Annotated in this window: 58 protein-coding genes (2 of these 58 running past the window's edge); 31 read left to right on the top strand and 27 right to left on the bottom strand. The window is 52.1% G+C overall.

Annotated features, from left to right (window positions below; all coding sequences use genetic code 11):
* On the top strand, window positions 1-102 hold the 3' end of the coding sequence (locus LC431_RS14410) for a YqjD family protein (RefSeq protein ID WP_013577929.1). 171 nt of this gene lie to the left of the window's left edge; 102 of the gene's 273 nt are visible here — the last part of the coding sequence; the start codon falls outside the window, past its left edge; the stop codon is at window positions 100-102.
* Window positions 103-260: 158 nt separating this feature from the next.
* Here the strand turns inward: LC431_RS14410 and LC431_RS14405 are convergent, their stop codons facing one another.
* Window positions 261-458 (bottom strand): hypothetical protein, encoded by a 198-nt coding sequence (locus LC431_RS14405; RefSeq protein WP_013577930.1) that lies wholly within the window; start codon window positions 456-458, stop codon window positions 261-263.
* 224 nt (window positions 459-682) lie between these two features.
* On the opposite strand from LC431_RS14405, the gene LC431_RS14400 reads away from it, so the two are divergent.
* Window positions 683-913 (top strand): type II toxin-antitoxin system prevent-host-death family antitoxin, encoded by a 231-nt coding sequence (locus LC431_RS14400; RefSeq protein WP_013577931.1) that lies wholly within the window; start codon window positions 683-685, stop codon window positions 911-913.
* A 40-nt stretch (window positions 914-953) separates the two neighbouring features.
* Window positions 954-1301 carry a type II toxin-antitoxin system RelE/ParE family toxin gene (locus LC431_RS14395; RefSeq protein ID WP_014416584.1) on the top strand — a complete coding sequence of 116 codons (348 nt, stop codon included), beginning with the start codon at window positions 954-956 and terminating at the stop codon, window positions 1299-1301.
* 62 nt (window positions 1302-1363) lie between these two features.
* Here the strand turns inward: LC431_RS14395 and LC431_RS14390 are convergent, their stop codons facing one another.
* Window positions 1364-1795, bottom strand: a complete 432-nt coding sequence (locus tag LC431_RS14390; RefSeq protein WP_013577933.1) for an OsmC family protein — start codon at window positions 1793-1795, stop codon at window positions 1364-1366.
* A 134-nt stretch (window positions 1796-1929) separates the two neighbouring features.
* Between LC431_RS14390 and LC431_RS14385 the strand changes: the two genes are divergently transcribed.
* The 3 genes from LC431_RS14385 to LC431_RS14375 all read left to right on the top strand — a co-directional run bounded on the left by LC431_RS14385 (window position 1930) and on the right by LC431_RS14375 (window position 3064).
* Window positions 1930-2109 carry a hypothetical protein gene (locus tag LC431_RS14385; protein ID WP_013577934.1) on the top strand — a complete coding sequence of 60 codons (180 nt, stop codon included), beginning with the start codon at window positions 1930-1932 and terminating at the stop codon, window positions 2107-2109.
* A gap of 125 nt (window positions 2110-2234) precedes the next feature.
* A complete protein-coding gene (locus LC431_RS14380) occupies window positions 2235-2570 on the top strand; it encodes a nuclear transport factor 2 family protein (protein ID WP_223510020.1) in 336 nt (111 codons plus the stop codon).
* Between the two features lie 134 nt (window positions 2571-2704).
* Window positions 2705-3064 carry a hypothetical protein gene (locus LC431_RS14375; protein WP_013577936.1) on the top strand — a complete coding sequence of 120 codons (360 nt, stop codon included), beginning with the start codon at window positions 2705-2707 and terminating at the stop codon, window positions 3062-3064.
* Between the two features lie 71 nt (window positions 3065-3135).
* Here the strand turns inward: LC431_RS14375 and metQ are convergent, their stop codons facing one another.
* The 3 genes from metQ to LC431_RS14360 form a co-directional block, all read right to left on the bottom strand.
* Window positions 3136-3948: a methionine ABC transporter substrate-binding lipoprotein MetQ gene (metQ, locus tag LC431_RS14370; protein ID WP_037033147.1), complete on the bottom strand. Its 813-nt coding sequence runs from the start codon at window positions 3946-3948 to the stop codon at window positions 3136-3138.
* A 196-nt stretch (window positions 3949-4144) separates the two neighbouring features.
* Window positions 4145-5356, bottom strand: coding sequence for an MFS transporter (locus tag LC431_RS14365; protein ID WP_013577938.1), 1212 nt, complete (start codon window positions 5354-5356; stop codon window positions 4145-4147).
* 319 nt (window positions 5357-5675) lie between these two features.
* The gene (locus LC431_RS14360; RefSeq protein ID WP_013577939.1) at window positions 5676-6011 is read right to left on the bottom strand and encodes a multidrug efflux SMR transporter; all 336 of its coding nucleotides are present in this window, start codon (window positions 6009-6011) and stop codon (window positions 5676-5678) included.
* Between the two features lie 285 nt (window positions 6012-6296).
* Between LC431_RS14360 and LC431_RS14355 the strand changes: the two genes are divergently transcribed.
* The 19 genes from LC431_RS14355 (at window position 6297) to LC431_RS14265 (ending at window position 24625) form a co-directional block, all read left to right on the top strand.
* Window positions 6297-6599 (top strand): hypothetical protein, encoded by a 303-nt coding sequence (locus tag LC431_RS14355; RefSeq protein ID WP_013577940.1) that lies wholly within the window; start codon window positions 6297-6299, stop codon window positions 6597-6599.
* Window positions 6580-7887, top strand: a complete 1308-nt coding sequence (locus LC431_RS14350) for a type III PLP-dependent enzyme (protein ID WP_223510019.1) — start codon at window positions 6580-6582, stop codon at window positions 7885-7887. Before LC431_RS14355 ends, LC431_RS14350 begins: the two co-directional genes overlap by 20 nt.
* A 9-nt stretch (window positions 7888-7896) precedes the next feature.
* The gene (locus LC431_RS14345) at window positions 7897-8808 is read left to right on the top strand and encodes a hypothetical protein (protein ID WP_014416588.1); all 912 of its coding nucleotides are present in this window, start codon (window positions 7897-7899) and stop codon (window positions 8806-8808) included.
* A 119-nt stretch (window positions 8809-8927) separates the two neighbouring features.
* The gene (locus LC431_RS14340; protein ID WP_223510018.1) at window positions 8928-9818 is read left to right on the top strand and encodes a 3-oxoacyl-ACP synthase; all 891 of its coding nucleotides are present in this window, start codon (window positions 8928-8930) and stop codon (window positions 9816-9818) included.
* Window positions 9815-11395 carry a class I adenylate-forming enzyme family protein gene (locus LC431_RS14335; protein ID WP_223510017.1) on the top strand — a complete coding sequence of 527 codons (1581 nt, stop codon included), beginning with the start codon at window positions 9815-9817 and terminating at the stop codon, window positions 11393-11395. Before LC431_RS14340 ends, LC431_RS14335 begins: the two co-directional genes overlap by 4 nt.
* A 10-nt stretch (window positions 11396-11405) precedes the next feature.
* Window positions 11406-11660 (top strand): phosphopantetheine-binding protein, encoded by a 255-nt coding sequence (locus tag LC431_RS14330; RefSeq protein WP_013577945.1) that lies wholly within the window; start codon window positions 11406-11408, stop codon window positions 11658-11660.
* Complete coding sequence (locus LC431_RS14325) at window positions 11661-13214, top strand: AMP-binding protein (RefSeq protein ID WP_223510016.1); 1554 nt, start codon at window positions 11661-11663, stop codon at window positions 13212-13214. It begins immediately after the preceding gene.
* A complete protein-coding gene (locus LC431_RS14320) occupies window positions 13183-14697 on the top strand; it encodes an AMP-binding protein (RefSeq protein WP_223510015.1) in 1515 nt (504 codons plus the stop codon). Before LC431_RS14325 ends, LC431_RS14320 begins: the two co-directional genes overlap by 32 nt.
* 119 nt (window positions 14698-14816) lie before the next feature.
* Complete coding sequence (locus tag LC431_RS14315; protein ID WP_013577948.1) at window positions 14817-15221, top strand: VOC family protein; 405 nt, start codon at window positions 14817-14819, stop codon at window positions 15219-15221.
* Window positions 15218-16366, top strand: coding sequence for an acyl-CoA dehydrogenase family protein (locus tag LC431_RS14310; protein ID WP_153376335.1), 1149 nt, complete (start codon window positions 15218-15220; stop codon window positions 16364-16366). Before LC431_RS14315 ends, LC431_RS14310 begins: the two co-directional genes overlap by 4 nt.
* Entirely contained in the window at window positions 16357-16863 is a 507-nt protein-coding gene (locus tag LC431_RS14305) for a hypothetical protein (protein WP_119262390.1), read from the top strand. The genes LC431_RS14310 and LC431_RS14305 overlap by 10 nt, the downstream gene beginning before the upstream one ends.
* An 89-nt stretch (window positions 16864-16952) precedes the next feature.
* Complete coding sequence (locus LC431_RS14300; protein WP_223510014.1) at window positions 16953-17684, top strand: alpha/beta fold hydrolase; 732 nt, start codon at window positions 16953-16955, stop codon at window positions 17682-17684.
* Window positions 17668-18654, top strand: a complete 987-nt coding sequence (locus LC431_RS14295; protein ID WP_223510013.1) for a 3-oxoacyl-[acyl-carrier-protein] synthase III C-terminal domain-containing protein — start codon at window positions 17668-17670, stop codon at window positions 18652-18654. Before LC431_RS14300 ends, LC431_RS14295 begins: the two co-directional genes overlap by 17 nt.
* A gap of 41 nt (window positions 18655-18695) precedes the next feature.
* On the top strand, window positions 18696-19826 hold the full coding sequence (locus LC431_RS14290; RefSeq protein ID WP_223510012.1) for an acyl-CoA dehydrogenase family protein: 1131 nt from the start codon (window positions 18696-18698) through the stop codon (window positions 19824-19826).
* Entirely contained in the window at window positions 19813-20664 is an 852-nt protein-coding gene (locus LC431_RS14285; RefSeq protein ID WP_153376329.1) for a hypothetical protein, read from the top strand. Before LC431_RS14290 ends, LC431_RS14285 begins: the two co-directional genes overlap by 14 nt.
* Window positions 20661-21605, top strand: a complete 945-nt coding sequence (locus LC431_RS14280; RefSeq protein WP_168444316.1) for a 3-oxoacyl-ACP synthase — start codon at window positions 20661-20663, stop codon at window positions 21603-21605. Before LC431_RS14285 ends, LC431_RS14280 begins: the two co-directional genes overlap by 4 nt.
* Window positions 21598-22914: a cytochrome P450 gene (locus LC431_RS14275; RefSeq protein ID WP_131637371.1), complete on the top strand. Its 1317-nt coding sequence runs from the start codon at window positions 21598-21600 to the stop codon at window positions 22912-22914. The genes LC431_RS14280 and LC431_RS14275 overlap by 8 nt, the downstream gene beginning before the upstream one ends.
* On the top strand, window positions 22898-23953 hold the full coding sequence (locus tag LC431_RS14270; RefSeq protein ID WP_112151491.1) for a MupA/Atu3671 family FMN-dependent luciferase-like monooxygenase: 1056 nt from the start codon (window positions 22898-22900) through the stop codon (window positions 23951-23953). The genes LC431_RS14275 and LC431_RS14270 overlap by 17 nt, the downstream gene beginning before the upstream one ends.
* A gap of 15 nt (window positions 23954-23968) precedes the next feature.
* Window positions 23969-24625 (top strand): GIN domain-containing protein, encoded by a 657-nt coding sequence (locus tag LC431_RS14265; RefSeq protein WP_013577958.1) that lies wholly within the window; start codon window positions 23969-23971, stop codon window positions 24623-24625.
* Window positions 24626-24634: 9 nt separating this feature from the next.
* On the opposite strand, the gene LC431_RS14260 is transcribed toward LC431_RS14265, so the two are convergent.
* From LC431_RS14260 to LC431_RS14235, 6 genes are read right to left on the bottom strand one after another with little or no spacing between them, the layout of a single operon-like run.
* Window positions 24635-25324 carry a 4'-phosphopantetheinyl transferase superfamily protein gene (locus tag LC431_RS14260; protein WP_037033177.1) on the bottom strand — a complete coding sequence of 230 codons (690 nt, stop codon included), beginning with the start codon at window positions 25322-25324 and terminating at the stop codon, window positions 24635-24637.
* Window positions 25281-26594, bottom strand: coding sequence for a PAS domain-containing sensor histidine kinase (locus tag LC431_RS14255; RefSeq protein WP_119262382.1), 1314 nt, complete (start codon window positions 26592-26594; stop codon window positions 25281-25283). Before LC431_RS14255 ends, LC431_RS14260 begins: the two co-directional genes overlap by 44 nt.
* The gene (locus LC431_RS14250; RefSeq protein WP_013577961.1) at window positions 26587-27999 is read right to left on the bottom strand and encodes a sigma-54 dependent transcriptional regulator; all 1413 of its coding nucleotides are present in this window, start codon (window positions 27997-27999) and stop codon (window positions 26587-26589) included. The genes LC431_RS14255 and LC431_RS14250 overlap by 8 nt, the downstream gene beginning before the upstream one ends.
* Before the next feature lie 47 nt (window positions 28000-28046).
* Window positions 28047-30476: an ABC transporter permease gene (locus tag LC431_RS14245; RefSeq protein ID WP_013577962.1), complete on the bottom strand. Its 2430-nt coding sequence runs from the start codon at window positions 30474-30476 to the stop codon at window positions 28047-28049.
* A 1-nt stretch (window position 30477) separates the two neighbouring features.
* Window positions 30478-31194 (bottom strand): ABC transporter ATP-binding protein, encoded by a 717-nt coding sequence (locus LC431_RS14240; protein ID WP_037033254.1) that lies wholly within the window; start codon window positions 31192-31194, stop codon window positions 30478-30480.
* A 58-nt stretch (window positions 31195-31252) separates the two neighbouring features.
* Window positions 31253-32503, bottom strand: coding sequence for an efflux RND transporter periplasmic adaptor subunit (locus LC431_RS14235; protein ID WP_121019845.1), 1251 nt, complete (start codon window positions 32501-32503; stop codon window positions 31253-31255).
* A 430-nt stretch (window positions 32504-32933) separates the two neighbouring features.
* On the opposite strand from LC431_RS14235, the gene LC431_RS14230 reads away from it, so the two are divergent.
* Window positions 32934-33479 carry a helix-turn-helix transcriptional regulator gene (locus LC431_RS14230; protein ID WP_013577965.1) on the top strand — a complete coding sequence of 182 codons (546 nt, stop codon included), beginning with the start codon at window positions 32934-32936 and terminating at the stop codon, window positions 33477-33479.
* A gap of 3 nt (window positions 33480-33482) precedes the next feature.
* Here LC431_RS14230 and LC431_RS14225 read toward each other — a convergent pair whose 3' ends face one another.
* The 12 genes from LC431_RS14225 to LC431_RS14170 form a co-directional block, all read right to left on the bottom strand.
* Entirely contained in the window at window positions 33483-34538 is a 1056-nt protein-coding gene (locus tag LC431_RS14225; RefSeq protein ID WP_013577966.1) for an alpha/beta fold hydrolase, read from the bottom strand.
* Window positions 34528-35880 (bottom strand): MATE family efflux transporter, encoded by a 1353-nt coding sequence (locus tag LC431_RS14220; protein ID WP_119262380.1) that lies wholly within the window; start codon window positions 35878-35880, stop codon window positions 34528-34530. Before LC431_RS14220 ends, LC431_RS14225 begins: the two co-directional genes overlap by 11 nt.
* Complete coding sequence (locus tag LC431_RS14215) at window positions 35877-36446, bottom strand: hypothetical protein (protein WP_223510010.1); 570 nt, start codon at window positions 36444-36446, stop codon at window positions 35877-35879. The genes LC431_RS14220 and LC431_RS14215 overlap by 4 nt, the downstream gene beginning before the upstream one ends.
* A gap of 64 nt (window positions 36447-36510) precedes the next feature.
* A complete protein-coding gene (locus LC431_RS14210; RefSeq protein ID WP_013577969.1) occupies window positions 36511-36771 on the bottom strand; it encodes an acyl carrier protein in 261 nt (86 codons plus the stop codon).
* The gene (locus tag LC431_RS14205) at window positions 36746-37705 is read right to left on the bottom strand and encodes a 3-oxoacyl-[acyl-carrier-protein] synthase III C-terminal domain-containing protein (RefSeq protein WP_121019847.1); all 960 of its coding nucleotides are present in this window, start codon (window positions 37703-37705) and stop codon (window positions 36746-36748) included. Before LC431_RS14205 ends, LC431_RS14210 begins: the two co-directional genes overlap by 26 nt.
* Window positions 37706-37886: 181 nt before the next feature.
* Window positions 37887-39686: an ABC transporter ATP-binding protein gene (locus LC431_RS14200; RefSeq protein ID WP_223510036.1), complete on the bottom strand. Its 1800-nt coding sequence runs from the start codon at window positions 39684-39686 to the stop codon at window positions 37887-37889.
* 2 nt (window positions 39687-39688) lie between these two features.
* Window positions 39689-40606 carry an ABC transporter permease gene (locus LC431_RS14195; protein WP_112151490.1) on the bottom strand — a complete coding sequence of 306 codons (918 nt, stop codon included), beginning with the start codon at window positions 40604-40606 and terminating at the stop codon, window positions 39689-39691.
* Window positions 40606-41580 carry an ABC transporter permease gene (locus LC431_RS14190; protein ID WP_014416605.1) on the bottom strand — a complete coding sequence of 325 codons (975 nt, stop codon included), beginning with the start codon at window positions 41578-41580 and terminating at the stop codon, window positions 40606-40608. Before LC431_RS14190 ends, LC431_RS14195 begins: the two co-directional genes overlap by 1 nt.
* Window positions 41577-42539, bottom strand: a complete 963-nt coding sequence (locus tag LC431_RS14185) for a nucleoside hydrolase (protein WP_112197107.1) — start codon at window positions 42537-42539, stop codon at window positions 41577-41579. Before LC431_RS14185 ends, LC431_RS14190 begins: the two co-directional genes overlap by 4 nt.
* 4 nt (window positions 42540-42543) lie before the next feature.
* Window positions 42544-43494, bottom strand: coding sequence for a nucleoside hydrolase (locus LC431_RS14180; protein WP_013577975.1), 951 nt, complete (start codon window positions 43492-43494; stop codon window positions 42544-42546).
* Window positions 43491-44375, bottom strand: coding sequence for a dihydrodipicolinate synthase family protein (locus tag LC431_RS14175; RefSeq protein ID WP_013577976.1), 885 nt, complete (start codon window positions 44373-44375; stop codon window positions 43491-43493). Before LC431_RS14175 ends, LC431_RS14180 begins: the two co-directional genes overlap by 4 nt.
* Before the next feature lie 93 nt (window positions 44376-44468).
* Window positions 44469-46028 carry an ABC transporter substrate-binding protein gene (locus LC431_RS14170; protein WP_168444320.1) on the bottom strand — a complete coding sequence of 520 codons (1560 nt, stop codon included), beginning with the start codon at window positions 46026-46028 and terminating at the stop codon, window positions 44469-44471.
* A gap of 140 nt (window positions 46029-46168) precedes the next feature.
* Between LC431_RS14170 and LC431_RS14165 the strand changes: the two genes are divergently transcribed.
* Window positions 46169-47056, top strand: coding sequence for a LysR family transcriptional regulator (locus LC431_RS14165; protein ID WP_013577978.1), 888 nt, complete (start codon window positions 46169-46171; stop codon window positions 47054-47056).
* Between the two features lie 398 nt (window positions 47057-47454).
* Window positions 47455-49932, top strand: coding sequence for a membrane-bound PQQ-dependent dehydrogenase, glucose/quinate/shikimate family (locus LC431_RS14160; protein WP_121019850.1), 2478 nt, complete (start codon window positions 47455-47457; stop codon window positions 49930-49932).
* Between the two features lie 63 nt (window positions 49933-49995).
* Here the strand turns inward: LC431_RS14160 and LC431_RS14155 are convergent, their stop codons facing one another.
* Entirely contained in the window at window positions 49996-51291 is a 1296-nt protein-coding gene (locus LC431_RS14155; protein ID WP_013577980.1) for a type II toxin-antitoxin system HipA family toxin, read from the bottom strand.
* A 3-nt stretch (window positions 51292-51294) separates the two neighbouring features.
* Window positions 51295-51546 carry a helix-turn-helix domain-containing protein gene (locus LC431_RS14150; protein ID WP_013577981.1) on the bottom strand — a complete coding sequence of 84 codons (252 nt, stop codon included), beginning with the start codon at window positions 51544-51546 and terminating at the stop codon, window positions 51295-51297.
* 207 nt (window positions 51547-51753) lie between these two features.
* On the opposite strand from LC431_RS14150, the gene LC431_RS14145 reads away from it, so the two are divergent.
* On the top strand, window positions 51754-52464 hold the full coding sequence (locus LC431_RS14145) for a GntR family transcriptional regulator (protein ID WP_037032703.1): 711 nt from the start codon (window positions 51754-51756) through the stop codon (window positions 52462-52464).
* A 10-nt stretch (window positions 52465-52474) separates the two neighbouring features.
* Here LC431_RS14145 and LC431_RS14140 read toward each other — a convergent pair whose 3' ends face one another.
* Entirely contained in the window at window positions 52475-53674 is a 1200-nt protein-coding gene (locus tag LC431_RS14140) for an enolase C-terminal domain-like protein (RefSeq protein WP_223510009.1), read from the bottom strand.
* A 324-nt stretch (window positions 53675-53998) separates the two neighbouring features.
* On the opposite strand from LC431_RS14140, the gene LC431_RS14135 reads away from it, so the two are divergent.
* The gene (locus tag LC431_RS14135; RefSeq protein ID WP_014416613.1) at window positions 53999-55399 is read left to right on the top strand and encodes a PTS transporter subunit EIIC; all 1401 of its coding nucleotides are present in this window, start codon (window positions 53999-54001) and stop codon (window positions 55397-55399) included.
* A gap of 6 nt (window positions 55400-55405) precedes the next feature.
* Here LC431_RS14135 and LC431_RS14130 read toward each other — a convergent pair whose 3' ends face one another.
* Window positions 55406-56278 (bottom strand): fumarylacetoacetate hydrolase family protein, encoded by an 873-nt coding sequence (locus LC431_RS14130; RefSeq protein WP_223510008.1) that lies wholly within the window; start codon window positions 56276-56278, stop codon window positions 55406-55408.
* Between the two features lie 110 nt (window positions 56279-56388).
* Here LC431_RS14130 and LC431_RS14125 point away from each other — a divergent pair, with 110 nt between their 5' ends.
* On the top strand, window positions 56389-56994 hold the 5' portion of the coding sequence (locus LC431_RS14125; RefSeq protein ID WP_370633844.1) for a LysR family transcriptional regulator. It continues 366 nt past the right edge of the window; the window shows 606 of its 972 coding nt (coding positions 1-606); it begins with the start codon at window positions 56389-56391; the stop codon falls past the right edge of the window.

The raw sequence follows: 56994 nt of genomic DNA, 5'->3' as shown, positions 1-56994 counted from the left end.
GTTTCTGACGTGGCGGATAAAATCAAAGAAAATCCGCTGTCGGGATTGATTGCTGCCGGTGCGATTGGCGTGGTTCTGGGGCTACTTTTAGGCCGCAAATAACCGTCCGGGAGAAACAGATTTCTCCTACACAAATTATTCACAAAAAGAGGGTATGATCTTGTCTTCTGTAGCAATCTACAGATTACTCAGACATTCCCCTTGTAGCAAATCCAATACCCGTCTCCCCTGACGGGTATTTTTTTGCCAGCTTGCGTGAATCATTGCCCTTTACCGACCAGCTGAGCGGCTTTGACGAAAATTTCATCTTCCACACCGTCCCCTTTTTTACGCCCGAGCCGCCGCAGTTCATCAATGATGCTCTCCCGGTTAATAATCGTTCCGCTGGAAATTAACCCCATAACAGCCGCACCAATGGCCAGCCCGATCAGGCCTGTCTTTTCGCTTTCGTCCTTCATGATGACCCCGGTAAATTATTCGAATTTTTCAGATAACGCTCAGTATCTATAGCTGATGTAATGCCATTTGTCAGAATTCGGGCACAGCCGGGATCGCATTTTTCTATCAGGGTTAAGGGTATCCAGCATCCGGCTGGCATAGCCTGAGACGGAGAAATTCCGCCTTGTCAGCAGTCTGTAAAAGACCTATATTTAGACCGAAGCCTCGACAGGAGCAGTAAAACATGCAAATACAGACCATCAGCTTCGTGAAGAAGCATGCCGCTGCGCTTGATTTATCACAACCTATACTGGTCACTCAGAATGGTGAACCGGCTTATGTGATTGAATCCTATGAAGACAGGCAAAAAAGGGATGAAACCATCGCTTTACTCAAGCTGCTGACACTGGCAGAAAATGATAAAGCTGAAGGCCGGACATTGACGAGGGAACAGTTGTTAGCAGATCTCTACTGATGAGTCACTCATCTCATCGGCTCATTATTGGGATCAATTTATGTCTGCCACGAAAAGTAAAATTACGATTGAGTACCTGCAAACTGTAAAGCTATCCATTGATGAAATCGCTTCGTTCCAGACCTTACAGGGAAACGACCCTTTAAAGATCATCAACGCTGTATTAGATGAGTTTGAAACAAAAGTGAAAGTATTTCCTTTGTCCTGCCCGGTTTCACCTGATCTTGCAGCGCTGGGGATTATCAAGTATCGCGAATGCAGTACGTTGAGCGGTTATCGCATCATATATACCTATGATGAACCGGCAAATTTGATCTCTGTCTATGTGCTGCTTTCGCAGCGGCAAAATGTTCAGGCGCTGCTGTTTAAAAAGCTGATCATGGGCTAACAACGCAAAAGCCACGCAAACATCGCGTGGCTTTTTTCAGCGCGTCATCCTCTGTTAAATCATCAGTTTTCCAGCTGGTACGTCAGCGTAATCTCGGCTTTCAGAACCTGTGAAACCGGGCAGCCAGCTTTGGCTTTTTTGATGATTTCATCGAATTTATCTTTATCGATGCCTGGCAACTTCACTTTGCTGTCGAGCGCGATTTTGGTGATCGCAAAGCCGCCATCCACTTTATCGAGTGAAACATCTGCGACAGTATCGATGCTTTCCGGCGTGTGCCCCGCTTCGCCGAGCATCAGCGAGAGCGCCATGGAGAAGCAGGCTGAGTGCGCCGCGCCAATCAGTTCTTCCGGGTTAGTGCCTGGCTTACCTTCAAAGCGGGTGTTGAATCCATAGGGTTGTTCCTTCAGGGCACCGCTTTCAGAAGAGATGTAACCTTTACCGTGTTTAATATCGCCTTCCCAGTGTGCCTGTCCTTTCTTATGAATGGTCATATTTTCCTCCGGTTTGCATTACATTAACGTTAAGTATAGCTTCTGATCGGTGATCCGCGAGGATGGCCGGGCTATGCGGTCTGCGGGTAACTTTTCTATAAATCACAACAAAATAGATAACCGAGGAATAAAGCATGTTTAAACCGCAAGATGTTGTTCAGTCCAAAACCGGCGGCCCGAAAATGATCGTCCGTCGTGTTGAAGGCGACACGCTGTGGTGCTCGCGTACGGACGACTTTTCTGCCACTGAAATTGAAGTAAAAGCCGACACCGTGGATCTGTATCACGAAGACGGCGATTTTGGCGTGTGCTGATCACTCCATCAATTTATCCCTCAAGGCTGCCACGGCGGCCTTTTTGTTTTCGCCAGATTGCCAAAAAGCAAAACATGAATTAATATTCGATATTATTAAATAATAATTCACGAGAACAATGATACATGGACGCCAGCATTCCGGTAGAGAAACAGTTTCAGGCCTATAACCACCACGATCTCGATGCCTTTTCCGCCTGCTACAGCGAAGACTTTATCGCCTATCGCATGCCCAATATGTTGCCTTCCTTAGAGGGGAAAGACGCACTCAGAACGTTCTATAAAAACCACCGGTTCAACAACAGCGCATTACGTGCTGAGCTGATCTCACGAACCGTGCTGGGCAATAAAGTATTTGACCATGAAATGATCTACGGAATTTATGAGAACCCCGTCAACAGCATTGCCGTGTTTGAAGTCGAAAACGGGCTGATTAAGACAGCCTGGTTCTATTTTGAATAATCATGCATTTTTTGTGACTGGAAGTATTCATTGGTTGCGGATGGATATCCTCAATCATAATTTCCAATTATGTAAAATTCTGAATATAGTGGTCGGAAATTACTGAGAATAATCTGATCAAGGGACCGGCCATAATGAATAAGCCTTTTGCGTGGATGTCTGTGTTTGTTGCCGCCGCATTTTTAAGCGGATGCGCGCAGCCAACAGTTAAAAACACTGAGCAGGATCAGTCAGCACTGAATACCCGTTGCTACAGTGAGTTCAGGGCACTTCAGACGCTGGATAAACAAGCTTTCAATGTTTATAAGCAACAATTTAGTCAGCTCAACGACGCATATGCAGTTTATAAAACCAATGCTTCGCTGATTAACAAAGACTCCAAAGAAATGTTTGCGCTTGAATTAAAAGATAAGCAGACACTTATCTGTGCCCGAGTTAAAAGCGCCGTGTTCAATAACATGAATCAGCGTTCTCAGATGCTCAACGATATCTAACAGAATCAGACATTGAATCCTGGGATTTTATAATCTCAGGATTCAATGATTACTCTACCATCCTGCCAGCATTACCAGCCTTTCACCGCATCCCCGTGATAGATAGCGTCCGCGGCTTTCACTGTCGCATCCGTCTGATAAGCCTCAACCAGCTCCTTCACGGCCTGGCTGTCTTTGTTATCTTCACGTGCCACGATGATATTCACGTAAGGTGAATCTTTATCTTCGACAAACAGGCCATTTTTGCCCGGCGTCAGCCCGACCTGTCCTGAATAAGTGGTATTGATGATCGCCAGTTCAATTTTGTCGTCATCAATGGCGCGTGTCAGTTGCGGCGCTTCGATCTCAACAATTTTGAGATGCTTTGGATTTTCAATGATATCCAGAGACGTCGGCAGCAAACCTACGCCCTCTTTCAGTTTGATCAAACCTTCTTTTTGCAGCAATAACAGCGAACGGCCAAGGTTAGTCGGGTCATTAGGCACCGCAACCTGCGCGTTATCACTGAGCTGATCAATGGATTTTATCTTGCGGGAGTATCCTGCAATCGGATAGACGAAGGTTTTCCCCACTTCCACCAGCTTGTAGCCACGCTCTTTGATCTGCTTATCCAGATAGGGACGGTGCTGGAACGAGTTTACATCAATGTCACCGCTGCTCAGCGCCGAGTTTGGCAACACGAAATCGTTGAAGGTCACGACTTCCACATCAAGGTTATATTTGTCTTTGGCAGTCTTTTTGATGGTTTCCCACATCTGCTGATCGATACCCGCGCTGATACCCACTTTAATGTGGTTTTCCTGCGATTTTTGATCACAGGCACTCAGCGCCAGTGCGCCCACCAGAGATAATGCCAGAACTGAAAATTTTAGTGTTATGCGCATAACGGTTTTACTCTTTCCGTGAATAATTAAAAGGTTGAAACAGCATCGCTGAAGATGCTCAGTGTTTCAAAGCCTGTCGGGATGCGCAAATACGAAAAAGAAATAACCTAGAGCGGGAATGCTGCCGGAACCCGCTGTATGCAGGTTCCGGCAGGAGGATTGTCTTATGTGGAAAGATTTCCTGATCGTAAACCGATCATTTGCCCGCCGCGTGTAATACCGCAGGTTGCGGGCGGGACAGGAAAATGGTGATGCCCGCCAGCAATGTCAGCACACCGCCGAGCAGGAAGGCACTGCTGACGCCCGCGCTGTCAGCGAGGATCCCGCCGAACAATGCGCCCAGCGCCAGCGACGTCTGGAAGACACACACCAGCAACGCCGAGCCGGTTTCAAACAACGCAGGCGACGCCTGATACGTCCAGATATTCAGACACACCGGCAGCGCACCAAACGCCAGTCCCCAGAGGATCACCAGTGCACAGGCCAGCGCCAGCGGCACCGGGAACAGCGACAACACCAGCACCGAGGCGCTGAGCAACAGCATATTGAGCATAAACGCTTTCTTTACACCGAGCTCACGGACAGTAATTTCCGTGGTAAGCGTGCCTAATAACCCCGCCACACCGTAGCCCATCAGTAACAAAGAAATATTGCTGGCTGAAAGATGCAGGCTAAACCGCAGCCACGGCTCGAGGTAGGTATACGCCGCGAAATGGCCGCCCGCCATAAATACGCCAATGATCAGCGCGTAGCGGATCCCCGCGACTTTCGTGACGCTGAGCATCGCACGCAGGCCGATAGAGTGTTGTGCCGGCAGCGAAGGCAGCGCCAGCCATTGCAGCACGAAAAACGCCAGCGCCAGCACGGCGTTAAGCATAAATGCCATGCGCCAGCCGAACAGATCTCCGATAAAGGCGCCTGCCGGTACACCTGCGACCGTGCCGACCGCCACGCCCGCAGTGATCAGCGAAATGGCCCGGGCGCCCTGCTCCTCTGACACCAGCCGCCGCCCGGAAGGAATAGCAAATGACCAGAAACCACCGACACCGATGCCCAGAATTATGCGTCCGATCAGCAGAATGTTGAATGACTGCGCCATCACGGCGATACCGTTGGCCACGATCACCGTCGCGGAGAGCAATAATAATAAGGTGCGGCGATCCATTTTTCGGGCAAACAGCATGATCAGCGGCGCAGAAATCGCGGCAACTAAACCGGGCAACATCACTGCCAGACCGGCATGCCCTTCAGTGACACCCAGAGATTGCGCGATGGGCGACAGTAAACCGATCGGCAGAAATTCGGTATTAACCAGCGCGAAGGTGCCGCAGGCCAGTGAGAAAACCGCCAGCCAGCGGCGGAATGCAGAAGTTTCTGGCCGGGTGTCCAGCGATGAGCACTCAGTCATTTTATGATCCTTAGCAAGGTGAATTATTTCGAAGGTGTTGTTTTAGTATTTGAACGTAATAAACGTGATCACCATCACAGGGTCAAGCCCTTTTCATAATGACTGCCAGGGTATTTCTTATGCACCTGCCAGATAAGCCAGTCTCCGCCTGCGATGCAGGCTGCAGAGGCGCGCGGAGGTTCAAACGGAAAAGGCACATACAGATAACGCGGACAGGAAATGATTCCACATATAAGTATGTTGTAACTAAATTGCAGAAAAAGAGATCAACCGCCGGATGCGGCGGCGAATAACGTGACGGGGAAAGAGCGTTTCAGGGTTAATGCGACACAGATTTAGAATAAAGCTGGATGATCATAATGCCGACAGCGATGCAGCCCATGCCAATCAGCGCCGGAGTATCAAGCCGCTGTTTGTAGATGAAGAATGACATGGCCGAAACAAGGAAAATCCCCATGCCTGCCCAGATAGCGTAGGCGATGCCGATATTCATCACTTTAACGACCTGAGAAAGTCCATAAAAGGATATGGCATAACCGACGACCACAATGACGCTCGGCACTAACCGGGTGAATCCATCAGACGCCTTCATCATAGTCGTCGCCAGTGTTTCAGCGCAGATAGAAACAGCAAGGATGAGATATATTTTGAACATAAGACCTTCTCAATATGAGATTTATAAAAATAAAGCATTACCCCGCAGAGTCTTACATTAAACCGTCTTAACGGCAATCATGCAGGGTTTTACTGTTGTCATAAAAATAACCGGGCACAAATACGCCGAATGGCCGGAAATTATTATGTCAGCGCCCTGTCACAACGCCGGTGTGCTTCTCCCGCTTTATGATTTTCTTCTTTTATTGCAGGCGCAATTTCAAGCAAATCTTTCCTGATACGGCAGATATCATGTCAGTTCGAAGTTTTTAAAGTGGCGAAACCAATGACTATTTCATCGACAACGAAAGAATTTATACTCTCATGCTTAGAGAAAGTGGGTGTTGACAATAGAAAGTTGGCGGCTATTGCACAGGGAGCTGATATCTACGGGCCTGAAGGGTTACTGGACTCAATCCATTTAGTGGGCTTTATCGCAGAGATGGGCGAATGGATGGAAGCCAGAACCGAGGTTTCCGGGAGTTTTTTTGATATCCTCGATGGCGATCTTTTCGAAAACTTCAAAAATATCAATCAGATTGAATCACTGTTATCCCGGAGGTTTAGCGATGTCAGCTTTTCCTCCTGATAGCCAGTTTATCAGTACAGAAAAAATCGACGACATTCCTTATCAGCGTCTGGCTGACAGGGTGCCGACGCCGTTTTATGCCTACAGCGCCTCGCAAATAAAGGCCGACTTTTCAGCATTAAAAAAGTCACTTCCGGATGAGATTCATTATTTTTATTCGCTCAAAGCTAATCCCAATAAAACACTGGTTCAGTTGTTAAACCGGGAAGGAACAGGTTGTGAAGTGTGTTCTCTGGCAGAACTGGAAACAGTGATAAGTCAGGGTGTGCCCCCGGAGGATATTATTTTTGTGGGTCCCGGAAAATACATTGCTGAATTAACCCAATGTTGTCGCATCGGTATTAAAGCTGTCGTCATCGAATCCATTGAAGAAATAAAACTTCTGAATGATATTGCTGCCAGCATGGGCGTTATACAAACCATCGCCTTGCGCATCAACCCTGAGTTTACGGGCGAAAAAGCCAAACTGGTGATGAGCGGCAAACCACGGCAATTTGGCATCGACGAACAACTTTTACCGCAGGCATTTGCCTGTGTCGCACAACAGGAAAATTTACGACTGGCGGGGATCCATATTTATCTCGGTACACGGATCCTCGACTGGCAAGCGCTGGCTAAAAATACCCTGAATATTCTGTCACTGGCGGGATCTTTGCAGGAGATCTACCAGGTCGATTTTGATTTTGTCGATGTCGGCGGGGGTTTTGGCGTCAGGTATTTTGATAAAGAAAAGCCACTGGATATTGTTGCGCTCGGTGGCGCGTTAGCGCCCGTTATCCGCAATTATCATGACAAATTTCCGCGCTGTAAGATCATCGTCGAACTGGGCAGATATCTGATTGCCCGTGCAGGCATTTTCGTCACCCGCGTTAATTATCTTAAACCCTCCCGGGACGAATGGTTCGCGGTGTGTGATGGCGGAGCCAACTGTCACGGCAGCGCCGCTGGCATCAACTCGCTGATCCGGCGTAATTTTCCGATGGCCCGTCTGGGTGAAACCCGTGCCGGGACACAACATCGTTATCAGGTCACCGGCCCGCTTTGTACCCCCACCGATATATTAGGTGAAAACATTATGCTGGCGGAACTGCATCCGGGCGACCTGATCGGCATCGGACATTCAGGCGCATACGGGGCCAGTGCTTCACCCGTCAACTTTTTAAGTTTTGGTCATCCCGCCGAAATTCTGGTGGAGAAAGGTCAGGCTTTCCTTATCCGAACCGCAGATAGCATTGAGACATTATTGGCACCTCAGATATGTCAGCCTTTATCTGTCGGAAATGCCTGAGGAATCTGTATGTCTCTGGAATTTTCAGCCTCCAATATTCTTTGGCATGAGTTTGAAAAAAATAACAATCCTTCTGCTACGGTGGAGAGTGAACAACTGGATAAAGTTAAAAGTTTTGTTAACGCTTTTTTTCAGTCACATTCCCGCACATGCGAAGCCCAGCTTCAGCCCGTCTCCCGTTGGGTTAACTCTCAAAACCTGACATTCACGACGATGCTCAAAAAACTGGTGACCCAGTTGGAAGAGCAGGCGCTGGTCAATGACCTGGATCTGGTGGTGCTGACCCACTGGACGCCCGATGCTGAAATTGGCGCTTCAGTGACCAATGCCATTATTTATGAAACCGGTTCTCATAACGCTTTTGGTATTGCCATCAGCGATCATGGTTTAAGCAGTGGATTTGTCGCGTTGCAAATCATTGAAGATTACCTGGAAGATATCAGCGGGGACAAACGTCCGCGTAAAGCCCTGCTGATGATGGCAGATCAGGATGCCATTCTGTATGACAGCCCTTATCTCGCCAATTTCCACCCTGCGGCCAGTTGCTGTTTGCTCCTTTTACAAAGCAACGCGACCCACGAACCCCATAAGGTCGCCGGTAATATTACCTTTAAAAATTATCAGAAAACCTCGCTGCCGGTTTCAACGGCGGACATTTATCCCCTGCTTTCCACGCTGAAGATGTTCAGTGCCGCTGAAAACGCATTGCCGCTGATTATTCTGACCAGCAAATCGTTTTCACAGGTTCTGCAACGGGATGCCAACTTCTCGGGTGTCAGGATAGAAACCTGGGACGATGCTTTACTGTCTTCAGCACCCTGGGTGTTATTAAAAAAACTCGCTCAGAAAAATACGCGGTTCTTATTAATGATGCCGGAAGGGAAGAATATGATCTTCGCCAGTTTTGTGATGGAGAGCTGAAGGTGTATATCCATGCCATCACAAGCCTGATAGCTCCGGTTCTTACCCCGCTCTCCCTGCTGGAAAAAAAATACTGCTGGGGAGAACGGAATCATAAAATTTTTAGCCGTTTTCATAAGATGCAATCTGCCAGTCTGTTTGCTGATGAAACATTGCCGGATCTGCTCTCCGACCTTCTGCAAAAATTGCGCGCTGAATGCGACCCCGGTTTATTTCGCCAAATCCGCTATGTCGCGTGGGCGCATTCTCTGCACGCCACAAGCCCGTTTGACCGGATGGAAGAACTGTCCACGGTATTTCAGACGTTTTTTGGCGATCAGGAGATCGAATTTTTTTCTGCGACACAGGCTTCCTGCGCTTCAGGTCTGGTGAGTTTGAAATATTTGCAGGCGAAAATGCGCGCCGCACAGCAGAACACTCTCTCTGAGAACTGTGGCTCTGAGAACCAGGCCTCTGTCTGCGGGGTGCTGATCACCGGTGAAAAATGTTTTCACCGCACGGTGCAATATGTCGATCAGAATGGTTATTTTGGCGAAGCCTTTTGCGCCACGCTGGTTGGCATGGCCCCTTCTCCTCATTCGCTGCATCTGCGCGCACTGCATTTACAACAACTCGGGGCTTATGGCACGCGGATGCGGGAAACGGATCGCGAAAGTGAAAATGCCTATGACCACGCATTTTTGCCGGTGATGACCGAAACCATTCAAAAAACGCTGGCGGGCGCGGGACGTAAACCGGAAGAACTCAGCGCCGTGCTCCCTTACCACATCAGCCCGGTGACCTTTGACCGCCTTGCTGATCGCAGCGGATTTAGCCGGGACATCGTATTCCGCCATAACCTCTACACGCTCGGTCACTGCTTTTGCAGCGATGCGTTTCTCAATATCAAAAGCCTGCTTGCCTGTGGGGATAATGCCGTCAGAGCGCGGTGCATTCTGGCTCTGGCCTCAGGCGTGGCGGGCACCTTTGGCGCAATGGTTCTCGAATCAGACAATGAGGATATTCCATGAGCACAACCCATTTAACGCAGTGGCTGGCCCGTGCTGCACAGGCTTTTCCCGAGAAAACCGCCCTGGTTGCCGGTGATGAAGAGATAAGCTGGTCAGCACTGTTCCAGCGGGTCATGAAAACGGCCACCTGTTTGCAACAGCATCACATTAAACGGGGCGATCGGGTGGTGGTCTGGCTGCCGAACAGTATCGACTTTGTGGTGTGCTTCTGGGCGGTTCAGCACCTGCAAGCCATTTTTGTCCCTCTTAACCCTGACACGCCCGTCGCGCGCGTGGGCTGGATATGCAACAACGCAGAAGCCAGTTTGCTGATCAGCAGTGCAGATCAGGCGGATGCGCGGGTCACGGCTAGTGCAGATCACGCCCCGTATCCGGTGCTGTTTGACAAGCCGGGCACAGAAAGTCTGAGCCGCCCGGCGTTACTTTCATTACAGCAGATCGCGGCGCAGGCAGACGTCACACCGCTTGTGCCGGAAGACGCGCTGGATATCGATCTGGCCTGCCTGATTTACACATCCGGTTCCACCGGAGATCCGAAAGGCGTCATGCTGACCCAGCGCAATATGTTGAGCGCGGCGACATCCGTCAGCACCTATCTGGATCTGAGGGCAAGCGATCGGATTTTCTGCACGATCCCGATGAGTTTTGACTACGGGCTTTATCAGGCCATCATGGCCACCAGAGTGGGCGCGACGCTGATTATCGAAAAAGATTTCAGCCGTCCGTTGTTTGCCCTCAAACAACTGGTGAAACAGCGGGCATCGGTTTTGCCGATTGTCCCCACCATGCTGGCCCTCATTGCCCCTCTGGCAAAACGTTATGATTTTTCATCCGTGCGTAAAATCACGAATACGGCTGCCGCGTTGCATTCCAGTGATATTGATACGCTGATTGCCCTGTTCCCTCAGGCTGAAATTTTCTCTATGTACGGACTGACGGAATGCCATCGCTGCACCTGGCTTCCGCCAGCGATGTTGTCGACACATAAAGAGAGCGTCGGTTACGCCATCCCGAATACCGAACTTTGGGTGGTGGATGACAACGGTGTCCCGCATCGCAGCAATGCCACGGGCGAGCTGGTTATTCGTGGCGCGACGGTCATGCGCGGTTACTGGCGCAATGAAGAACAGACGCAAAAGAAATTACGTCCCGGCCCGCTGCCCGGCGAATCCGTGCTGTATACCGGAGACATCTGCCGGCTGGATGAACGTGGCCTGCTTTATTTTGTCGCCCGCAAAGATGACATTCTGAAAACCAACGGCGAAAAAGTGGCGCCGCGGGAAGTCGAAGGCGTGCTCAAACGCATCCCCGGGGTCGGACAGGTAGCTGTGATTGGCGTCCCTCATGCCATTTACGGTGATGAGATCGTCGCCTGTATTGAATGTGTGACGGCGCCCGATATTGCCCTGCTCAAAGCCTTCTGTCAGACCCATCTCGAAAGCTACAAGCGCCCTCACCGCTATTATTTCAGTGAGGCGTTACCCAAAAATAATAACGGAAAGATTGATCGTAACCGGCTGCCTGAACTCCTGTTACAGCGCTCCCATGATGTTCAACGCGAATCCGTAAAATCATAAGGAAATCATTATGTTTACTTCAACAATCATTGAGGCCATCGGCTTAGTGCTGGAAAGTTCTCATCTCTCAGAACTGCATGCAGAAACACATCTGGAACGCGATTTAGGCTTTGAAAGCGGGCTGTATATTGAACTGATTATGTATCTGGAAGAGAAAGTCGACGGGCTGATCCTGGATCCGGCCACGCTGGAATTTGAGCATTTTGAAACCGTGGGCAGCTTATCGAGATTCATTCAACTGCAACTCGCGAACCGGGCTGCCTGAATGGAACAATGGGCAGAGGTTATCGCGATTTTCATGCGTTTCCGGCACCGGCCCGAACTTGCCTGGTGCCATGATACACACCGTCGCGATTATGCCACGCTGAGTCAGCGCGCAATGGATCTCGCCGTGCAGATCCGCCAGCATCAGACAGACACTGACCGCCATGTAAAACCGGTGCTGGTCTACGGGCATAAGTCGTTCGATTTTATTGCCGCCTGGTGGGCATGCCTGCTCTGTGGCTGCCCTGTGGTGCCTGTTGAATCGGATAACAGCCCGGAACGCGTGGAGAAAATTGCGCTCACCCTCGGTGCAGGTCTGCTGCTGAATACGACGGCGACGCCGGTTCAGATGAACGCGGTCAGGGTACTCAACACGGCGGAAATTAACGGACCTGTCTGTACGGATGCCACACTGCATGCGCTGCTGAGTGAAAGCCGCCAGCGTTTGCAGGATGTCCCCGGCGAACCGCTGGCTTACATCATGTTTTCCTCCGGCACCACCGGCGAGCCGAAAGGGATCCAAATCACCCTGCGCAATATGGTGAATTTCATTCACTGGATCCGCGAAGATTTTCCACTGGACGGTGCCGTCACCGGCAATGTTCGCTACTGCTTTGATGTTTCCTTATTTGAAATCTGGTTAGCCTGGGTTTTCCTGCAACCGCTGTCGGTGCTCGATCACCGCGAACTCATCAGCACCCGCAAAATGATTGCACAGCATGCAGAAACCGGTGTTGTCTGCTGGGTATCCACGCCTTCGATTATCCGCCTTTATCTGCTGGACCCCACGTTCAGTGCCGCACAACTTCCCCTGCTCCGGCGGTTTATTTTTTGCGGTGAAACACTGACAAAAGACATCGTCACACAGCTATGGACACGATTTCCCGATGCCAGCGTGATAAACACCTATGGCCCGACGGAATGCACGGTTGCGGTGACCTCGGTGCTTATTACACCTGAAATGATCAGCGACCCGCTACCCTTGCCGATTGGCGCGGCCAGACCGGGCGCGGTACTCAGCCTGCACGGACAGGAAAGTGACAGCGGCCGGGGCGAGCTGTTAATCAGCGGCCCCTGCATCGGGCCAGGCTACCTCAATGCACCGCTGAAACAGCAAACACAGTTTATCCGCCATGCCGGGCAAAATGCCTATCTGACCGGTGATATCGGCCAGGCGAAGGGAGATTGTTACTATTTTCTTGGCCGCGAGGACGGGGAAGTCAAGATCCAGGGACACCGCATCGATCTCTATGAAATTGAGCATTTCCTGCGTAGCCAGAATCTCGTGTCGGATGTCGTTGCAGTGCCTTTTCTACGCAAAGGCAATGCCGAGGCCATCCAGGCCTGCGTGATCCTCAATGATTCCTGCGCGCTTTCAGCGCTGGGCCACGCGATGCAGGCACATTTCCCGCCGTGGTCGATCCCCCGTTACTGGTATGCCATTCCTCATACTATTTTGAATCATAACGGAAAACATGACCGCAGCGCGGCGCGTGATCTGGCACTGGATAAAGGGGAGAAATATGTTTTTATCGCAAATCAGACCGCTGTTTGACCGGCTTCGCAACCGCGATGACGCCATCGCGCTGATTAATCAGCAAGGCACCTACAGTTTTGCTGAACTGGGCGCACGGACGGCCGCCATCGCCCATTTTCTTAACCCTCTCGCGGGTCGCAATGTGCTGATCTATGGTCATAAACAACTCGATGCGGTCGCCGCTATTCTGGCCTGCATCAGTAAAGGCTGTTGCTTCACCTTTGTGGATCAGGCAAATCCGCCGTCCCGAATTGAAAAAATAGCCCGGATGACGCGCACGGAAGTGATCATCACCACCCTGCCGCACCCCCTCGCCGGGCTGGAGCAATGGCCGCAGTGTGTCAGTGCTTCACTGGCAGACATTTCTCCTGCAACGCTGCCCGCTGAACCATCATTAACCCAATCTCTTTTCTATATCCTTTCCACCTCGGGCAGCACCGGTGAGCCTAAAGGCGTTATGGTCAGTTATGACAATTTTGCCGCTTTCAGCGCGTGGTTCGCACCGCAAGTCACCGGCGGAACGGACAAGGGCTGCCATATTAATCACGCCTGTTTTTCTTTTGATATGGCGATCCTCGATCTCATTCCGGTTCTCAGCCGCGGGCAGACCGTGCTGATGCTGGATCATTGCAATAATGTTTTGCCCCGGCAAAACATCAGGCTGATGACAAGAGAGCCAGATGTGGCCGTCACCAGTTGGTTTTCAACACCCAGTTTTGCTGAACTCATGCTTAAAGACGCGCTGTTCAGCCACGTTAAGTTCCCCGCCCTGAAGCGTTTTTATATCGGCGGTGAACGGGTTGCGCCAGGTTTGATCACACAGTTACAGACGCGTTTTCCGTCGCTTGAAGTGATGCACGCTTATGGCCCGACCGAGACAACCTGCGTGACGCATACGCATCTTTTGTCCCAGCCGCTACACCATCAGGCGGGGTTATTGCCGCTGGGCAAGCCGCAAGGGCTGAACCGCATTCGCATCGTCGATGCGGCCGGTCATCCGGTTTCTGCCACAACGGTAGGTGAAGTCAGGCTTTACGGCCCTCAGGTTTCACAGGGCTATCTGCCGGAGGATCACCCCCGCAATCAGGCTTTTGCTGAGGATGAATGGGGTCGCTATTACGCCACGGGCGATCGCGGTTTTGTCGACGAAAATCAGTCACTGTTTATTTGCGGCAGAGATGACGGACAGTTTAAGTTGCATGGCAATCGCATTGAGCTGGCAGAAGTAGAATCCGCCGTGTGCCGAAATGCCAACGTGATCCAGTGCTGTCTGGTACCGCTCGAAGAACAGGGAAAAGTGACCGACCTGCAACTGTTTGTACAACTGCATGATGACAATGCGCTGCAGCGGCAAGCATTACGCCATTTCTTGTCCGGGCAGCTACCGGGATACATGATCCCTAAACAACTGGTCTTTTGCCAACACTTCCCCCTGACATTGCATGGCAAAATAGACCGGCAGGAACTCGTCCGGCAATACGCGGTTTCTGACAGTTTTTAATCGACATCCTGCAATCACATATAAAAAATCCAGCGTAATTGCTGAGAAAATACCCGGCATCAATTTATCTTCATGATGATGAAGGCCATATAATTTTATGACGGGTTAACGGGGTTATCATGCGTTTCGATCATACCGGTTATGTCGTATCAGATACCGATGCAACCGTCGCGGCTATTAAACTCTTTTTCCCCGTGACCGTCAGGTATAAAGAACAGATTCATGCTCAGCGGGTGTTAATCACGTTGCTGTCCACGGCAGAGGGAAATAACCAGATCGAGCTGGTTGAACCATTGCCAGATAATATTCATCTGCAAAGCATGCTGGATAAATCAGGCAAGTCATCCCTGCCTTATCATATTTGTTTTGTTGTCGATGATTTTGACCAGCAATATCAAACCATGAAATCCGCAGGCTGGATGGTATTAACGCGCCCGTTTCATGCCTTTAATAATCATCACCGCGCCAGCCACCTTTATCATCCTGATGCCGGAATCATCGAAATCATGTCGGGGTCGCTATGAAATCATTTTACGATCACCCATCAGACGCGGATTTTTTCACGCCGGATGCCCAGGCGCAGGCGATTGCCGATAAGCTCCGCCAGATAACCTCGCCGGACGACACGCGGACGGTCATCAGCCAGTGGTCGCAGGCTGCGGCGTTTAATCTCCTCGGCGTGCCCGCTGAATACCCGTCACACAAGCCACATCTTCAGGCTTATCAGCACATCCGTTTGACTGAGCGCTACCGGCTCTATGAAAAAGTGGCCTTTATCTCCCCGATACTCATGTTTTCGGCTCCCGGCCCCGGCATGGCGGCTTTTGCCGTCTCCGGGCTGGGGACAGAACAACAACAGGATGCTTTTTTTAGCCGCTTTCAGCAGACCTTAAGCTGGTCTTGTTTTGCGATGACTGAACCGGCGCAGGGAAGCGATGCAGGTGCCATGGAAACCACGGCGTCGCCGGTTGACGGCGGGTATCTGCTCTGCGGGAGAAAAATGTTCATCGGCAACGGCATGATTGCCGATACCGGTGTGATATTTGCCCGCACAGCACCCGGACCTCTGGGTATTAATGCTTTTATTTTTAATCCGCAGTCAGCAGAAATTTCCCGCTACGCACTGGAATTAAACGGGTTGAAAGGCACTAACCTTGCGCACATGCAGTTTGATGATCTGTTTATCCCTGAAGCAGACATGTTGGGCAGGCATCTGAAGCCGACGGAGCGGTTTGCAAAATCCGCCATCGCCACATTCGATGCCCTGCGTCCTTGCGTCGGCGCGCTGGCGCTGGGTGTCGCGCGGCGCGCACTGCACGAATGGCAACATGAGCGGCGACTGACACCTTCGCAGTCTGCCTGGCTGTCGCAGATGGAACGCCGCTGGCTGGTGGTCTATCACCACGGGCTGCGGGTCTGCCAGCAAACCGAAGATAAGCTTGCGCCGGAAAATCATCCCGGAATGGTAAAAACCAGTTGCGTGATCCTGGCGGAAGAGCTGATTTGCGGACTGATTCACCGTACACCGGCCAGAGATATGCGTCTGCTAAACACACTATGGCAGGCCTTCCGGGATGTGAAAGCCTTTGAATACACTGAGGGAACGCGGCAGATCCACCGTTTAAATCAGGGGTTTTCCCGGCCGCAAGAGGTGAACACATGCCTGTAACCGTCACCTTGCTCGGTCAGGGCACGATAACGGTTCTCACCCGCAGCCAGGCCGTCACACCGGACAGCCGGCATTTCATTGCTTCAGAACTTTTGGCGACAGAACACAGGGCGGCGGGCAACTGGTATCATCACTGGCCTGAAGAGGATTGCGGAAACCGTCTGCATGCTAAAGCCCTGATCACGCTTTGCCAGCACCATGTTCTCTCCTCTACGGAGAGTCTGCTGGTCTACGATTCACGGTATCCGGCCGCACGCGGCGCCACCCCTTTACTGCAAAGTTTGCTGTGCCACTGCCCGGAATTTTCCGAAGCCTGGGGGATTTGCAGTGGCCGTTTTGATCCCGGTGAGGCGTACAGGCTGGCTCAGACCCTGATGCAGGAGGAATGCCGCTTACTTTATCTCTACGACCCGATACAAAGGCTGAGTCAGGATCCCACGCCTCAGGAGTCAGAATTGCACTATCTGATTTTCTCGGCACGGATGTTGAGAAAGTAATGGATAATTTGCTGGTTTCGCTGACAGATAAGCTGTCAACCCCGGCTGTTTTTCCGATGCGTCCCTCAGAGGTGCAGCAGCTCGCGCTGATGAGAACGGAAACAGTGCATTGCGGGCCATATCGCAGCCGGGTGCTGATCAGTCAAGGTCCGATGCAGGCGGCAAAAAAAGCGCTTGTGTTACATGGCTGGGGTGGTCATCCCCTGATGCTGGCGCAGGCTAAAGATATTCTGCTGGCGCAGGGATATGAGGTGTATCTGCCGTTTTTACTCGGACATGATCCGCAAACGCCAGCCCCCTGTGATTTTCCCGCACAGTGCCAGTTACTGCTCACCCTGCAAAATACCTTTGGTGCTTTCGACACCGTCGTTGCCCATTCTGCTGGCGGGCTGATCACCGCCTTGTCGGCATCTCTCGGCTTTCGCTTCAGCCGGCTGGTGCTGATGTCAGTTCCGGCCTCGTTTACCAGCCTGCTGCAACACTACCTGCGGCAAAATCATCTGCCTGAATCTTATCTTGCCCCGCTGTGCGCGTGGTATCAGGCCCGCTTCCCGGCACCGGAGATGCCCGCAACGGACTCGCTTTTTGCGCTGGGCGACATCCCTGCACTGATACTTCAGGGTCAGCAGGACACCAGAATCAATCCGGCCGATGCGCGGAAAATTCATCGTCAGTTACCCGGCAGCCAACTGGCATTGATAGAGCATACCGGCCATCTGGGCGTGCTGACTCATCAACGGACACACTACGAATTAAACGCCTTTCTCCGTACGGCAAACGCTGATCCTGAAAAAAGGAGCCACTATGTTGGGTCACATTGAATCCCTGACGGTCTACATTCCTGAACAACGGAAATCACTGGCGGAAGTCGCGCCCGCGCTGCAACTGAGTCCGCTGGATATCAGAATGTTTTCCCGCTTTTACGGGCTGGCAAATTTCCCGCGCCAGCCGGGTTCACTTGATGATCTGTTGCGCCCGTTGTTAAAGCAGTTCACCGACAATCACGCTGATTGGCTCCCCCGCATTAAACATGTGGTGCATGCCCATACGCTGCCCGGCATTCGCCCTTTCGACCTGTCGGGCAAAGCCCTGCTCGACGAGGCCGGATTTGCTGACGACACCCATTACACCTCGCTGACGATGGGCCATTGTTCGACGTCATTGTCAGCCGTGGAATATGTTTGCAGCCGGATTAAAACGGGGGAATATGCTTTGTTGCTGGTCGGCGAAAAGGCCTTTCACCCCAAAGTCGAACTGATCGACGATACCACCATTATGGGCGAAGCGGCCTGCGCCGTTCTGCTCAGTCGCGCCGGGGAACGCTGCAAAGTGACCGCCAGATACAGCATGCAGGCGGGAGAATTCAGTCAGCATCGCGGAAATGAATCAGGTAAGGAATCACGCTTCGCCAGCGTTTATTTTTCTTTTATCGCCACCGCGATGCGCAATGCTCTGGAACATTTCGGGCATACTGCCGGTTCGCTTGACTGGATTGCACCGCATAATGTGAATTTATCGTCATGGCAGAAACTTGCTGACGAACTGAATATTCCGCGGCAAACACTATTTCTCGAAAACGTGCCACGTTATGGTCATTGTTTCGGCGCAGATCCTTATCTGAATTTGGCGACATTGATCCGTCAGAAAAGATTATCGCCCGGCAATCATGTGATGCTGGTAAGCGTAGGAATGGGCGCGACCTTCTCTTCATTGCTGCTGGTATTATCAGCCGGTAATGAAATGCCGGTATTTTGCAATTTGGAGCAATTTCCAGATATTAAGCAGGATTAAGTTAATACGCACTTGTTCTTTATGTGATGTGTTAACTCCTCATGGCTGATATTACCCGATACTACCCGCAGCTGAATGAACTCCAGGCACTGCTCACCACGGCTGGCAAAATTTCGGAATATAAACCGGATCAGGCGCTGGCCTGTTTTGATCATCCCGAACTGATGAGCATTGCCTGTATCGGCATTCCCTCCCGTTTTAATCCCTGGGAAACGGCGACCTTTTCTGACGTTGATTACTCACATCACTTACAGATCATCGAATATCTGAGCCGGGCAGATGCCAGCGCGATGATGATGTTGCCCGGTGCATCCCTTAGCACCCGCGCTATTTTGACGCTCGGCACTGAACAGCAACAGGCGCGGTTTTTCGCCTGCTTTGAACACAGCCCTGCCTGGACATTTTTTGCCGTCACCGAGCCGGGGTTTGGCTCCGACGCCACGGCAATTGCCTGCGAACTCACGCAAAACAGTCAGGGATGGTGGCTGAACGGGCAAAAGATGCTGGTCGGCGGCGCGATGCGCGCCAGCGCGGGCCTGGTATTTGCCCGTTATGAACAGACCCACCGGCTGGTGATGGTGTTTCCCGAAGGCAGAACCGGACCTTTGCAGCGTGAACTGCTCGATACCTTCGGGTTAGCGGGTGCGGCACTGACACGTCTGACGATGACCAATCTGAGTGTCAAAGAAGACGATATTTTAGGGCATGAACGCCGGGGATTGCAGCAGGGGCTTAATGCGCTGAGCAAGGTCTTTGAGCGCCACCGTCCCATGGTGGCGGCTATGGCGCTGGGCACCACTTACGGTCTGCTGAAAGCGCTGGAAACCCGACCATTACCCGCAACTGCGCAACATTGGATCGCCTGCCAGTGGCGTAAATATCATGTTCTCTTTCAGCAGATGCTCGCACTGGCGGAAGGCTACCGTACGGGTCAGCAGCAATATGCCAGCACCAGCCGCCTCAAATTAAGCGCTACCCGTCTGGCCGAAGAGACGGCGAGCCATCTGCCCCACTGGCTCGCCACCGAAGACTGGCTGGAAGAGACTTTCCTGCGCAAGCGCTACCGCGACAGCTTTGCTTTTGAATACATGGAAGGCACCAGCAATATCCACTTACTTAACAGCTTCCGCACACCTGAAATTCAGGGAGATCAACGCCATGCTGTACCTTGATCCCGCCGATATTGTCAGCCAGTCGTTTCATCACACCGACGTCCCTCAACCGGAGTGGGAAACGGATATTCCGCACTGGCGTTCGTATGTTCAGCATTTTTTCGCCGCTAACGGTGAGCCGCTCAGTCAGGAAAACGAGCAGGTTAATACCTGGATCACCAGCAATGAACGGGCGGCCTTCAGCGATATGGTCGCTACGTTGCTGCCACATCTTGCCCCGGTCGTTCAGCCGCAGCGGGTGAAAACGGTGCTGATGGCGCACTGGACGCCTGACCTGCACATGGGGAGTTCTGTGGTGAATTTAGCCATACATCAGCTCGGCCTCACCGACTGTCTGGCGCTGGCAATCAGCGATCGCGGGCCGGATGCGGCGTTGTTCGCCCTTGATGGCCTCAGCGACTGCCTGCAAGGGAAAGCGGAAGACGGATTGTTACTGATCGCCGAACAAAAAAGCCTGATGTACTTTTCACCGCTGATGGCGCGCCTGCAACCGGAAAACAATGCCTGCCTCTGTCTGGTCAATACGCAACAGCGCGGATTACGTTATCTGGGGTATCAGCGTCTGAAAACGTCCGCAGATTTTAGCGAGGCCATCTTGCAGTCCGTTGAGCATTTCGGTTTTACCCGCGAACGGTTAACGCTGATCGGCCCTCAAAATTGTCTCGCCAGTTTACCGGAAGGCTTTACGTCACTGGCGGTCAATCCCCGTTTACTTTGCGCGGCGCCTTTTGTCGCCCTGGGTCAAAACTGGCAGCCCGGACGTGATTATCTGCTGATGAGTGAACACAACGGACGGATAAGCCTGTGCGGTCTGGCGGCAGCAGAGAACCTGAGATGAATATTTTTGCGCTGAAAACCTGTATTCCTGTCACACGGATATCGCTTGACGCGATCCTCGCCCATCGCGGCGCGAACCCCAGCGAAGCCCGGACCTTCCGGCATCTTTTCGGTTTTCAGGAAGCATCAACGCTGGCTGAAGACGAAAGTGCCGCCGCGACGTTTGAATCGCTGTTGCAGCAAACCGCCGTACAGTTAACGCAGGCTGAAAAAATCGATGCGATTATTTTGGTACAGGGGCTGCCTGCCCGTTCACGACGGCAACGGGTTGATTTAGCGTTGCTGCGTCAACGTTTTGATTTTATTGCCCCTGACGCACATCTCATCACCCTCAATCAGCAAAACTGCGCCACGTTATTCTGGGGTCTGCTGATGGCTGAGCGCATGCTTGAGCAGGGAAAATATCAGTGTGTGGCTCTGCTGGCAGGCGACACGCTGGCAGATTTCAGCCTGGCAGAGCGCTATGTTCCCGGCTGCACATTAATCGGTGATGCCTTTGTGTGTGCCTTACTGAGACCGGGCGGCGGTGAGCGCAGGGTGTCCGGCATTCACTGTTTTCATCATCCCGCATTCTGGCAGGGCCTCGACGGCAGCCGGGAAGATATTAAGCGTTTTTATCAGTCTCATGACGCTCTGATCGACATGGCGCTGCGTCAGTATCCGGCTGAACAGCGGAAGGACGCATGGTTATTGCCTCACAACATTAACCGCCTGAGCTGGCAAACCTGGCGGCGGCATCCTGATCGCGCCCATCAGCGGATCGCCACCGATCTCATCGGGCAATGCGGACATTGTTACACCACCGATCCTCTCTTACTGCTCGATACCCACCCGCCAGCCGAAACCGGCCAGCCAGCCATTTTACTTTCTGTCGGGCTCGGCGGTTGGGTGGGCAGCGCCATAATCACTTCAGACACATTTGCGGAGCCTCAGGATGCCTGATAACGCGCAAGCCATCCCTTTTTTCATCCCGCCTTCCTCGCAGTTTGCCCGGCTCGGTTTTCTTAAAATCGCCGAAATGGCCTGTCGTCAGCACGGAGATAAAGTCTGGATTGGTGAAAAAGACAATGCAGTGCTGCTGCTTGCCGGCGCCCGCCATGTCCGGTTGCTGATTGAGCAGGAAAGCCAGTTCGTGAAGGAATTTGAACATCTTTCCTCAGCCTCAACTATCGGACGCATCTTGCTGGGCCAGTCACTGACGACATCCAAAGAAGGCGAGGAATGGCGGCTGGCGAGGAAACTCACCACACCGCTGGTGAACCCTAAATCCCCGTTGCTGAAACAAAGCACCGACCTCTCCGCCCGCTGGCTGCTGGATATTCTGCAGGATCCGCAGCAGACCTCATTGCGTGAAATCTGCCTGCACTGGGCGCTGATGTGTGTGGCGGAAGGATTTTTTGGCCGGGAGATCAGTCTGGCCCAACTGAATACGCTGATTGGCCATTTCCGTGATATCTATCTGCAACTGATTATCGCCGCACCGGACGCGGATTATGAGGCACTGTGCAGGCATCCGGCACTGGTCGCCTTCCGGCTGGAGGCTGAGTCCCTGCTTGGCCCGTTGCTGGATGACGCCAGGGGCGGCAATACCACGATGCTGGAACGTCTTTGTCAGGCGCTCAGTCCCGGCGCGCACCCCGAAGCGCGTGAGAGAGTGATCAGTCTTCTGCTGGGCAATCTTGCCGCCAGCGTCGATAACACGGGTATTGCCTTGCTATGGACGCTGACACATCTTTCGCAGCACCTGAACTATCAGCACTGCGTGCGTGAGGAAGCGGCTCAGGGCAAACGAAACATGGCCTCAGCCATTGTCCGGGAATCGCTCCGTCTGACGCCGGTGACAGCGTTTTTTGAGCGCCGGGTGGCAGAAAATATCGTGGTGGATGACGTGGTGATTACGGCGGGCACGCGGGTTTTATTCTCCCCCTGGCTGATTCACCGTCATGCCGCCTGCTGGGCAGAACCGCTTTGCTTCAGGCCGGAACGGTTTCTGGGTGAAGAGAAAATTGCGCCGGAGCATTTTTTACCCTTTAGCGTCGGAAAACGAAACTGTGTGGGCATGACTCTGGCTCTCGACCAGCTGACCACGGCGGTTGCGACACTGTGCGAACATTTTCAGTTTTCGCTCGCCCCTTCGACGTCACCTGCCGCCCTCACCCCGCTTTTTGCGCTTAATGTCATCCCGCGCGGTGACCTGTCTTTCATTCTCACGTCCACAAACAAGGCTGAACAGCATGACCACATCCCGTGAGATCCCGGCGCTGAGCCTGTTCTGCTTCGCCGATGTGGCCAGAGACAACTTTGCTGATAAATATGAACAATTATTAAGTACCGCACGGCTGGCAGATACGCTGAATTTTCATGCTATCTGGACGCCCGAGCGGCATTTCCATACCTTTGGCGGCATGTTTGCTAATCCTTCGGTGGTCAGCGCGGCGCTGGCGGCCTGCACGCAACGTATCGGTATCCGGGCAGGCAGCGTGGTGCTGCCGTTACATGATCCTCTGCGGGTTGCCGAAGAATGGGCCATCGTCGATAACCTGTCTCATGGCCGCGCTGGCGTGGCGTTTGCCAGCGGCTGGCAGCGTAATGATTTTGTGCTCAGGGCTGAGAATTACCGCCAGAGACAACAGGTTCTTTTTTCCTCACTGGCGCAGGTTCAGGCGCTGTGGCGCGGTGAATCCGTCACACGCCACGAGCTTTCGCTGCCTGCGCAACCCGAACCGGTTAGCCTGAAAACCTGGCCTGCACCTTTTCAGACAGAGATCCCCGTCTGGCTGACCACCGGCAGTAATCCCGATTTATTTACTGAGGCCGGAAAACGCGGGCTGAATGTGCTCACCCATCTGGTTTCGCAGACCCGCGAGCAACTGGTGGAAAACTGCGCGGCGTATCGCCTCGCACGCCGTCAGGCGGGTTTTGATCCCGCAGAAGGCACCATCACATTAATGCTGCACACGCAGGCCGGAGCAGCACGAAAAACGCTGTTGCCACGGCTTAAACCGGCACTTACCGGTTATCTGCAGGCATTTATGGCGCTTTCCGACAATCTCAGTCAACCACGGGTCGCCGATGCGGAGCAAAATGAGAAGAAGCAAGCCTACACACTGAAATGGGGAGTAGAGAAATATCTCAACCACTGCGGTTTATTTGGCTCTGCACAAGAATGCGCAGATCAGCTTGCCCGTCTCAGGCAGGAAGGAATCGATGAAGTTGCGTGCCTGATGGATTTTGGAATGCCTCAATCAAGTGTGGAAGAAACGCTTCGGACACTTGCTACATTGTTATGAAATCAAGGAACTATGATGAAAAAAATCACCCTGGCGCTTACCCTGCTCGCCTGTGTCACCAGCACTTCTGCCCTCGCCGCAGAAAAAACATTCCCCCTGGAAGCCTTTAGCGCAGTAGAAGCCAGACAGGGCATTAATCTCACCATTAAGTGTGCCGCAACGCCATCTATGGTGGTCTCCGGTTCGCAAGACACGCTGAATAAATTGAAAGTCACCCATGACAATCACGCTTTACTGCTGGTCAATGATGCCGCTGAAAATGATCGCTTTATCTCGCACACGCTGGATATCACCCTGTATACCAGCGGCCCGCTGAACAGTCTGGCCGGAAAAGCGGGTGTTAAAATAGCCGCACCGGCCTGTGCGGTGGATCCGAAAACACTGGCCGTTTCCGGCAGTATGGGCACGGATATCCGGGCTGAAGGCAAAACGGCTGAACTGAATCTGGATCTGGCCATGGGCGGGAGTTTTAACAAGAAGCCTCAGAATTTTACGGCGGAATCGGCTAACGTGCGCATGAGCATGGGCGCGGAATCCTCACTGTGTCATATCCCCAAAATTCAGGGCACGCTTGCGGCAGGCGCTCGTGTTTCCGTCAGCGCCTCTGCTCAGGTGGATACCGGTTCTGCCAGCTCATTTGCCAGCGAGATTTCCACTTCTGGCTGTGCTTAACGCGCCTGATTAACTGTCCGCCTGAAAAATACAGACCTGCCATCTGACCGGCAGGTCTTTCAGCGGAGCACAGGCGCCATACGCCAGACAATACACCCCGTCGTTTTCAATCAGCCGGTGATGTAACAGGCCGATCTCTTCTTTACGCTCATCGAATACGTGCGCGATGCCACTGTGCTGCGGGATGGCACAAAAACCGGCGAGCGACTGCGTAAGGCCGGTTCCCCTGACTTTGAGCCACGCTTCCTTCACACTCCACAGTCGGGTAAAACGCAACAGGTAATGCGCCTCATCTTCTGCCAGCCAGTGCTGTTCATCAGGGTTGAAAAACCGGCGGGCGATGGCTTTTTTCGCCTCAACGTTCCCGCTGACTTTTTCCAAATCCACCCCGACCTCTGCCCCGCGACACAGCACAATCGCCGCCGAAGTTCCGCTGTGGGATAAGTTGAAACGCAATCCCGGGAAATCAGGGAGCCAGGGCTTACCCTGAGGCGTTCTTGCGATACTTAGCTGTTCATCGGTCACTGATAAGTAGCCCGACAATACCTGACGCAGCCAGCACTGCGCCTGCTGTCGCAGCAGTTGCCCTGACAGCGACGCCTCAAAGTGACGGAGCAGGCAAAGCCCCTCTCCTGCCTTCAGTTCAGGCAGGGGATCACAGTGGGAGATTGAGGGTAACGCGGCAACCGGTTCGATCATGGCGATTCTCCAGAGACAGATACCCGCCATGACTTTCAGCGATTTGCCGGCACAAAATCAGCCCGATGCCACTGCCGTTGGGTTTGGTGGTATAGAAAGGAACAAACAGATTTTTGGGATTGGTCAGCCCGACACCCTGGTCAAGAATGGTCACAAACAGACAGCCTTTTTCTTCTGACCATTCAATACACACCGGCGCCGTGGTATCGCTCATCGCCTCATCGGCATTCTTAATCAGGTTGATAAGCAACTGATGGAGTTGCACCCGGTCGACATTTACACTCAGCGGCGCCGGGCCTTTCAGGGTAATTTTACGGTGCGCAAACAACAGCGGCAGCTCCGCAATCAGGGCGGCAAAATCAAGCGGTGCTTTGACGGGGGGGGCGAGTTTACTGAGCTGGCGGTAACTGCTGATAAAGGCGATAAGTTCTTTGGCCCGGCGGTTGATCAGATCGATGCCTTCCGCAAAGCCCTCCGGCAGGTTTTCTGTATGGCGGCGATAATGCTGCTGGAGCATCTGGCTGATGGAAGCAATCGGGCTAAGAGAATTGTTTATTTCATGACTGATCACCCGCAGCAGGTTTTGCCAGGCTTTTTGTTCTTCCTTACGCAGCATGTCGTCAACATCACTGACAAACAGCAACACGTTTTGGATCCCGTCCACCATATAGGTGTCACTGGACACTTTATAACGCCCCGGACGCCCTGCATGACTGGACTCCACCGGATGCTCCCGGTTGGCATTTTGCAACAACGTATCAAGTTGCCAGTGACTGCATTTTTCGCCAATCAGCTTTTCCAGCGATGTGCCCAGCATCCGCGAGGCCGCATCATTACACCACATCAGCCGGTTATTGCCGTCAATCGCGAAAATCGCCACCGTGATATTAGAAATCACTTTTTGCAGCAGAAAATCCATTTCTCTTTGCTGCTGGCGGTGGCGGGATAACTGACCCGAAATGGCGTTGATCTGTTCAATGACCCCTTCAAACACCCCTTCCCCGCTGGTCACACCGCGAAGGCTAAAATCTTCCTGCTCAACGGCTTCTAACAGGTTAGAAATCACATTGATTTTGTAGAGAAGTTGCTGGAAAAAGTGATAGGAAAAATACACTAACGTGACGCACAGAATAAAGAGCGTGAGAAATTTCAGGTAGAGAGACTGCTGTGGGAAAAACCACAGCAGCAGATAGGCAACAACGCCCCCCAGCGGGGACAAACTGCACAGTATTAAATGACGTGACTCAAAGGATCGAAAAAGTTTACTCATGACAGATTTTTAATTTATCCAGTCGTCGGTAAAAAGCGCTGCGACTCAGCCCTAACGATTCTGCCGCTTTCACTGCATTCCCGTCATAGTGACGCAGGCGCTGTAAGAGCACAGTTTCTTCCACTTCTGCCAGCGTGCCCGTCTCAAGTTGCGTTACCGGTTTTTGCTGGGGCTCATGACCGCTGTTTTGCCCCTTCACAGGCAGCGGCAGGCAAAGATCTGCCAGGTCGATCGTATTATTGCGGCAAAGCAATACGCCGCGTTCCAGCAAATGGCTCAGTTCGCGGATATTCCCCGGCCATGAATATTCATGCAGCCCCTGTCGCGCCATCGCCGATAATACCGGTTTAGGTTTACTGTATTTGCGGGCAAAACGTTGCAGAAAACGTTCGGCCAGCGGCTCAATATCTTCCTGCCGTTCACGTAGCGGCGGTAACGGAATTTGAATAACATTCAGCCGGTAGAGCAAATCCTGCCGGAACCGCCCTTCAGTCACGGCTTTTTCAAGATCCGTGTTGGTGGCCGCAATGATGCGGCACTGTGTGGTTTGCGTCCGTGATGAACCCACGCGTTCAAACTGCCGTTCTTCCAGGACACGCAGTAATTTTACCTGCTGGGACAAGGGCAAATTGCCAATTTCATCGAGGAATAATGTGCCTTTATCGGCCAGTTCAAAGCGTCCGATGCGATTTTCCCGCGCATCGGTAAACGCGCCTTTTACGTGCCCGAACATTTCACTTTCAAACAACTGCTCATTGATGCACCCCATGTTAACTTCAACAATGCTGTGCTCACGGCGGGATGAGAGCTGATGGATATAGCGGGCGAGCAGGCTTTTGCCGGTGCCATTTTCACCCAGAATCAGGATGCTGGTATCCGTGGCAGCCACGGTTTCCACCACGTTGATTAACTGCTTCATGGCCTGAGAGCGGACAACCCATTCATTGCCCATGTCATCTTCAAGCGCCATTTTCAGCAGCTTGTTTTCTTCTCGCAGGCAATTCCCGGAGCGTCTCGCCTGGCTCAGTGCAATCTGTTGCTGAACAATGCTTAACAGGCGTTCGTTATCCCAGGGTTTTTGAATAAAATCCGCCGCACCGGCCCGCATGGCGCTGACGATGATGTCAACACTTCCCCATCCCGTCATGGCCACGGCGGGCAGACAGTCATCAAATTTTTTTAACTCATCCAGCAGTTGCAAACCTTCCAGACCCGACGTGGTGTCTTTCTGGAAGTTCATGTCCATCAGTACCAGATCAAAGGGCTTTGCGGACAAATGTGACAATAAACGGTTGGCCTGCGTTTCCAGCGTCACGTCATACCCTTCCATACGGAGCAGCATGTCGAGGCTGGTCAGAATGCCCGCGTCATCATCAATGACAAGAATACGTTTTTTTTCGTTCATTAAAGCATCCGGCTTGTGCCGCCGCACCCGTCAGGCACGGCGACAGATTATTCATAGCGAATGGCGTCCGCAGGCGACATCCGAATGGCGCGTCGGGAAGGCAACCAGACCGCTAACGCCACAATTAAAGAAATCATGACGGCGACACCCCAAAAGAGCAGTGCAAAGGAGGTATGCCCGTTGCCCAATATACGCGTCAACTTGGGTGCGACAAAGAAGGCCAAAGGCAACCCGATAATCAGTCCAATGAATAATTGCTTACTGCCCTGAAGCATCAGCATCCGTAACAGAACGCCTTCCGTTGCCCCCATCGCCATACGCACCCCGATCTCCTGAATACGTTGATTGATCACATTGCGCATCACGGCATAAATACCGGTGGCCGCCAGAATGACCGCGACCAGACCAAACAACATAAAGAGGTTGGCAATGAAATGCAGCCCGGCGGTATTCCTGGCCAGACGTTGATTCAACGTTTGCACCTGATTAACGGAGAGCGTGCTGTCAATCTGGCGAACCGCATTCATGAGCGCAGGCCCTAACGTATCAGGATTCTGAGCCCTGAGCACCAGCGTTAATGACGCCGCGGGTATTTGCGCCAGCGAGCGGTAAACCGTGACCCGCTGGCGGAACGCGCTGAAAGGCCGGCCATGAATGACGTTAGGCACCACACCGATAACCGTGAACCAGCGCTGATCATCCGTATCACGAAAACGCAGGCGTTTACCGATGACATCCCGCTCACCGGGCCAGAACTGCTCCGCAAACGACTGGCTGACCACCACCACGGGCTGTGAGTCCTGCGTATCACTGCTGGCAAACTCCCTTCCGGCCACCGGCGTGATCCCCATTGCCGTCAGGCTTCCCGGCATCACCTGGACATCATTGACCAGAGGATAAGACCAGCGGTCTTTGCTGTTGTTGGTAGACGAATCGATATCCACCTGACGGGGTACGGTAAATTGTCCGACGGCACTGGTGGTGATGGCCGTTTTTTCAACACCGGGGATCCCGCTGAGGGACGATTGCAGGCGCTGATAGAACAGGATCCGGCTCGCATCATCAGGATACTGGTTGGCATTGAGGTTAATCTGACCGGTGAGATAGCCCTGCGTCGCCACCCCGTAATCGGCACGGGTCGCCTGGTAAACCAGCAGCGCCAGCAGCGCACTGATGCATAAAATGGAACAGGATAATCCGACTTCAAACGTCACCAGAATACGGGACACCCTGCCTGCCCCGCGACTTTGCGCGCCCCGCGTTCCATCACGCAAAACATCGTTGAAATTACCGTGGGTGATTTTCCACGCAGGCAATGCACTGGTAACGACAGCCGTCATGATGACCAGCACTAACGCATTGAGGATCATGACGTTATCGAGTGACAAATGCCACCAGAACGGAATTTTGTTCGGTACAAACGTCGGCAGTAACGTATTGGTGATCTCGAGTCCCCAGGCGGCGAGCAGAACGGCGATGATGCCCGAGAAGGCGCAAATAAATAAGCTTTCCCACATCATTTGCATGACCAGACGACCGGAAGGTGAGCCCAGAGCAACGCGGATAGCGATTTCTTTTGAACGCTCTGTGGTTCTTGCCAGCAATAAGTTGCCGACATTGCAACACGCCAGCACCAGCACAAAAGCCACGGCAAAAAGCATGACGATGAAGATCGGCATGGTCTCCTCACCCATGAAATTTTCCTGGAATGTCAGTACCTGCGCCGACAGCCCTTTATTGCTTTCAGGATACTCAGAGGCCAGCGACTGCATCACCTGAGCGAGGTCACCGTCAGCATCGGCGAGCGGAACACCGGGTTTCAGGCGCGCATAAACGGATACTTCCGGCGCACCTTTGCGGACCAGATACTGTGCAGGATCCAGCTTAGAAGGCAGCCAGAGATCATGAAAGAAAGGAAAGGCAAAATTGGCGGGCATGATGCCCACAATGCGCGTGTGTATCCCATTGATCAGGACATCTCTGCCAATGAGTTGCGCATCGGCAGCAAAGTAGTTTTGCCACATGCCATAGCTGATAACGGCAACCGGTGTCGCGCCAGGCTGGACATCTTCACTGTTCAGCACCCTGCCACGATAAGGCTGGATGCCAGTATAAGAAAACATCTCCGGCGTATTGCGGATCGCCATATAGGAAACCGCTTTGGTGCCGTCACTGATATCGGCACGTTCAGCATAAAAATAACCCACGTCATTGAGCGTGGTATTGCGGGCCTTAATTTCCTGGTAGTCCAGGAAGTTGACCCCAGAGTCACTCAGACTGACGCCGTTGACCGTCGGGTTTACTAACACCATGTTTTTCCCGTCCGGATAAGGAAGCGGCGTAAACATGATGGTGTTAATGACTGAAAACATATAAAGCGTCAGTGCCAGACCGCAGGACATGATGAGCACGGTGATAAAGGTAAATGACGGGCTTTTGAGTAACAGGCGTAAGGCATATCGGATATCAAAAAGCATTTTATGCTTCCTTTATCAGGGTCAGTTCCCGTGCCACATGTCCGTCTCCGACGACCTGCCCGTCAGAAAGCACGATGCTGCGCTGCGCCCGCTCGGCTGAACGAGGATCATGGGTGACGATGCAGATCGTGGCGCCCTCCTGATGTAACTTATCGAGAATATTCAGCACCGCCTCGGCATTGTGGGAGTCCAGGTTACCGGTCGGTTCATCCGCCAGAATGATGGAGGGATTGCCCACGATAGCCCGTGCGACGGCCACGCGCTGCTGCTGTCCGCCGGAAAGCTGCGAGGGATAATGGCGTCCCCGGTGGGACATATTGACCTTGTCTAAGGCTTCCGCCACTCTCTGCTGCCGTTCAGTTTTAGAAATATCCTTGCGGTAAGTCAGTGGCAGGGAGACATTTTCCTCAATGGTTAAATCGCTGATGAGATTAAATGACTGAAAGATAAAGCCGATATCACGATTTCTCACCAGGGCACGCTGCTTTTTAGAAATATTTTCCACGTTGTGCCCGGCCAGCTGATAGGTCCCGGTAGAGGCCACATCGAGCAGACCCAAAATCGAAAGCAGCGTTGATTTACCACAGCCTGAAGGCCCGGAAATCGCCACGTATTCCCCTTTGGAAATGCTGAGCGTGATCTTGCTCAGGGCGTGTGTCTCAATTTCATCGGTCAAAAAAATCTTATTCACGTCAGTGAGTTCTACCAGTGATTCCATCATTTTCATCTCCATCGCATTGTCCTGTAAGCTGGCGTCTTTTGCAGGTGAGCCGGCATTATTTAGTAATCTCAATTTGATCTGCCCCTTGCCAGGCGCTGCCGTCACTGAGAATAATTTTATCTCCCGCACGCAGTCCACTGGTCACCTGAATATAATCCGCAGATCCCTGACCAAAGTTGACCTTCATTTTGGTGGCAAAGCGTTCCTTTTCATCGAGCCGGTAAAGCATCGAAGGTAAATTATTCTGGGCAAACGGTGGCCGCTCAACGTACAGGGAATCATTAATTTTTGTCACTGCGATTAAACCATCAACGCTCAGATCAGGACGGGCTTCCTGCGGCAGTGGTTGATTGAATGTCACATCCACTTTAACGGTGCCATTGGTCACCGCAGGATCCACCCGTGACAATACCCCGGTGAACTGGCTGCGTCCGGTGTTAATGGTAACCTGCTGCCCGACGGCAAGATCACGGGACTGTAATTCCGGCACTTTGAGTTCAGCATAAAGTTCCTTTTCTTTCGCCAGACGGGCAATACTGGTGCCGGTGGTGACCCGCTGGCCGACCTGGACTTTCACATCCTGCAAAATGCCTTCAATCGGTGAGGTAACATTCAGCGAATCGACTTCCTGCTGGCTCAGCAGCACCAAAGATTCCAGTTTGTTAAGGCGCATCGCACTGGCTTTGATATCAGCATCAATGCTCAGCTTGAGTGTTTTTAATCGTTTTTCCTCAAGCACAACTTGCTGACGATATTGTTCAGTATTAATACGGGTCGTTTCGTATTCCAGCATCGGCACTGCCGCAATATATTTCTTTTGCGCAGCAAGCCGCATCGTAGAGCTGAGTAACCGGCTTTTCGCATCCAATACCAAGGCTTCCTGACTCAGAATTTTATTTTGTAATTCTGCGTTAGTGGCGTCAGTCTCAGCCCGGCGGGCATCCAGCTCGAGCCGGTTTTCCTGTAATTTTTGTTCCAGCGTCGGGTTACTCATTCTGACCAATAACTGGCCTTTATTCACCTTCATGCCAGGTTTGTAAATGACCTCTTCCACGCGGGCATCAACATTGGCCGCAACCCAATTGATATCACGCGGTAGCAGTACCCCGTTACCCCGCACTTCAACCGAGAAACTGCCATATTGAACCTGCCCGACCGCGATACTCCCGCGGGAGATCTGATAAGGCGAAAAACGGTAATTATAGATTGCCGCCAGCGTGGCTAAAAAGAGTGCGCCCGCAACAATAAATTTGCGGTATCGCTTCAGTATGAATTTATTCCCGGGTTGCGGGATTGATATGTCCATAATAATACCTTTTCTGATAACTCCTTACCGATGAGCACAAATCGTGCCAACCTTTAAAATTTAATTAACCAACTGATTTTTATGTGTTTTTTAAAAAGTCGCCAATTACACCTTTTCCCTTAATCATTTTCTATCTCATTAATGGAACGAAAATCGGGACGGCATGCCCTGATTACCCTCTTTTGCCTGCGAAACCCCACGCATATCATGCATTCCCAATATTGGGATATTAAATCTGGCAAGTTAATTAGTGTGTTTCGAAAATGGGATTTTACTATTTACATAACAGGAAAGAATAATAATATCCATTATAAACAATAAGTTGAAAAAAATAAAAACATGGCATAGTAATTGCTTAGAGAATAGCGGGGACGGTATTCCAATTTTAAAAATTTGTTCATCACTCATTAATTACGCAGAAGGGGTGTGTATGTGGGAACGCAAACTATCGAACGCTGAAAAAAGTCTTTTCACACAGAAAATAACCGAGGATCTCGATAATCGTCATTTGACTATCTATGGCAAGCACGCTCATACAGACAAAGCATTATGTATTGTTAAGATTATTAATTATATGCTGGAGAATATTTCTGACGAGATCACACTTGAAGATCTGGAAAAGATATGTGGTAAAACCCGCTTTGATATTTGCCGCATATTCAAACATTTCTATGATGTCACGCCTATAAAGTGGATGTGGAAGGTCCGGCTGGCGCTGGCCAGGGAATTTATCCATTTAGCCCCTGAGTGGTCTTTGACAGATATCAGCTATGCTTGTGGATTTTCGTCGCTGCCGCATTTTTCCCGAAGTTTCAGCAAGACCTATAACGAGTCTCCGCTCAAATTCAAACAGAATGTCATCAGGACAACACGCCCGGAAATAAAAAAAGAATCATCAGATTATGATTTCATTTTCGGCATCCAGAGAAACAACTTTTCAAGAAGTATGTTAATCAGCAACCTGCACTTCTTATAATTATTAATAAGATTTCTTATGCCATTTTTTATTATTCTCTACACGCAATATCAGTTTTGGTTCATGGAAAGATGAAAAATCCTCATGCAAAGTATCCCTCAGAAAGTTTGAAATATAATTGAAAACAACAGGGTCACGTAATGCGCCGTTGTGGCCCTTTCCCTCTGTAACGATTAATTCACTTTTCTTCAATGAATGGCTCAGTATTTCGGCCTCATCCAGCTCAATACTGAGATCATTCTTATCATGCAATATCATGACAGGTTGCGTTATTGAACCGATAAGCTCGGGACCAATAACATCAGGATGGACACCATAGCGGCGCTGATAAAGCTTTTTCATCGATACGGCAATGCGCCTGGGCAGTTTATTATTGCGCACATATCTGTCCATCATTTTCCCGTAACTGCACGGACTGCCGATTAAAATCATCCGTTTAAAAAGCAGTCCCTGTAGCGCGGCCATGCAGCCAATTAATCCGCCGGTCGAATGACCAATGATCACAGAGAAGTGCCCGTAATGCTTTTCCATCTCCATAACGGCCCGCGACAGATCATAGAAAGACACTTTTTTTCCGGGAGAAATACCATGTGCGGGCAGGTCAGGCGCAAAAACCGTATAGCCTTTTTCCTGCAACCGCTGCGCCATCTGCCGTAACATTATACTCCGGCCATCCCACCCGTGAAGAAGCAACACTTTTTCTGCCTGGGGATCCGCTTGCGGATAAATGAAGACCTTAACAAAAGATTTGCGCCAATAAAGCTCCTCCTGCACGCAGCGACTGAGCAGCATGATTTCCCCCTGCTTATAGGGTAAAGGGCGGGTCTTTTCGAAAAGACGCAACGCGTATAACGCAGAAAGATAGGAAGACATGGCATGCAGGGAATATAAGTCGAATAAACTGATTAATTTGCATGCCCGGGTATAATGCGTCGCAGGCCTTATTTTGGCTTTCATCAGTAACGTCGGACGCAATCGCATAATGACCAAAACCCGCAGATAATTTTGGTGAACCAGCGATAAAAACAACAGGACGGGATAAAAGAAGCTATAAAACATTCTCACTTCCTATTTTATTGGCCAGCCGCCAGTATTCTCTGCCGAACGCGATAAAGTACACCACATTAAAGACAATGATCAGATTCATAATACTTTGCAGTTGCGAGAACTTATCCCATCCCACCAGCAAGGTGATGACAGTCAGCAATTCGATGATAACGGTTAATACCAATACCCGCCGGGCCTGTTCTAATTGTTCCAGCAATGCCTGAAGCGAGGCAACAAAAGACGTCATGAAAAACGTCGGTAACAGAATCAGTAAAATCTGGCTGCTGACATCCTGAATTATTCGGTCACCGGACAGAATTTTTATCAGACTCACTTCGGTGAAATAGATGCCGGAGGTCAGCAGAAGATAAATAATGCAAATAAAGGCTAACCCACGGTGCAGTAATCGTTTTAATTCTTCTCCGCTGCTGATGGCCAGCCGCTGGTTAATTAATATCGCCAGCGCGGATCCGCAGGCCACGGCGGGGATGACGATAAACATCCGAATCTTGGTCACAATCAGAAAACCAGCGACATATTGCTCACCCAGGGTGCCGATTAACGGGAATATCAGCAGAGAACTGAAAAACAGTACCACTAACGAGGCAAAAATGGGCATCCCCACCTGAAGCAAAAGCCCGCTGAGACGCGGAATAAATGCGCCGGGGCGGTCATCTTCCGCATGGCGACCGGTACGCCGTACCAGCCAAAGCGCGACCGGGATAAGCAGAGCAGAAGCCAGGGCGTTGGAAATAATAATCGAATTGAAGCCTAATCCATAAACCTGATAGCCGGTGTAGCAGATCAACGCATTCAGCACGATATACGCGATGACTAACAGCATGCTTAGCGCGCTTTTCCCCTGCCCGCGCAATGCGCTGTTACACATCTCAAGCTGAATAAACGGCAGCATGGAAAGGAAATAGAGCGGTAATGCCGAGGAATAAAATGCATTGCCGGCGACCGGCAACAGGGTTTGCAAAAGAGGAGCGCAAAGCGCCGTCACGCCGCTCAGCAGCGCCACAATCACGATGCCCAGTGTCGCCAGCAGGGAGGTCGCCGCCAGTACCTTTTGGCGGGACCACATATTCAGCGAACGGGCGCTGAAAACCTGATTGGTGATAGCCAGGCATTCCAGAATAGCCAGGAATAAGAAACTGAACGGCTGGAGCATCGAAAGCAAATAAATTGAACTGGTTTCTTTCCCGTGCCCCAGAATCGCGGTCTGAATGTTTTGCGAAAATGAGACGGCAATGGCCACCACGATCATCGGCCAGGCTAACTTCAGCAGGTCCGCGATATCTTTGCTCAGGCTGTTACGCCGTAGCAACGTCATCTCAGGTGAAGTATTCATACTCTACGCTCCTGACGTGCTGGCAACACGGTTATGGCAGCGTCTGCGACCTTCCCGTACAGGCTGTAAATCATCATCGACAGGTAAGAAAGGCTGTGCGTCGAGCCTGATAAATAGCCATGCCCGCCCATCAGTTTTTCTGCCCGGTTGGTTAGCTCCGTAATCTGCCAGTGATCCGCTTCCGGGTCAGCGTAGTCCTGCGCCGTAATGCGCATCTGCCACTGGAGCAAAAGTAAATCTGTCTGGTTGCTCAGATCGGCAAAATCCGCCTTCACTAACTGATGTCGGGTGGTTTTTATGCCAAAACTTTTTCGCGCGGATAAGTGCTTCCAGCTCATCGCCAGGATCTGGCTCAGGAGCCCCAGGCGCGCCGCAAAAGAAGCCATCAGCGGGATCGGATCATCAGTGATGGTTTCTGTGCCGGTATGCTGCAAAGCAATCCCGAGTGACGCCAGAATACGATCAGACTCAGCGTGCTGCTCCGCGCAGGTTTCACCTTCTGCTGCCAGAATCTGATACCCGCCGCAAAATACGCCGCTGGCCGGGTTGGCCCATTTCTGCCGCATCTGCCGGAAGGCTTCTGCCGGCTCATGGTCCCTGAACAAAAAGTAAAGTCGGGTAAACTCTGCTTCACACATCAGAGCTCTCCAGTTGCAGGTGCTGTTCAATCCATTGAATAAGTTTCCCGACAGTGGTGAATGCATCCTGGTTGATTTGATCAGGTTCAAACATCAGGCCGGGGATCTTTTCTTCCAGCGTTAATAAGAACTGTACAAATAATACTGAATCGAGATCCAAATCTTCATTAAAATCCGTTTCCGGCGTGATGTTGATTTTTGCAGACATGACATCATTTAATGCATCATTAACGGCTGACAGAAGTTGTGACATGGTTTACCTCATTATTTTCATTTTTTTCAATCAGGATACAGGACATCGTTATCCCCATCCCCATAGCAACACAGAGAATTCTTTTTCCTTCAAAGCTCTTTAATAAAGAAGACAAGTTAAATAAAATATCGGAGCAATAAGCGTGTCCATATCCTGATATATGCTCAGTAAAAAGCTCGCCCTTGAAGTTCAGTTTATCGGCAATTCTCCTGAGCATGGGTAAATCTATATTACCCGGAACAATCGCATCTATATGGTCAATCGTAAGGCTAAACTTATCCAGTACGTAAAGATAGAAATCATAATAATCTTGTTCGAGTGAGGAGAAAAGTTCCCGCCGTCGGGCAGCCGGAAATTCTCTGTGATTATTATAAAATGAAGACAGATGCCGCACGGCGGTTTGCTTGATTTGCCACGGTGAATGCCCCGCATTGAGGAGCATGGCAGCAGGAATTTCCGCCATAACACTATTATCAAGCTTATTAATATCACAGTGGAAAGCCTTTTCACCGGTGATGAGGATCATCGGTAACTGGCTTTTTATTACCCGGTTCTTTAATAAATGAATCGCCGACAAAGCCGATGCGCAATGATTGAGACTAATTGTTAATTTTTCCCAATGCCCGATTCCACAACGGGCCGCTATCTCATCAAGCCAGCAGTCATCAAAAAAAGTATTATGCGTTTGCGTTTTTGCATAGACCAAATATCCCCGCCCCTTAGCGACATTCAGATTTTCATTCACCAGAGTTGAAAGGGTTTCGTGTAACATTTCTGTATGGCTACCAGAGAACATTCCCACTGTGTGCAGAGAGTAATAACGTTCAAGTACCTTACGCGCGCCTGTTTTTAAATTATGAGATGATTCAAGCGTACTTAATGGCCTTAAAGAGATACGACCAGGCAACCAGCATAAATCATTAAGTGGCAACATATATTCTCACAGGGAATTATTTTAGAGTTATTATAAACGCAGTCCATAATCCCAGAAAAAAAACGTCTTTTTTGCCTGCAATTGCTTAAAGGGCAGGAATTCCCATTTTTGAATCCCAAAAATGGAATGTTATGAGTGTTCAGGAGGGAAAATCGGAAAGAACAGCGTACAAACGGAGCTGTTATAGCTGTACAAAGTGACCGTTGCTGACTTCGCGGTAATTACGCACCGGCGGCTGATAAGTGGCTGAGCGCAGCGGGCTGGCAAGCTCTTCCGGTACCACGGGACGTGTGCGGTGAACATCCGGGTCGGGCACCGGCACGGCGGCCAGCAGTTTGCGGGTATAGGCGTGTTGCGGGTTTTCGAAGATATCGGCACGCGAACCGATTTCGACGATTTCGCCCAGATACATCACCGCCACACGGTGACTGATGCGCTCGACCACCGCCATATCGTGCGAAATAAACAGATACGCCAGCCCGAGTTCCTGTTGCAGATCGAGCATCAGATTAATCACCTGCGCTTTGACTGACACATCCAGCGCCGACACGGCTTCATCAGCGATGATCATTTTCGGCTCCAGCGCCAGTGCGCGGGCAATACAGATACGCTGCCGCTGACCGCCGGAAAACTGGTGCGGAAAGCGCGTCGCCATATTGCTTTGCAAGCCGACCTGTTCCAGCAGTTGCGCCACGCGAATGCTGGCGCTGGCGGCATCATGCAAGCCGAGGCTTATCATCGGTTCGGCAATCGCCTGACCAATGCGCATTCTCGGGTTCAGGCTTTCATACGGATCCTGAAAAATCATCTGCGCCTGGGTGCGGATATCCGCCAGCCGTGCACTGTCAGCCCGGCGGATATCCTGCCCGCGGATCAGCACATCACCGGAAGTCGCTTCCGTGAGACGTAAAATCGTGCGTCCGGTGGTGGATTTCCCGCAGCCGGATTCCCCCACCAGTGACAGCGTTTCGCCCGGTTGCAGGCTGAATGACAGATCCTCCACCGCATGCACCCGGGCAGAAACACGGCGCAGCAGACCGGATCTGACATCAAAACGCGTCACCAGATTTTTAACCTCCAGCACCGGCTGACCGGTGCGCAGCGTATCGACAGACTCCGCCACCGGCAGCACTTCGCCGGTTTGGCTGTCGGTCAGCGGGAAGCGTTTCGGCAGCGCCACGCCGTTCATCGCGCCCAGTCGCGGCACCGCCGACAGCAGCGCGCGCGTATAAGGAAGTGTGGGATGATGGAAGATTTCCCGCGTGGTTGCCTGTTCCACGGCTTCGCCACGGTGCATCACCAGCGTGCGATCCGCCACTTCCGCCACCACGCCCATATCATGGGTGATGAACAGCACGGACATGCCCTCTTCTTCCTGCAAGGATTTGATCAGCGCCAGAATTTGCGCCTGAATGGTGACATCCAGTGCCGTCGTCGGTTCATCCGCAATCAGCAAACGCGGATTACAGGCCAGCGCGATAGCAATCACCACGCGCTGACGCATGCCGCCGGAAAAACTCAGCGGATATTCATTGAGTCGTGCGGTGGCCGCCGGAATACGTACTTTCTCCAGCAACCGGACGGCTTCGGCGCGCGCGGTTTTATCGTCCATGCCGCGATGGCGTTTGAGCACTTCGGTGATTTGCACGCCGATTTTCAGCACCGGATTCAGGCTGGTCATCGGCTCCTGAAAAATCATGCCGATGCGGTTGCCGCGAATGCTTTGCATCTGCGAACGGTTGAGACTCAGTAAATCCTGACCGTCAAACCGGATGTTGCCGGAATAACGGGTCTGCTTTTCATCCAGCAAACGCATGACGGACATCGCCGTCACACTTTTACCCGAACCGGATTCGCCCACCAGCGCCAGCGTTTCTTTCGGGCCAATCGAGAACGAAAGGTCCCGCACCACATTCAGCCATTCGCCGCCCACGGAAAACGCGGTATTCAGTTTATCGACCTGTAAAACCGGGGGTTGCATCATCAATCTTTATTCCGCGGGTTGAGGATATCGCGCAGGGCGTCACCCACTAAGTTGATGGCGACGATCAGTACCAGCAGCGTGACGCCGGGGAAGAAGCTTATCCAGTAATCGCCGGACATCAGGTAATCAAAACCGTTGGCAATCAGCAGGCCGAGCGAAGGCTCGGTCACCGGCAAACCGATGCCAAGAAACGACAGCGTGGCTTCGAGCATAATGGCGTAAGCAATACGCATGGTCGCCACCACAATCAGCGGCGGCAGGCAGTTGGGCAGAATATGGCGGAACAGAATGCGCGGACTGGAAAGCGCCATGCTGCGCGCAGCGTCCACGTAGCTGCGGCGGCGTTCGAGCAGCGCCGAGCCGCGAATGGTGCGTGCGTAATACGCCCATTGCGTGACCACCAGCGCCAGTATGATTTTATCGACACCCTGCCCGAGTGCCGCCAGCAAAATCAGCGCAATCAGGATCGGCGGGAAGCTGAGCTGGATATCGACAATACGCATGATCAGTGCGTCCGTTTTGCCGCCAACGTAAGCGCTGATCAGCCCCAGTGCTGCGCCAATGGTCAGCGCAATCATCGCGCTGGAGACACCCACCAGCAGACTGGTTCGCGTGCCGTACAAAATCGCGCTCAGCAAATCGCGCCCCTGATCGTCAGTGCCCAGCCAGTAAATCATGCCACTCATACTGGTGGTGCCCGGTTTCAGGCGGCCATCCATGATGTCGAGCTGCGATAAATCGTACGGATTTTGTGGCGAGATCCACGGCGCCAGCACCGCCAGCACAATGGCGATACCTAAAATGATCAGACCGCATAAGGAGAATTTGTTGCGCAGCAGCGCACGCACGGTGTGGTAAAACGCGGAATGCGGTTTGCCCTGAACAGCGCTGCGCGAATGTACGGAATCAGACGCCATCAGTTTTCGCCCCCCAGCCGGACGCGCGGATCCACCAGCACATACAGCACATCCACCAGCAGATTAATCAGGCTGAACATCACCACGGTGATCATCAGATACGCCAGGATCACCGGGCGGTCGAGTACGGCGATAGAATCGATGATCAGCTTGCCCATGCCCGGCCAGGCGTAAATGGTTTCAGTGACTACTGCGAAAGCAATCAGCGAGCCCAGCTCAAGGCCGATGACGGTAATCAGCGGGATCAGGGTGTTTTTCAATACGTGAACCAGCACGATGCGGCTTTCCGATAAACCCTTGGCGCGGGCGAAACGGATGAAGTCCTGTTGCAGGCATTCGAGCACACCCGCGCGGGTCAGACGGATAATCAGCGAGATTTTAAACAGCGCCAGATTCAGGGCGGGCAGGATCAGATGCGCGAGACCGTCGGCGGTAAACAGACTGACGGGGACGCCGAAAATGTCTACCGTGGCACCGCGCCCGGAGGCCGGAAGCACGCCGAGTTTGACGCTGAACAGCATGATCATCATCAGGCCAATCCAGAACGTCGGCAGGCTGAAGCCTAAAATTGAGACGGTCATGATCGACTTCGATAACCAGCCGTCAGGGCGCAGACCGGCGTATACGCCGAGCGGAATGCCGGTCACCAGCGCCAGCACAAACGCCACCAGCGCCAGTTCAAGCGTGGCGGGCATACGCTGGAAAATCAGGTGCAGCGCGGGCTGATTGTAGATGAAGGAGTTACCCATATCGCCATGCAGGGCATTGACCACGAACAGGCCATACTGCTCCCACACCGGTTTATCGAGGCCAAAAGACTGGATCACACTCAGGCGTTCAGCAGGCGTCGCGGTCGTGCTGAGCAGCAGGTCAACCGGATTGCCGACCAGATACACGCCGCCGAAAACCAGCAACGACATCACCAGCAGCGTCAGCAACGTTTGCCCGAAACGCCCGAGCAGGTAACGGCTCATGCGTTTGCGTCGCCATCGCGGCTGCCGTATCGCGAGAAAACACGGCGCAGCAGACTGAAAAAGCCGTATTCATCCACTTTCTGCATGACCGTGGCGTTAGGCGGCGTCGACAGTTTGTTCCAGAAATCCGCGTAGGTATATCCGGCGGTAGTACCGGAAACCGCTACGCCCACGCGCGCGGGCTGGCCTTCAAACAGGCCTGGCTGCAACAACCACGCGACGGTGGTGGCGTCATGCACCGGCCCGCCTTCGCGGCCAAACCGGTTGAGATCACTGCGGTCAAACGCATTAAGTAAAGCAGAAGTAGATTCGCCCGGCAGGCCGCCATCCTGTTTTAATGCTTCAATATCATCTGCGCTGATCAGCGCCTGAAAAGTCATATCTAGCGGCATGATGATCAATGGCACGCCGCTGTTAAACACTTTTTCGGCGGCATGCGGATCGGCATAGACGTTAAATTCAGCCCACGGCACGCGATGGCCGAGGGCGGTAAAGGCGCAGCTCATGGTGACGATCTGTTTAATGCCACGCGCGACGTCCGGGTGCATTCCCAGCGCCAGCGCAATATTGGTCATCGGACCGATGACGCACAAGGTGATCGGTGAGTTCTCTCCGGCGGCCTGTCGTAATGTCCGCACCAGAAAATCCACCGCGTGTCCGGCCTGCGGTTGCAGTTCCGTGTCTGGCACCAGTTCATTTTTGAACGCGCCAATGTGTGCGTATTTGCCATAAACCTGTTCACGCACCAGCGGACCGGGTGCGCCGGCATAAACGGGCGTAGCGGTCCTGCCAGACAACGCGACAATTTTGCAGGCATTGCGCACGGTGTCTTGCAGCGCCACGTTGCCAGCGACAACGGTCACACCAAGCACATCCAGTTCCGGCGAGGCCAGCGCCAGCCACAACGCGATGGCGTCATCCACGCCAGGATCGGTATCGATAATGATGCGCTGGCTCATAATTTTATTTCCCGGCATAACGTGAAAGCAGTTCGTAAAACAGCGCGAAGACTTTGTCGGCCTCTGCGTGCGTGACGATATCAACGTTGGGTGTCAGTCCCGACTTGCCATACCAGTCAGCGACGGTTTGCCCCATACACAACTCGCTGTCGTGTTCGACAAACACCCGCGCTTTTTCGGTGCTGAACAGTTCCGGCGCCAGTACGTAAGCAATCACCAGCGGATCGTGTAACGGCCCGCCGCGTGAACCGTAACGGCGCACGTCGTTGCGATCCCAGAACGCCATTAATTCGCCCAACTGAACGGAGATCCGCCCGGAGACTTTGATAAATTTCGCCACATGTTCCGGCGTCAGAATCACCTGATGCGTGGCATCGAGCGGTAAAACCGTGATGTTCAGATCCGAGGAAAACACAATATGCGCGGCATGGGGATCGGCGAGCATATTGAATTCAGAGGTCATGGTGCGGTTACCGGCTTCGCGATACGCACCGCCCATCAGCACCACGCGACCAATACCCTCAGTGATCCCAGGTTTCATGCGCAGCGCCGTTGCCAGATTGGTCAGTGGCCCGAGCACGCACAGCGTCAGTGGCTGATTATGTTCAATCGCCTGCTCACAGCGGCTGATCAGAAAGTTAACGGCATGAACGGCGTCAGCCTGTTTCTGTGGCGCGGGAAAGGTGGTATTACCCAGACCGTTTTCGCCGTGAAACTGGCCGTGGATCGGCGCGCGCAGCAGCGGCTGATGACAACCGGCAAACACCGGGATATCCAGCCGGTAACCCAGCTCGGTAATTTGCAGCGCATTACGTGTGGTATTCGCCAGCGGCTGATTGCCACACACGGTGCAAATGCCGAGAATGTTCAGTTGCGGCGCGACGAACGCGCTGAGCAGTGCAATGGCGTCGTCAATGCCCGGATCGCAGTCAATGATCACCGGCAGGGTTTTCACAGCGCCCCCACGGAACGTAAAACGTCAGCGATTTCCTGACGCGCGGCCTGATTTAATGGCACCTGCGGCGGCAACGGATCGCCGACCTCAAAACCCTGCAATTGCAGCGCGGCTTTAATACAACCGGCGATAGAATATTTGGCGAAGATTTCATTGATACGCCACAGCGGACGCTGCAACTCCATCGCCTTTTTCCAGTCGCCCTGCTTCGCGGCCTCATACAGCGCCAGACTTTGCTTCGGCACAATACAGGCCGGACCTGCCATCCAGCCCACGCCGCCAATCAGCATCACGCAGGCAGGAATGTGTGCCGATGCGGCAAATACCTGCATCCGCCCCTGCGTGCGTTCGATAATCGACAACAACCGGCCGGTATTGGTCGAGGCATCTTTAATATAGTTGATATTTTCCACGTGACTGAGCCGCTCGATGACAGGCAGGCTGAGATCAGAACGCTGGAACTGCGGATTGGTATACAGCACAACCGGCAGCTTTCCGGCTGCGGTCGCGATGGCACGAAAATAATCCTCGACGCCCTGTTCGGGCACCGGGAAATAGGCCTCGAGGATCGCCAGAATACCGTCGACACCCAGCGCGCCGTAGCGAGCGGTTTGCGCTACGGCGTCCTGAATGGTGGTGGCTGCGACACCGGCAATAACCGGAACGCGGCCTCGAGCGGCTTCAACGACAATTTTCACTATCTCCGTGCGTTGTTCTGCATTGAGATAAGCGAATTCACCTGTACTGCCGAGCGGCGTCAGACCATGCACCCCGCTGTTTATCAGGTGTTCGACCAGCGCGGTTAACACTGGTTTGTCTATCTGGCCGCCATCAGTGACCGGCGAAACCAGATAGGGATACACACCGCTAAAAGAAGTCATAGCTTCTCTCTCTTTTAGTAAACTACTACCTTAGTACAGCCCTGGTGTTGGTGCTGTATTCCCGCCTGGGTTTGGTATGCACTTTGCGTTTACTTACTGTTTCTTATGGACAAAGTACGGCAACGTATAGCCATCTGAGCGACCAACGTAGGTATAAGGTGTTTTCATCGCCCAGGTGTATGAAAGGAACAACAGCGGAATGGTGCCTTCGTCTTTCATCGCAATCTCTGTGGCGTGTTGCAGTAACTTTTCACGCTGGCCATCGTCGAGAGTTTCCCGCGCCTGCAGCAGTGTTTTATCAAATTCAGGGTTCGAGTAACGCCCGCGATTGCCTTGTCCGCCGTTCGGACCGAAGGTTTCGAGTAATGGTCCCAGCACACCGGAGGCTTCACCGGTTTCAATCGCCGCACCGCCCATAATCAGGCTGAAATCGCGTTTGGATGCACGGGAGAAATACACGCTGCCCGGCATGGTCACGACGTCAGTTTTAATGCCAACGCGGCTGAACATCTGGCCGAGCGCCTGCGCAATTTTAGAATCGTTCGGATAACGGTCATTCGACGCATGGAACGTCAGCGTAAAACCATCCGGATAACCGGCCTGCGCCAGCAATTGTTTCGCTTTCACCGGATCGTAAACCGGTGCGGCAATCGACGGCGTATAGCCGAAGTAACCTTTCGGCACCAGTTGCGACGCCGGAACGCCCTGCCCGTCCATAATGCGATCCACAATCGCCTGACGGTTTATCGCCAGCGACATCGCCTCACGCACTTCGCGTTTTTTCAGCGGATTGCTGCCATCCGGCCCTTTGGCGAATGGCGACACATCGCGATCCTGATCCGGATGTAAATACAAAATACGGTTACCGGCGACAGATTCCAGATGCAGGCTGGCTTGTTTGCCCAGATCCCGCCCGTCTGCCGTCGGCACGCTTTCAATCATATCAACGTCGCCTGAACGCATTGCCGCCACGCGGGCACTCGGGTTTTTGAACACGCGCAAGGTGACGTTATCCCACTGCGGTTTTCCGCCCCAGTACTGATCGTTACGCGCCAGCACGACGTTATCGTCCGGTGTCCAGCTGACAAATTTGAACGGGCCGGTACCGATGACATCTTTCCCTTCATTAAGGGTTTGCGATCCGACCGTCTCAAGCCGGGCCGGTAAAATAGCAACACGGCTTAAGTTGTTAAGTAATAATGGTGTTGGCGCTTTGGTGACAATTCTCACCGTTAAAGGATTCACTTCGGTGACGTCAGCGATATCGTTGACGTACGGCGTATAGGCGCTCGGGCTGTTTTTTGAGGCCAGCGCCACGCGTTTCACGCTGGCAATCACATCTTTGGCAGTGAAATCGCTGCCATCGTGGAATTTCACACCGGGACGCAGGGCAAATTCCCAGGTGGTGTCGTTGATGACTTTCCATGACACTGCAAGCGCTGGCGTTATGTGTTGTTTTTCGTCCTGATTCACCAGGCCGTCGAATATGTTGCGTGCCATCGCACTGTTGGCACCGCCGACGTAAAACTGCGGATCCATAGACGTGGTAGATGCGGCAAGGCCGATATTAAGATCAGCAGCCTGTACGGTCTGTAAAGCAAAAAGCGTGGCCAGTGCTGAGGAAAGCACTCCTGCCAAAACGGACTTTCTCATTCATTTAACCCTTAATTATTTTAGATTTTCAGGCAATGTGTATCAGATCGTAAACTGGAGTCTAGGGGGTGGACTTCTGAATTGAAAATTGTATTTTGTGTTACATCCATAAACAAATGTTATGGATATTGAGGATGCATATGAAAATTAATCCCAGACAGGTAGAAGCTTTTCACAAGGTGATCCTTACCGGTGGCATGACCGCCGCCGCCAATATGATGAACATTACGCAGCCTGCGGTCAGCCGCCTGATCCGCGATTTCGAATATGCGGTTGATCTGAAGCTGTTTGACCGCGACGGACGCGGGTTGATCCCGCGCGACGATGCCATCAAGTTGTATCGTGAAGTCGAGCGTTTGTATCTCGGACTTGAACATATTTCACGTATCGCCGACGAAATACGTCATTCAAAAGGCAGCGTTTTGCGCATTGGTACGGTTGCGGCGCTTTCCGCGCTGTGCGTCGAACACATTTTGCCGCCGCTGATTGAGAGTATTGACGATATCTCGCTGTTTCTGGATATCGAAAGCACGACGCACATCACCGATGTGGTGACCAGCAATCAGTACGACGTCGGGTTCATTTTCGGTAAGCCGGATGTGAAGGGGCTGGAAGCGGAAATGCTGGCGCGGGCCAATGCCGTTGCCGTGATGTCACCACGTCACCCGCTGGCCAAACAGAATGTCGTCACCGCGATGGATCTGACGCGTTACCGCCCTATTATACCCGGGCGCAAAACGCCGCTGCGTGAACAGCTCGATCAGGTGATGAGCCGCCTCGACTTATATATGAATAACCCGATTGAAACGTCGCTGAACAATTGTTGTGTGATGGCGGGGAATAATCTGGGTATCGGTGTGGTGGATTTCATCACGGCTCGCAGCCACAAAAGCGATATCGTGCTTAAGCCGTTTACGCCAGATATCAGCATCGCCTATCTCGCCGTTTTCCCGCCGCAGATCCCGAAAAGCCGTCTGGTGGAACATATCACCAAAGAAATGAAGACATTAATTGAAGGCTATTTGTAAAACTCCCCCGTCAGGTTCGCCAAAATCGTACCAGTGAGTCCAACGTGTTCCCCTTCTCCCCTTTATGGTGAGAAGTCTGCGGACGGCTGGTACGTTTAATTAGATGAAAAACGTATATCAAACACTTCAGTTATCAAAATAACGAATAAAACACTTTATTTTATTCTTTAAAATCAATGAATAAAATTTACCTGCATAAATAATAATCTAATCTATAATAATTTACCTAATTTCAAACTCTTCGTTACACATTCACAACCTCGATGAGAAGTATTACTCTTTGCGCGAAATTGTTCTATTTGGTTCATTTAATAACGGGTGGTCATTAAGTGGTACCAGCTTTTCATCAACAGTTCTCTACAACCTATTTTCTACAAACCAATGCAGTGAGATAAATCATGCCAACAACAAATAACAAGTGGACGTGGCTCCTCTGGTTACTGAGTGCGCTGATGGTCGTCATCGGCCTGACACTCGGTATCGGTGGTGCGTACCTGGCCACATTAGGAGGAAGCGTTTACTTCCTGCTGATGGGTCTGGCGCTCATCGTTTCCGCCGTTTTGATTTTTAAAGGTAAGCCGTCAGGCGCATGGCTGTATGCCGTGGCCTTTGTGCTTTCTATTATCTGGGCTGTCTGGGACGCGGGCTTCACGTTCTGGCCGCTGTTCTCCCGCCTGTTCACTTTCGGCGTGCTGGCTTTCCTGGTGGCACTGGCCTATCCGTTGCTTCAGGCACGCGCGGGCCTGGTGGTGCGTAAAGGGCCAGGCTTCTCGCTGGCGGCTGTTCTGGCCGTTGCGCTGATTGCCGCATTCGGTAATACCTTCGTGCCGACGCCAATCATCAGCGCCGACAGCGATCAGGTGCCGGTGAAACCGGTAGATAAAGGTGCAGAGCAGAAGAACTGGGAAAACTGGGGTAACACTACCGCTGGCGACCGTTTTGCTGCACTGGATCAGATCAACAAAACCAACGTGGATAAACTTCAGGTTGCGTGGATTGCCCATACCGGTGATATCCCACAGAGCAACGGCTCCGGCGCTGAAGACCAGAACACGCCGCTGCAAATCGGTGACAAGCTGTTTGTGTGTACCGCTTACAGCAAAGTGATCGCCCTGAATGTGGATGACGGTAAAAAGCTGTGGTCTTACGATTCCAACTCCACCGCACCTAACTGGCAGCGTTGCCGCGGGCTGGGCTATTACGAGAACAGCGCCGCCCCACAGGCTGCGGCGGCACAACCTGCCGCTGTGCCTGCTGCTGAACCGGCAAGCCCGACCGCTGCTTCAGAAGCTGCCGCGCCTGCCACTAACGCACCGCAAACGCCTGCGGCTACCGGCGGTACCGTCAGCGCTACCTGTGAACGTCGTCTGTTCCTGCCAACCATTGATGCCCGTCTGATCGCCATCAACGCCGACACCGGCAAGCCTTGCGCTGATTTCGGTGACAACGGCGTGGTGGATCTGAAAGTCGGCATGGGCGAAGTGAAACCTGGCTACTACCAGCAAACCTCTACCCCGCTGGTCGCGGGTAACGTAGTGGTTGTCGGTGGTCGCGTAGCGGATAACTTCTCTACCGGCGAACCTCCGGGCGTGGTGCGTGCATTCGACGTGCACACCGGCGCACTGGTGTGGGCATGGGATCCGGGTAATCCGAACATCACCAAACTGCCACCGGAAGGTCAGACTTATACCCGTGGTACGCCAAACGTCTGGTCGGCCATGTCCTACGATCCAAAACTGGGTCTGATTTACATGCCTACCGGTAACGCGACGCCAGACTTCTTCGGCGGCACGCGTACCGAGCTGGATGACAAATACAGTTCTTCTGTTGTTGCGGTAGATGTGGCCACCGGTAAAGTCCGCTGGACCTTCCAGACCACGCATCACGACCTGTGGGACTTCGACCTGCCGTCTCAGCCGCTGCTGTATGACCTGCCGGACGGGAAAGGTGGCAGCACGCCGGTTCTGGTGCAGACCTCCAAACAAGGCATGATCTTCATGCTGAACCGCGAAACCGGCCAGCCGGTCGCGAAAGTCGAAAACCGTGAAGTACCGCAGGGTAATGTCCCTGGCGAACGCTACTCCAAAACGCAGCCTTTCTCTGTCGGTATGCCAAACATCGGCAACCAGACGCTGAAAGAGTCTGATATGTGGGGCGCGACACCAATGGATCAGCTGCTGTGCCGCATCGAGTTTAAAGGCATGCGTCACCAGGGCGTTTACACGCCTCCGGGTCTGGATCGTTCCCTGCAATTCCCGGGTTCTCTGGGCGGCATGAACTGGGGCAGCGTCTCGGTTGACCCGAACAACGCCATCATGTTCGTGAATGATATGCGTCTGGGTCTGGCGAACTACATGGTTCCGCGTGCCCAGGTTCCGACCGGCGCGAGCGGCATCGAGATGGGGTTGGTACCGATGGACGGCACACCTTATGGCGCAGTCCGCGAGCGTTTCCTGTCTCCGCTGGGCATTCCTTGCCAGAAACCACCGTTCGGTACCATGTCTGCGGTGAACCTGAAAACCGGCAAAATCGTCTGGCAGGTGCCGGTCGGTACGGTGAAAGACACCGGTCCGCTGGGCATCAAAATGCGCATGCCAATGGAAGTCGGTATGCCAACGCTGGGCGCGAGCCTGTCAACGCAATCCGGCCTGCTGTTCTTCGCCGGTACGCAGGATTTCTATCTGCGCGCGTTCGATACCGCAAACGGTAAAGAAATCTGGAAATCCCGTCTGCCGGTCGGCAGCCAGTCTGGCCCGATGACCTACGTTTCACCGAAAACCGGTAAACAGTACATCATCATCAGCGCCGGTGGCGCACGTCAGTCCGCAGAACGCGGCGACTACGTGATCGCCTACGCACTGCCTGATCAGAAGTAAGATTTCGCAGTCAATGACAAAGCCCGCTGGTGCAGACCGGCGGGCTTTTTTTTATTGAAGAGATTAAGGCAAACGTGCAGCCTGATGGCGCAGGCCTGCAAAAATTGCATCACTGATTTTTGCCGGAAAATTAGCAGGTATTATTGCTTCAACATCTGCAATCACCTGCTCAGTTTTTTCCTTCATTTCCGTCATCATCGCAGAGACGTTTTCTTTCGAGTACTCGACCCGTTGCGCCGTCGTCACAAAATGGCGGGGAAGAATTCTGTCCCAATGAAAATGCCGGTTTTTCCCTAATACAGCCATCGCCATTTTGGCTTTCTTCGCCGGAATTCCTTGCAGATGCATCAGAGGAAATGCTGACATCACGTCATAAAACGGTGTCATGCGGTATGCGCTGCCCGGCTCGATATAAACACTGAAATTCTTAGCATGACCGTCAATGGCGGCCAGCATCCAGAAGAGGATCTGGCTTTTAAAGAACATATCCCTGTCCGCCCCCGCCCGTTGAGAACCCAGTAAAAGCTTCATTGCGCGTGCAATTCCGGGGCCGCCATCAGATTCATACTTCAATGCGGGAGCAACACCCAGCGCCTGACAAAAATCTTCCTGAGGTAAACGCATCAGCCAGGATCCATCCTGCGACCAGCGGCGGTCAAAACGCTCAACGACCAACACCTTCTGAGCGCCAAAACTGGCAATCTCAGACCGTGCAACAGGAAATCCAAATTTTTCGGCTATCTTCAGACACAACCATTCATTCTCCACGCTCTCGCTGAGATCAATGCCATTGTTAGCGATATAACCAATAGGAAGTTTAAGGATATGGCTGGTAGGCGTACTTCCCTGCGGGCGATGCCACTGGTCGCGATACCAGAGCAAAGCCGTTTTTTCCTGTGCACCGGCCAGAGAAATTCGAAAGTCTTCAATGTCAGCTTCCATGCCCAAAGGTGCATCCTTATATCCCTGCAGAAGCTGCTCAATATCCTTTTCGCCAAGCGGTTGGGCATGAATTTCCGTGACAGGTGCAACCTGATCACCTTCAGGATAGAGCTGGATCGCACCGACACAGTCACCACCGATCCGCGAAAGCAAATCGAAAGGCTGCTTCGTCGGGATGTGGAAACGTGCCTGAATACGGCTGCGTATCTGTTCGTTATCGGGTAGAAGATTGTCAAAAAAGTTGTATACCACTGCGCCACGGAATTTATCTGCCTGAAGAGGTAATGATAATGAAATGGCGCGGGCTCCGGGGCGATCGAGCCAGCTTTGATGGTAAACAAATGACATTTCACCACTGCCGCCTTTTTCCAGGGTACCGACAGCAATGCCATTTAATGCGAGCGTTAACTTATCCATGTATTACCACTCCTGATCCCAGGTACACTTTTCCTGCGGATTGCTATCCCTTGGCGTGATCTGTAGCTCTAAATCCAGCGCCGCCAATAATTTGAACAGTGTTTCCAGACGGGTACCGTCCGGATAATTTTCGAACTCAGAAACCGTAGACTGCTTCAGGCCAATGGTTTCAGCCGTTTTACTTTGGCTGAGTTTGCGCTTTTTTCGCTCATTACGCAGCGCATTGGCGAGCATTTTTGCAGATGTAATGTTCATATTATCCTCCCTGGCGGATAATCTCAGTGTATCCCTTGTAAGGGATAAATCAACTTTTATCCCTTAAAGCAAATAAAATTAAAATATCCCTTTTAGGGGATAATACAGCCTGAAAGCTGTAAAAGATAAATACAGTTTATACGCTGTAATTTGCCCGCTACCGCCTCCTCATGCTCAAATACCTGTTCCACGCACGGATGAAACCTCATGAAAAAAAGCGAATTTATCGCTCAGGATTTACTGAGCAAGATTTATCAGAACAGCGGATCGCTGCCGGAGAAGTTACCACCGGAGCGCCAGTTAGCGGAAGAATACGGGGTTTCGCGCTTTACCGTGCGCAAGGCGCTGGAAAAACTGGTGAGCATCGGGGCGGTGCGCATTGTGCAGGGCTCGGGAATTTACATTAATCCCGGCGTGAGCAGTAATCCGCTGGTCTACAACTCGATCACCGAAAAGAAATTCGCCGAAATCAGCTTTAAAATGCTGGAGCTGCACAAGCGGCGGCCGGATAAAGAAGAGCAGCAGGTTTTCGATCTGAGTGTGGATGATTTTATCTGGGCATTCACCCGTTTGCGGCGTATCAGCCAGCGCAACGTACAGATTGAATACTCCCGTATGCCTGCCCGTGAATTTGGTGATCTGAATCAGAAGACCATCGAACATTCCATTCAGCAATATGTTCTGAGCAAGGGCTATGCGATTTCACATTCCCTCACCCGCTATCAGGCGGTGACAGTCAATAAAGAACAGGCGCACATCCTGGGATGTAAAAAAGGCATTGCCGCCATGCACATTACCAACAGAGGCATTTTGCAGGGCGGCAAAGTTTATGCGTTCAGCGACATTATCGACATCGATTATTCCTGTACCTACGTCATCCCGTTTAATCAGGACAATCTGGCTTTCCGCCAGAAGTAACACCCTGTTGTCAGGGCGTGTGGATCACGCCGTCCGGCAGGCGGCTTTGCGTCCATTCATGCGGACGGTACACCACCGGAAATTCAGCCGCAGCCTGGCTGTTAAAGCCCACACCAATGCCCGCTTCTTCTCCCGGATAGAAATACCCGTTCTCCGGTGCCCGTGCGCCCGGAAAGACCTGCTGCGTGTTAGCCGGATACGCGACAAATTCCTGAATTGCCGCATTATGCAGATGAATATTCAGATGCGTATTCACGGCTGCACCAATCGGCGTCATATCAGGCGGACAATGCCACGCCAGTCGCACGCCAAAGCTCTGACAGAAATGCGCCAGTTTTAATGCCGGTGTGATGCCGCCGATTTGCGAAACATGGCAGCGGATGAAATCGATCCGGCGATTGACGATCAGATCTTTCCATTCCGCCGGATTATTAAATAATTCACCGGTCGCCAGCGGCACCGCGGTCTGGCTGCGGATTTGCGCCAGCCATTCGTTCTGGTCCGGCGGCAGAATATCTTCGATAAAGTAAGGCCGGTACTGCTCGACGGCTTTGGCGAACTGCACCGCCTGCTGCGGGAACAGCCGTTCGTGAACGTCGTGCAGAATGTGGAACTGATTGCCGTATTTTTCACGCAGCGCTTTGAACATCGCCAGCGTGTTGTCGATGTACTGATCCTGATCGTAATACGCACCCGCCGTCGGTTGGCGGGTGCTGTGAAAATCACGCGCATTACCGCCGTAAAAACCTAGCTGGCAGCGGATATGGCGGTAACCTTCAGCCAGCAAGCGATCCACTTCACCGTACAATTCTTCCAGCGTTTCACCGGCCGCATGGCTGTAGGCCGTGACGGCATCTTTCGATTTACCGCCAAACAGATGATACAGCGGCATATCTGCCAGCTTGCCTTTGATATCCCACAGCGCCATATCAATGCCCGCAATGGCGTTATTGATCACCGGTCCGTTACGCCAGTAAGCGTTCACCATCATCATCTGCCACAAATCTTCGATGTGATTGGCATCGCGGCCGATCAAAAGCGGTTTGAGATATTCATCCACCATCAGTTTGACCGCCAGCGGGCGCTGCTGGAATGTCGCGCAGCCCAGACCGAAAATACCACGATCAGTTTCAATTCTGACCACCACTAAATTATGACGATCAGGGCGCGTTATCTGACATTCGATATGAGTAATCAGCACAGGCTGCATGATAAATCCTTAATAAAGGCCGTAATTCCTTTTCACAAAAAGGCGGCGGGAATATTCGTATAGAGGTTATTTCAACGTATTTTCATCCTGCTTGTAAACCTAAAATTCAGGCTTTTATTTTGGTTTGAAAGCATGGCTGAATATCGCCAAAAAACAGACCAATTTAACCATGATGCACCAAATCAGCACCGATCAGTGAAGTTCTGTGACGGGGATCCTGTTTTATTGGTTTGTTTTTAAAAATATCCCTCATTACACTCCTCTTCACTCAAATAAAGAATAATTGATTTTTTCGTCGCGGGGTTCAGGGTGAATACAGAAATAATGCTCTCGGTAATTAAACTGGTGGGCGGTGCGGGAAATATTAATAAAGTCTGGCACTGCATGACCCGCCTGCGTTTTGATTTACGCGACGAAAATAAAGTGGCCTGGGATGAGATTAAAAATCTGCCCGGCGTGCTCGGCGCGCAAAGCCAGAGTGATCAGGTGCAAATCATCATCGGACCAAAGGTGAATGTCTGGTACGAGGCCATCGTGTCGCAACTGGATCCGGTGAGCGGCAACGCCGAAACACCAACAGGAAATGTTTCCACAAAAGGAAGAAAAAGCCTGGTGTCGATGTTCATGGATACTGTCTCCGGCGTGTTCGGCCCGATCGTTCCGGCCATTGCGGGCGCGGGGATGATTAAAGGTTTACTGGCCGGACTGATTGCCCTGAAAGTCATATCGGCTAAAAGCGAAACCGTGATGATCATCGATTTGATCGCCAGCGGCGTATTTTACTTCCTGCCGTTTTTCCTCGCGGTTTCTGCGGCGAAGATCTTCAAAACCAATGAATATCTGGCCGCTGCCGTAGCCGCCTGCCTGATGTACCCGACGCTGATGGACGCGGCGAAAGCACTCGCCAGCCACACGGCCGGGGCACCGACCGCGTTGTATTTTATGGATGTGCTTCCGGTGTCTGTTTTCAACTATTCGGCAAGCGTCATTCCGGTGATTTTCTCGGTGCTGGCGCTGAGTTACATCCATCGCTGGGTCGATAAAATCATGCCGGATGTGCTGAAAACCGTCTTTACGCCGACGCTGACCTTGTTTATCGCGGCGCTGGTGTCACTGACGCTGATTGGTCCGGCGGGGATTTATCTCGGTAAGTTGCTGGCGTTTGGCATCCAGGGATTGTTCGATGTATCGGCGGTGTTTGCGGGCTTTATTGTCGGCGCGATCCGCCCGGTGGCGATCCTCACCGGCATGCATCACGCGATGACGCCAATTGCGTTGCAGAACTTTACCGATCAGGGCTGGGACATGCTGATGCCGATGATGTTTATGGCCAACATGGCGATTGCCGGATCCACCTTTGCGATTTATTTCCACGTTAAAACCCGTGAACAAAAATCCGTGGTGCTCTCTGCGGCGATTTCCGGCTTGCTGGGGATCACCGAACCGGCATTATTCGGCGTGCTGACGCGCTACAAAAAAGCCTTTATCGCCACCACCATCAGCAGTTCCGTGGCGTCGGCATTTATCGCGTTCTTCGGAGTGCGTTTGTACGGCTATATTCTGTCGAGCATTTTCAGCCTGCCCGCTTACATCGGTCCCTATTTCATTTACATTCTGATGGGCGTAGTGCTGTCACTGGGGCTGTCGTTTACGCTGACCTACCTGATGGTCGTCAAAAACAAAGGCACCGAACAATCGGTGCCTTTGGTGAATCAAACGCGCTGAGATTTATCAGGCCGCTGTCTTTGAATGCGTAAGCTCAGACAGCGGTGCATTCTGAATAAGATTGGTCAGACGCCCGATATTTTCGATTTCCACTTCAATCTTGTCATTCTCATGCAGGAACAACGGCGGTACGCGGGTTTTACCCACACCGCCCGGTGAACCGGTCATGATCACATCGCCCGGAGAAAGCTGGGTGAAGGTGCTGATGTAGGCAATCATCTGCGGAATGGTGTGCACCATATTGGCTGTGGTGTCGTCCTGCACCAGCCGGTCATTCAGCCAGGTTTTGATACTCAGATTTTGCGGGTCGCCGACTTCATCCGGCGTCACCATCCACGGGCCAAATGCGCCTGTCGATGGCCAGTTTTTACCTGCGGTATACCATTTATGCTGCCAGTCGCGTACTGAACCATCCATATAGCAGCTGTAACCAGCGACAAAATCGAGTGCGTTTTCTGCTGAAATATTGCGGCCCGTGCGGCCGATAATAATCGCCAGTTCGCCTTCATAATCAAACTGCTCAGAAGAAGCCGGTTTAATGATGGTGCCGTTGTGACCGACCTGCGAATCCGCGAAGCGGACAAACAATGTCGGCGCGTCGCTGGTTTCATTAAATTCTTTGCGTTTTTCCGCGTAGTTCATGCCCACGCCGAAAATTTTGCCCGGCCTGTCGATAACCGGCAGGAAACTGATGTCATTCAGTTGAAGATCCGCAGGGGACTCTACATAGCGTTGCAGTTCTGCAAGTGAATGGCGTGCCATGAATTCGTTAATATCGCGGCATCCTGAGTGACTGCCGACGTCGACAATCCCCTCTTCTTGGTAGATACCGAAGCTTTTGGTGTGGTCTTTATTGATGGTGAAATTAACAATTTTCATAGATGCACTTAGATTCTTATTTTACTTAAAACAGGTAAATTCGCTGGCGTTCGTGTTGCGAAAACGGCGTGCCGGTCACAACGTTGGCGTGATTATTGACCCTGCCTCTCATGCCTTCTACTATATTTTATTATCAAATTGATGAATTTCAGGAATCAATGTTAAATAACAGAGATTTAGAGTATTTCTTGACGGCTGCGCAGATAATGAATTTGAGACTTGCGTCACAAAATTTAAATATAACTCAGCCTGCGCTTTCGAAATCCATCACCCGTTTAGAGAAAGAACTGAACATCAAACTGTTCAAACGGGCAGGTCGCGGGCTGGAACTGACCGAGGCGGGACGGGTGCTTTATCAGCGTGGTTTAGCGCTGCAAAGTTCCTATCTTGAGCTTGGGGAAATCATGAATGAACTGAGCAACGGCGCGGGCGGTATCGTTCGCGTGGGTGTCTCAGGTTCTGCGACACAATTCTTACTGCCTGAAATCTGCAAAATGCTGCAATCGCAGGTGCCGAATATGAAACTGGAAATCCAGATCGGCATGAACGATGTGCTTTTTACGTTGCTGGAACGTCATGCGATCGATGTGATCATCGGTCCGCTGGTCAACTACGACAGCCCGGTGGTGCAGTTGCCGGTAACCGCCGACCGGGTGATCGTCGCCGCGTCACGCGATCACCCGCTGGCCGGTAAACCCGCCAGCCTGCGTGAACTC

It is taken from the genome of Rahnella sp. GSA61A, assembly GCF_019969905.1.
Taxonomy (GTDB): domain Bacteria; phylum Pseudomonadota; class Gammaproteobacteria; order Enterobacterales; family Enterobacteriaceae; genus Rahnella; species Rahnella aceris.
Note: the sequence above shows the minus strand (reverse complement) of the source record. Positions and strands in the feature narration are given on the sequence as shown.

Excerpts from the sequence above, each read along its gene's own strand:
- LC431_RS14405 (WP_013577930.1), bottom strand. The coding sequence starts at position 458 with ATGAAGGACGAAAGCGAAAAGACAGGCCTGATCGGGCTGGCCATTGGT.
- LC431_RS14400 (WP_013577931.1), top strand. The coding sequence starts at position 683 with ATGCAAATACAGACCATCAGCTTCGTGAAGAAGCATGCCGCTGCGCTT.
- LC431_RS14395 (WP_014416584.1), top strand. The coding sequence starts at position 954 with ATGTCTGCCACGAAAAGTAAAATTACGATTGAGTACCTGCAAACTGTA.
- LC431_RS14390 (WP_013577933.1), bottom strand. The coding sequence starts at position 1,795 with ATGACCATTCATAAGAAAGGACAGGCACACTGGGAAGGCGATATTAAA.
- LC431_RS14385 (WP_013577934.1), top strand. The coding sequence starts at position 1,930 with ATGTTTAAACCGCAAGATGTTGTTCAGTCCAAAACCGGCGGCCCGAAA.
- LC431_RS14380 (WP_223510020.1), top strand. The coding sequence starts at position 2,235 with ATGGACGCCAGCATTCCGGTAGAGAAACAGTTTCAGGCCTATAACCAC.
- LC431_RS14375 (WP_013577936.1), top strand. The coding sequence starts at position 2,705 with ATGAATAAGCCTTTTGCGTGGATGTCTGTGTTTGTTGCCGCCGCATTT.
- metQ (WP_037033147.1), bottom strand. The coding sequence starts at position 3,948 with ATGCGCATAACACTAAAATTTTCAGTTCTGGCATTATCTCTGGTGGGC.
- LC431_RS14365 (WP_013577938.1), bottom strand. The coding sequence starts at position 5,356 with ATGACTGAGTGCTCATCGCTGGACACCCGGCCAGAAACTTCTGCATTC.
- LC431_RS14360 (WP_013577939.1), bottom strand. The coding sequence starts at position 6,011 with ATGTTCAAAATATATCTCATCCTTGCTGTTTCTATCTGCGCTGAAACA.
- LC431_RS14355 (WP_013577940.1), top strand. The coding sequence starts at position 6,297 with ATGACTATTTCATCGACAACGAAAGAATTTATACTCTCATGCTTAGAG.
- LC431_RS14350 (WP_223510019.1), top strand. The coding sequence starts at position 6,580 with ATGTCAGCTTTTCCTCCTGATAGCCAGTTTATCAGTACAGAAAAAATC.
- LC431_RS14345 (WP_014416588.1), top strand. The coding sequence starts at position 7,897 with ATGTCTCTGGAATTTTCAGCCTCCAATATTCTTTGGCATGAGTTTGAA.
- LC431_RS14340 (WP_223510018.1), top strand. The coding sequence starts at position 8,928 with ATGCAATCTGCCAGTCTGTTTGCTGATGAAACATTGCCGGATCTGCTC.
- LC431_RS14335 (WP_223510017.1), top strand. The coding sequence starts at position 9,815 with ATGAGCACAACCCATTTAACGCAGTGGCTGGCCCGTGCTGCACAGGCT.
- LC431_RS14330 (WP_013577945.1), top strand. The coding sequence starts at position 11,406 with ATGTTTACTTCAACAATCATTGAGGCCATCGGCTTAGTGCTGGAAAGT.
- LC431_RS14325 (WP_223510016.1), top strand. The coding sequence starts at position 11,661 with ATGGAACAATGGGCAGAGGTTATCGCGATTTTCATGCGTTTCCGGCAC.
- LC431_RS14320 (WP_223510015.1), top strand. The coding sequence starts at position 13,183 with ATGTTTTTATCGCAAATCAGACCGCTGTTTGACCGGCTTCGCAACCGC.
- LC431_RS14315 (WP_013577948.1), top strand. The coding sequence starts at position 14,817 with ATGCGTTTCGATCATACCGGTTATGTCGTATCAGATACCGATGCAACC.
- LC431_RS14310 (WP_153376335.1), top strand. The coding sequence starts at position 15,218 with ATGAAATCATTTTACGATCACCCATCAGACGCGGATTTTTTCACGCCG.
- LC431_RS14305 (WP_119262390.1), top strand. The coding sequence starts at position 16,357 with ATGCCTGTAACCGTCACCTTGCTCGGTCAGGGCACGATAACGGTTCTC.
- LC431_RS14300 (WP_223510014.1), top strand. The coding sequence starts at position 16,953 with ATGAGAACGGAAACAGTGCATTGCGGGCCATATCGCAGCCGGGTGCTG.
- LC431_RS14295 (WP_223510013.1), top strand. The coding sequence starts at position 17,668 with ATGTTGGGTCACATTGAATCCCTGACGGTCTACATTCCTGAACAACGG.
- LC431_RS14290 (WP_223510012.1), top strand. The coding sequence starts at position 18,696 with ATGGCTGATATTACCCGATACTACCCGCAGCTGAATGAACTCCAGGCA.
- LC431_RS14285 (WP_153376329.1), top strand. The coding sequence starts at position 19,813 with ATGCTGTACCTTGATCCCGCCGATATTGTCAGCCAGTCGTTTCATCAC.
- LC431_RS14280 (WP_168444316.1), top strand. The coding sequence starts at position 20,661 with ATGAATATTTTTGCGCTGAAAACCTGTATTCCTGTCACACGGATATCG.
- LC431_RS14275 (WP_131637371.1), top strand. The coding sequence starts at position 21,598 with ATGCCTGATAACGCGCAAGCCATCCCTTTTTTCATCCCGCCTTCCTCG.
- LC431_RS14270 (WP_112151491.1), top strand. The coding sequence starts at position 22,898 with ATGACCACATCCCGTGAGATCCCGGCGCTGAGCCTGTTCTGCTTCGCC.
- LC431_RS14265 (WP_013577958.1), top strand. The coding sequence starts at position 23,969 with ATGAAAAAAATCACCCTGGCGCTTACCCTGCTCGCCTGTGTCACCAGC.
- LC431_RS14260 (WP_037033177.1), bottom strand. The coding sequence starts at position 25,324 with ATGATCGAACCGGTTGCCGCGTTACCCTCAATCTCCCACTGTGATCCC.
- LC431_RS14255 (WP_119262382.1), bottom strand. The coding sequence starts at position 26,594 with ATGAGTAAACTTTTTCGATCCTTTGAGTCACGTCATTTAATACTGTGC.
- LC431_RS14250 (WP_013577961.1), bottom strand. The coding sequence starts at position 27,999 with ATGAACGAAAAAAAACGTATTCTTGTCATTGATGATGACGCGGGCATT.
- LC431_RS14245 (WP_013577962.1), bottom strand. The coding sequence starts at position 30,476 with ATGCTTTTTGATATCCGATATGCCTTACGCCTGTTACTCAAAAGCCCG.
- LC431_RS14240 (WP_037033254.1), bottom strand. The coding sequence starts at position 31,194 with ATGGAATCACTGGTAGAACTCACTGACGTGAATAAGATTTTTTTGACC.
- LC431_RS14235 (WP_121019845.1), bottom strand. The coding sequence starts at position 32,503 with ATGGACATATCAATCCCGCAACCCGGGAATAAATTCATACTGAAGCGA.
- LC431_RS14230 (WP_013577965.1), top strand. The coding sequence starts at position 32,934 with ATGTGGGAACGCAAACTATCGAACGCTGAAAAAAGTCTTTTCACACAG.
- LC431_RS14225 (WP_013577966.1), bottom strand. The coding sequence starts at position 34,538 with ATGTTTTATAGCTTCTTTTATCCCGTCCTGTTGTTTTTATCGCTGGTT.
- LC431_RS14220 (WP_119262380.1), bottom strand. The coding sequence starts at position 35,880 with ATGAATACTTCACCTGAGATGACGTTGCTACGGCGTAACAGCCTGAGC.
- LC431_RS14215 (WP_223510010.1), bottom strand. The coding sequence starts at position 36,446 with ATGCGGCAGAAATGGGCCAACCCGGCCAGCGGCGTATTTTGCGGCGGG.
- LC431_RS14210 (WP_013577969.1), bottom strand. The coding sequence starts at position 36,771 with ATGTCACAACTTCTGTCAGCCGTTAATGATGCATTAAATGATGTCATG.
- LC431_RS14205 (WP_121019847.1), bottom strand. The coding sequence starts at position 37,705 with ATGTTGCCACTTAATGATTTATGCTGGTTGCCTGGTCGTATCTCTTTA.
- LC431_RS14200 (WP_223510036.1), bottom strand. The coding sequence starts at position 39,686 with ATGCAACCCCCGGTTTTACAGGTCGATAAACTGAATACCGCGTTTTCC.
- LC431_RS14195 (WP_112151490.1), bottom strand. The coding sequence starts at position 40,606 with ATGGCGTCTGATTCCGTACATTCGCGCAGCGCTGTTCAGGGCAAACCG.
- LC431_RS14190 (WP_014416605.1), bottom strand. The coding sequence starts at position 41,580 with ATGAGCCGTTACCTGCTCGGGCGTTTCGGGCAAACGTTGCTGACGCTG.
- LC431_RS14185 (WP_112197107.1), bottom strand. The coding sequence starts at position 42,539 with ATGAGCCAGCGCATCATTATCGATACCGATCCTGGCGTGGATGACGCC.
- LC431_RS14175 (WP_013577976.1), bottom strand. The coding sequence starts at position 44,375 with ATGACTTCTTTTAGCGGTGTGTATCCCTATCTGGTTTCGCCGGTCACT.
- LC431_RS14170 (WP_168444320.1), bottom strand. The coding sequence starts at position 46,028 with ATGAGAAAGTCCGTTTTGGCAGGAGTGCTTTCCTCAGCACTGGCCACG.
- LC431_RS14165 (WP_013577978.1), top strand. The coding sequence starts at position 46,169 with ATGAAAATTAATCCCAGACAGGTAGAAGCTTTTCACAAGGTGATCCTT.
- LC431_RS14160 (WP_121019850.1), top strand. The coding sequence starts at position 47,455 with ATGCCAACAACAAATAACAAGTGGACGTGGCTCCTCTGGTTACTGAGT.
- LC431_RS14155 (WP_013577980.1), bottom strand. The coding sequence starts at position 51,291 with ATGGATAAGTTAACGCTCGCATTAAATGGCATTGCTGTCGGTACCCTG.
- LC431_RS14150 (WP_013577981.1), bottom strand. The coding sequence starts at position 51,546 with ATGAACATTACATCTGCAAAAATGCTCGCCAATGCGCTGCGTAATGAG.
- LC431_RS14145 (WP_037032703.1), top strand. The coding sequence starts at position 51,754 with ATGAAAAAAAGCGAATTTATCGCTCAGGATTTACTGAGCAAGATTTAT.
- LC431_RS14140 (WP_223510009.1), bottom strand. The coding sequence starts at position 53,674 with ATGCAGCCTGTGCTGATTACTCATATCGAATGTCAGATAACGCGCCCT.
- LC431_RS14135 (WP_014416613.1), top strand. The coding sequence starts at position 53,999 with ATGCTCTCGGTAATTAAACTGGTGGGCGGTGCGGGAAATATTAATAAA.
- LC431_RS14130 (WP_223510008.1), bottom strand. The coding sequence starts at position 56,278 with ATGAAAATTGTTAATTTCACCATCAATAAAGACCACACCAAAAGCTTC.